This window comes from Buttiauxella sp. AC038 (assembly GCF_979253565.1).
Genome location: NZ_CEEDCQ010000006.1, coordinates 1 through 55,028 on the forward strand (window position 1 = coordinate 1; position 55,028 = coordinate 55,028).

At 40.0% G+C, this 55,028-nt stretch carries 71 protein-coding genes and 2 pseudogenes; 20 read left to right on the top strand and 53 right to left on the bottom strand.

Annotated features, from left to right (window positions below):
* The 9 genes and pseudogenes from AC0IXI_RS24150 to AC0IXI_RS24190 all read left to right on the top strand — a co-directional run.
* A pseudogene (locus AC0IXI_RS24150) lies at positions 1-258 on the top strand (DGQHR domain-containing protein); the annotation flags it as partial.
* Between the two features lie 99 nt (positions 259-357).
* Positions 358-639, top strand: a complete 282-nt coding sequence (locus AC0IXI_RS24155) for a hypothetical protein (RefSeq protein WP_471683393.1) — start codon at positions 358-360, stop codon at positions 637-639.
* Complete coding sequence (locus tag AC0IXI_RS24160) at positions 629-976, top strand: helix-turn-helix domain-containing protein (protein ID WP_471679414.1); 348 nt, start codon at positions 629-631, stop codon at positions 974-976. Before AC0IXI_RS24155 ends, AC0IXI_RS24160 begins: the two co-directional genes overlap by 11 nt.
* A 516-nt stretch (positions 977-1,492) precedes the next feature.
* On the top strand, positions 1,493-2,158 hold the full coding sequence (locus AC0IXI_RS24165; RefSeq protein WP_471683394.1) for an antirestriction protein: 666 nt from the start codon (positions 1,493-1,495) through the stop codon (positions 2,156-2,158).
* Positions 2,159-2,211: 53 nt separating this feature from the next.
* Positions 2,212-2,397, top strand: a complete 186-nt coding sequence (locus AC0IXI_RS24170; RefSeq protein WP_471679412.1) for a hypothetical protein — start codon at positions 2,212-2,214, stop codon at positions 2,395-2,397.
* 106 nt (positions 2,398-2,503) lie between these two features.
* The gene (locus AC0IXI_RS24175) at positions 2,504-2,842 is read left to right on the top strand and encodes a hypothetical protein (protein WP_471679411.1); all 339 of its coding nucleotides are present in this window, start codon (positions 2,504-2,506) and stop codon (positions 2,840-2,842) included.
* A gap of 128 nt (positions 2,843-2,970) precedes the next feature.
* A complete protein-coding gene (locus AC0IXI_RS24180; protein ID WP_471683395.1) occupies positions 2,971-3,183 on the top strand; it encodes a hypothetical protein in 213 nt (70 codons plus the stop codon).
* Positions 3,184-3,228: 45 nt separating this feature from the next.
* Entirely contained in the window at positions 3,229-3,816 is a 588-nt protein-coding gene (locus AC0IXI_RS24185) for a hypothetical protein (RefSeq protein WP_471683396.1), read from the top strand.
* A complete protein-coding gene (locus AC0IXI_RS24190; RefSeq protein ID WP_471683397.1) occupies positions 3,816-4,067 on the top strand; it encodes a hypothetical protein in 252 nt (83 codons plus the stop codon). Before AC0IXI_RS24185 ends, AC0IXI_RS24190 begins: the two co-directional genes overlap by 1 nt.
* A 263-nt stretch (positions 4,068-4,330) precedes the next feature.
* On the opposite strand, the gene AC0IXI_RS24195 is transcribed toward AC0IXI_RS24190, so the two are convergent.
* From AC0IXI_RS24195 to AC0IXI_RS24215, 5 genes are all read right to left on the bottom strand, one after another.
* Complete coding sequence (locus AC0IXI_RS24195) at positions 4,331-4,552, bottom strand: hypothetical protein (protein WP_471679407.1); 222 nt, start codon at positions 4,550-4,552, stop codon at positions 4,331-4,333.
* A gap of 30 nt (positions 4,553-4,582) precedes the next feature.
* Complete coding sequence (locus tag AC0IXI_RS24200) at positions 4,583-5,314, bottom strand: SprT-like domain-containing protein (RefSeq protein WP_471683398.1); 732 nt, start codon at positions 5,312-5,314, stop codon at positions 4,583-4,585.
* Positions 5,315-5,455: 141 nt separating this feature from the next.
* Complete coding sequence (locus AC0IXI_RS24205; protein WP_471683399.1) at positions 5,456-5,743, bottom strand: hypothetical protein; 288 nt, start codon at positions 5,741-5,743, stop codon at positions 5,456-5,458.
* 2 nt (positions 5,744-5,745) lie between these two features.
* Complete coding sequence (gene stbB, locus AC0IXI_RS24210) at positions 5,746-6,441, bottom strand: StbB family protein (RefSeq protein ID WP_471679404.1); 696 nt, start codon at positions 6,439-6,441, stop codon at positions 5,746-5,748.
* Positions 6,441-6,824, bottom strand: a complete 384-nt coding sequence (locus tag AC0IXI_RS24215; RefSeq protein WP_471683400.1) for a hypothetical protein — start codon at positions 6,822-6,824, stop codon at positions 6,441-6,443. The genes stbB and AC0IXI_RS24215 overlap by 1 nt, the downstream gene beginning before the upstream one ends.
* A 446-nt stretch (positions 6,825-7,270) precedes the next feature.
* Between AC0IXI_RS24215 and AC0IXI_RS24220 the strand changes: the two genes are divergently transcribed.
* The 5 genes and pseudogenes from AC0IXI_RS24220 to AC0IXI_RS24240 all read left to right on the top strand — a co-directional run bounded on the left by AC0IXI_RS24220 (position 7,271) and on the right by AC0IXI_RS24240 (position 12,253).
* Positions 7,271-7,609 (top strand): hypothetical protein, encoded by a 339-nt coding sequence (locus tag AC0IXI_RS24220; protein WP_471679402.1) that lies wholly within the window; start codon positions 7,271-7,273, stop codon positions 7,607-7,609.
* 100 nt (positions 7,610-7,709) lie between these two features.
* Positions 7,710-8,843 (top strand): annotated as a pseudogene (locus AC0IXI_RS24225) (type IV secretion system DNA-binding domain-containing protein); the annotation flags it as partial.
* A gap of 74 nt (positions 8,844-8,917) precedes the next feature.
* A complete protein-coding gene (locus AC0IXI_RS24230) occupies positions 8,918-9,145 on the top strand; it encodes a type IV secretion system DNA-binding domain-containing protein (RefSeq protein ID WP_471683401.1) in 228 nt (75 codons plus the stop codon).
* 8 nt (positions 9,146-9,153) lie between these two features.
* Positions 9,154-11,973 carry a MobF family relaxase gene (gene mobF, locus AC0IXI_RS24235; RefSeq protein ID WP_471679400.1) on the top strand — a complete coding sequence of 940 codons (2,820 nt, stop codon included), beginning with the start codon at positions 9,154-9,156 and terminating at the stop codon, positions 11,971-11,973.
* Positions 11,974-12,043: 70 nt separating this feature from the next.
* Positions 12,044-12,253: an Hha/YmoA family nucleoid-associated regulatory protein gene (locus tag AC0IXI_RS24240; protein ID WP_471679399.1), complete on the top strand. Its 210-nt coding sequence runs from the start codon at positions 12,044-12,046 to the stop codon at positions 12,251-12,253.
* 74 nt (positions 12,254-12,327) lie between these two features.
* Here the strand turns inward: AC0IXI_RS24240 and dinQ are convergent, their stop codons facing one another.
* Positions 12,328-12,399 (bottom strand): damage-inducible type I toxin DinQ, encoded by a 72-nt coding sequence (gene dinQ, locus AC0IXI_RS24245; RefSeq protein ID WP_370451542.1) that lies wholly within the window; start codon positions 12,397-12,399, stop codon positions 12,328-12,330.
* A gap of 486 nt (positions 12,400-12,885) precedes the next feature.
* Here dinQ and AC0IXI_RS24250 point away from each other — a divergent pair.
* A protein-coding gene (locus AC0IXI_RS24250) for an IS3 family transposase (RefSeq protein ID WP_471683402.1) occupies positions 12,886-13,996 on the top strand; the annotation gives its coding sequence in 2 pieces (ribosomal slippage) (positions 12,886-13,139 and positions 13,138-13,996; 1,113 coding nt in all).
* A 240-nt stretch (positions 13,997-14,236) separates the two neighbouring features.
* Here the strand turns inward: AC0IXI_RS24250 and AC0IXI_RS24255 are convergent.
* From AC0IXI_RS24255 to AC0IXI_RS24350, 20 genes are all read right to left on the bottom strand, one after another.
* Positions 14,237-15,049 carry a tyrosine-type recombinase/integrase gene (locus AC0IXI_RS24255; RefSeq protein WP_471679398.1) on the bottom strand — a complete coding sequence of 271 codons (813 nt, stop codon included), beginning with the start codon at positions 15,047-15,049 and terminating at the stop codon, positions 14,237-14,239.
* Between the two features lie 954 nt (positions 15,050-16,003).
* A complete protein-coding gene (locus AC0IXI_RS24260) occupies positions 16,004-16,492 on the bottom strand; it encodes a hypothetical protein (protein ID WP_471679393.1) in 489 nt (162 codons plus the stop codon).
* 86 nt (positions 16,493-16,578) lie between these two features.
* Positions 16,579-17,838: a translesion error-prone DNA polymerase V subunit UmuC gene (gene umuC / locus AC0IXI_RS24265; RefSeq protein WP_471683403.1), complete on the bottom strand. Its 1,260-nt coding sequence runs from the start codon at positions 17,836-17,838 to the stop codon at positions 16,579-16,581.
* 8 nt (positions 17,839-17,846) lie between these two features.
* A complete protein-coding gene (gene umuD, locus AC0IXI_RS24270; protein WP_471679429.1) occupies positions 17,847-18,266 on the bottom strand; it encodes a translesion error-prone DNA polymerase V autoproteolytic subunit in 420 nt (139 codons plus the stop codon).
* A gap of 648 nt (positions 18,267-18,914) precedes the next feature.
* Positions 18,915-19,310: a hypothetical protein gene (locus tag AC0IXI_RS24275; RefSeq protein WP_471683404.1), complete on the bottom strand. Its 396-nt coding sequence runs from the start codon at positions 19,308-19,310 to the stop codon at positions 18,915-18,917.
* On the bottom strand, positions 19,303-19,896 hold the full coding sequence (locus AC0IXI_RS24280; RefSeq protein ID WP_471683405.1) for a hypothetical protein: 594 nt from the start codon (positions 19,894-19,896) through the stop codon (positions 19,303-19,305). Before AC0IXI_RS24280 ends, AC0IXI_RS24275 begins: the two co-directional genes overlap by 8 nt.
* On the bottom strand, positions 19,886-20,110 hold the full coding sequence (locus AC0IXI_RS24285; RefSeq protein WP_471683406.1) for a hypothetical protein: 225 nt from the start codon (positions 20,108-20,110) through the stop codon (positions 19,886-19,888). Before AC0IXI_RS24285 ends, AC0IXI_RS24280 begins: the two co-directional genes overlap by 11 nt.
* A gap of 340 nt (positions 20,111-20,450) precedes the next feature.
* Positions 20,451-20,642, bottom strand: a complete 192-nt coding sequence (locus tag AC0IXI_RS24290; RefSeq protein WP_471679380.1) for a hypothetical protein — start codon at positions 20,640-20,642, stop codon at positions 20,451-20,453.
* A gap of 5 nt (positions 20,643-20,647) precedes the next feature.
* Positions 20,648-21,142 (bottom strand): hypothetical protein, encoded by a 495-nt coding sequence (locus tag AC0IXI_RS24295; protein ID WP_471683407.1) that lies wholly within the window; start codon positions 21,140-21,142, stop codon positions 20,648-20,650.
* Positions 21,132-21,401, bottom strand: a complete 270-nt coding sequence (locus AC0IXI_RS24300) for an antirestriction protein ArdR (protein ID WP_471679377.1) — start codon at positions 21,399-21,401, stop codon at positions 21,132-21,134. The genes AC0IXI_RS24295 and AC0IXI_RS24300 overlap by 11 nt, the downstream gene beginning before the upstream one ends.
* Before the next feature lie 49 nt (positions 21,402-21,450).
* Positions 21,451-21,645 carry a hypothetical protein gene (locus AC0IXI_RS24305; protein WP_471683408.1) on the bottom strand — a complete coding sequence of 65 codons (195 nt, stop codon included), beginning with the start codon at positions 21,643-21,645 and terminating at the stop codon, positions 21,451-21,453.
* Between the two features lie 73 nt (positions 21,646-21,718).
* Positions 21,719-21,904 (bottom strand): helix-turn-helix domain-containing protein, encoded by a 186-nt coding sequence (locus AC0IXI_RS24310; RefSeq protein ID WP_471683409.1) that lies wholly within the window; start codon positions 21,902-21,904, stop codon positions 21,719-21,721.
* Positions 21,905-21,985: 81 nt separating this feature from the next.
* A complete protein-coding gene (locus AC0IXI_RS24315; protein WP_471683410.1) occupies positions 21,986-22,201 on the bottom strand; it encodes a hypothetical protein in 216 nt (71 codons plus the stop codon).
* 26 nt (positions 22,202-22,227) lie between these two features.
* Positions 22,228-23,667, bottom strand: coding sequence for a DNA topoisomerase (locus AC0IXI_RS24320; protein WP_471683411.1), 1,440 nt, complete (start codon positions 23,665-23,667; stop codon positions 22,228-22,230).
* A 14-nt stretch (positions 23,668-23,681) separates the two neighbouring features.
* Positions 23,682-24,473, bottom strand: a complete 792-nt coding sequence (locus AC0IXI_RS24325; protein ID WP_471683412.1) for a DNA topoisomerase — start codon at positions 24,471-24,473, stop codon at positions 23,682-23,684.
* A gap of 445 nt (positions 24,474-24,918) precedes the next feature.
* Positions 24,919-25,398, bottom strand: a complete 480-nt coding sequence (locus AC0IXI_RS24330; RefSeq protein WP_471683413.1) for a thermonuclease family protein — start codon at positions 25,396-25,398, stop codon at positions 24,919-24,921.
* 4 nt (positions 25,399-25,402) lie between these two features.
* The gene (locus AC0IXI_RS24335) at positions 25,403-25,816 is read right to left on the bottom strand and encodes an H-NS family histone-like protein (RefSeq protein ID WP_471679370.1); all 414 of its coding nucleotides are present in this window, start codon (positions 25,814-25,816) and stop codon (positions 25,403-25,405) included.
* On the bottom strand, positions 25,813-26,388 hold the full coding sequence (locus AC0IXI_RS24340; RefSeq protein WP_471679369.1) for a TrbM/KikA/MpfK family conjugal transfer protein: 576 nt from the start codon (positions 26,386-26,388) through the stop codon (positions 25,813-25,815). The genes AC0IXI_RS24335 and AC0IXI_RS24340 overlap by 4 nt, the downstream gene beginning before the upstream one ends.
* Positions 26,389-26,418: 30 nt before the next feature.
* Positions 26,419-26,631, bottom strand: coding sequence for an EexN family lipoprotein (locus AC0IXI_RS24345; RefSeq protein ID WP_471679368.1), 213 nt, complete (start codon positions 26,629-26,631; stop codon positions 26,419-26,421).
* Positions 26,628-27,095, bottom strand: coding sequence for a lytic transglycosylase domain-containing protein (locus tag AC0IXI_RS24350; protein ID WP_471683432.1), 468 nt, complete (start codon positions 27,093-27,095; stop codon positions 26,628-26,630). Before AC0IXI_RS24350 ends, AC0IXI_RS24345 begins: the two co-directional genes overlap by 4 nt.
* 127 nt (positions 27,096-27,222) lie before the next feature.
* Between AC0IXI_RS24350 and pilM the strand changes: the two genes are divergently transcribed.
* Together pilM and AC0IXI_RS24360 are read left to right on the top strand one after the other, a co-directional pair.
* Positions 27,223-27,651, top strand: a complete 429-nt coding sequence (gene pilM / locus AC0IXI_RS24355; RefSeq protein WP_471679366.1) for a type IV pilus biogenesis protein PilM — start codon at positions 27,223-27,225, stop codon at positions 27,649-27,651.
* Positions 27,648-28,271 carry a hypothetical protein gene (locus AC0IXI_RS24360; protein WP_471683414.1) on the top strand — a complete coding sequence of 208 codons (624 nt, stop codon included), beginning with the start codon at positions 27,648-27,650 and terminating at the stop codon, positions 28,269-28,271. The genes pilM and AC0IXI_RS24360 overlap by 4 nt, the downstream gene beginning before the upstream one ends.
* Here AC0IXI_RS24360 and AC0IXI_RS24365 read toward each other — a convergent pair.
* The 26 genes from AC0IXI_RS24365 to AC0IXI_RS24490 form a co-directional block, all read right to left on the bottom strand.
* Positions 28,263-29,378: a tyrosine-type recombinase/integrase gene (locus AC0IXI_RS24365; protein WP_471679364.1), complete on the bottom strand. Its 1,116-nt coding sequence runs from the start codon at positions 29,376-29,378 to the stop codon at positions 28,263-28,265. The genes AC0IXI_RS24360 and AC0IXI_RS24365 overlap by 9 nt on opposite strands.
* A gap of 472 nt (positions 29,379-29,850) precedes the next feature.
* Positions 29,851-30,171 (bottom strand): hypothetical protein, encoded by a 321-nt coding sequence (locus AC0IXI_RS24370; RefSeq protein ID WP_471683415.1) that lies wholly within the window; start codon positions 30,169-30,171, stop codon positions 29,851-29,853.
* A 103-nt stretch (positions 30,172-30,274) separates the two neighbouring features.
* Complete coding sequence (gene pilV, locus AC0IXI_RS24375; RefSeq protein WP_471683416.1) at positions 30,275-31,720, bottom strand: shufflon system plasmid conjugative transfer pilus tip adhesin PilV; 1,446 nt, start codon at positions 31,718-31,720, stop codon at positions 30,275-30,277.
* Positions 31,721-31,722: 2 nt separating this feature from the next.
* Positions 31,723-32,718, bottom strand: a complete 996-nt coding sequence (locus AC0IXI_RS24380) for an ATPase, T2SS/T4P/T4SS family (protein ID WP_471683417.1) — start codon at positions 32,716-32,718, stop codon at positions 31,723-31,725.
* Entirely contained in the window at positions 32,696-33,199 is a 504-nt protein-coding gene (locus tag AC0IXI_RS24385) for a type 4 pilus major pilin (RefSeq protein WP_471679361.1), read from the bottom strand. Before AC0IXI_RS24385 ends, AC0IXI_RS24380 begins: the two co-directional genes overlap by 23 nt.
* Positions 33,196-33,846: a type II secretion system F family protein gene (locus AC0IXI_RS24390; protein WP_471683418.1), complete on the bottom strand. Its 651-nt coding sequence runs from the start codon at positions 33,844-33,846 to the stop codon at positions 33,196-33,198. The genes AC0IXI_RS24385 and AC0IXI_RS24390 overlap by 4 nt, the downstream gene beginning before the upstream one ends.
* A 14-nt stretch (positions 33,847-33,860) precedes the next feature.
* Positions 33,861-34,274, bottom strand: coding sequence for a hypothetical protein (locus tag AC0IXI_RS24395; RefSeq protein WP_471683419.1), 414 nt, complete (start codon positions 34,272-34,274; stop codon positions 33,861-33,863).
* A gap of 3 nt (positions 34,275-34,277) precedes the next feature.
* Entirely contained in the window at positions 34,278-35,828 is a 1,551-nt protein-coding gene (locus tag AC0IXI_RS24400; RefSeq protein ID WP_471683420.1) for a GspE/PulE family protein, read from the bottom strand.
* Positions 35,829-36,302, bottom strand: coding sequence for a hypothetical protein (locus AC0IXI_RS24405; protein ID WP_471679358.1), 474 nt, complete (start codon positions 36,300-36,302; stop codon positions 35,829-35,831). It abuts the gene before it with no gap.
* Positions 36,286-37,692 (bottom strand): type 4b pilus protein PilO2, encoded by a 1,407-nt coding sequence (gene pilO2, locus AC0IXI_RS24410; RefSeq protein WP_471679357.1) that lies wholly within the window; start codon positions 37,690-37,692, stop codon positions 36,286-36,288. The genes AC0IXI_RS24405 and pilO2 overlap by 17 nt, the downstream gene beginning before the upstream one ends.
* Positions 37,693-37,701: 9 nt before the next feature.
* Positions 37,702-39,393 carry a PilN family type IVB pilus formation outer membrane protein gene (pilN, locus tag AC0IXI_RS24415; RefSeq protein ID WP_471679356.1) on the bottom strand — a complete coding sequence of 564 codons (1,692 nt, stop codon included), beginning with the start codon at positions 39,391-39,393 and terminating at the stop codon, positions 37,702-37,704.
* Positions 39,394-39,405: 12 nt separating this feature from the next.
* On the bottom strand, positions 39,406-40,212 hold the full coding sequence (locus AC0IXI_RS24420; RefSeq protein WP_471683421.1) for a toxin co-regulated pilus biosynthesis Q family protein: 807 nt from the start codon (positions 40,210-40,212) through the stop codon (positions 39,406-39,408).
* A 52-nt stretch (positions 40,213-40,264) separates the two neighbouring features.
* Complete coding sequence (virB11, locus tag AC0IXI_RS24425) at positions 40,265-41,323, bottom strand: P-type DNA transfer ATPase VirB11 (protein WP_471679354.1); 1,059 nt, start codon at positions 41,321-41,323, stop codon at positions 40,265-40,267.
* Positions 41,324-41,331: 8 nt separating this feature from the next.
* Positions 41,332-42,456 carry a TrbI/VirB10 family protein gene (locus AC0IXI_RS24430; protein WP_471679353.1) on the bottom strand — a complete coding sequence of 375 codons (1,125 nt, stop codon included), beginning with the start codon at positions 42,454-42,456 and terminating at the stop codon, positions 41,332-41,334.
* Positions 42,446-43,285 (bottom strand): TrbG/VirB9 family P-type conjugative transfer protein, encoded by an 840-nt coding sequence (locus AC0IXI_RS24435; RefSeq protein WP_471683422.1) that lies wholly within the window; start codon positions 43,283-43,285, stop codon positions 42,446-42,448. Before AC0IXI_RS24435 ends, AC0IXI_RS24430 begins: the two co-directional genes overlap by 11 nt.
* A complete protein-coding gene (locus tag AC0IXI_RS24440; RefSeq protein WP_471683433.1) occupies positions 43,282-43,539 on the bottom strand; it encodes a VirB8 family type IV secretion system protein in 258 nt (85 codons plus the stop codon). The genes AC0IXI_RS24435 and AC0IXI_RS24440 overlap by 4 nt, the downstream gene beginning before the upstream one ends.
* Positions 43,512-43,964, bottom strand: coding sequence for a VirB8/TrbF family protein (locus AC0IXI_RS24445; RefSeq protein WP_471683423.1), 453 nt, complete (start codon positions 43,962-43,964; stop codon positions 43,512-43,514). The genes AC0IXI_RS24440 and AC0IXI_RS24445 overlap by 28 nt, the downstream gene beginning before the upstream one ends.
* Before the next feature lie 93 nt (positions 43,965-44,057).
* Positions 44,058-44,318, bottom strand: coding sequence for a hypothetical protein (locus AC0IXI_RS24450; protein WP_471683424.1), 261 nt, complete (start codon positions 44,316-44,318; stop codon positions 44,058-44,060).
* Positions 44,319-44,368: 50 nt separating this feature from the next.
* Positions 44,369-45,019 (bottom strand): TrbL/VirB6 family protein, encoded by a 651-nt coding sequence (locus AC0IXI_RS24455; RefSeq protein WP_471683425.1) that lies wholly within the window; start codon positions 45,017-45,019, stop codon positions 44,369-44,371.
* 32 nt (positions 45,020-45,051) lie between these two features.
* A complete protein-coding gene (gene virB5, locus AC0IXI_RS24460; protein ID WP_471679349.1) occupies positions 45,052-45,708 on the bottom strand; it encodes a P-type DNA transfer protein VirB5 in 657 nt (218 codons plus the stop codon).
* Complete coding sequence (locus tag AC0IXI_RS24465; RefSeq protein WP_471683426.1) at positions 45,695-48,157, bottom strand: VirB4 family type IV secretion/conjugal transfer ATPase; 2,463 nt, start codon at positions 48,155-48,157, stop codon at positions 45,695-45,697. Before AC0IXI_RS24465 ends, virB5 begins: the two co-directional genes overlap by 14 nt.
* 9 nt (positions 48,158-48,166) lie before the next feature.
* On the bottom strand, positions 48,167-48,472 hold the full coding sequence (locus AC0IXI_RS24470; RefSeq protein ID WP_471679427.1) for a VirB3 family type IV secretion system protein: 306 nt from the start codon (positions 48,470-48,472) through the stop codon (positions 48,167-48,169).
* A 13-nt stretch (positions 48,473-48,485) separates the two neighbouring features.
* Positions 48,486-48,770, bottom strand: a complete 285-nt coding sequence (locus AC0IXI_RS24475; RefSeq protein WP_471679426.1) for a hypothetical protein — start codon at positions 48,768-48,770, stop codon at positions 48,486-48,488.
* A complete protein-coding gene (locus tag AC0IXI_RS24480) occupies positions 48,760-49,047 on the bottom strand; it encodes a hypothetical protein (RefSeq protein ID WP_471679425.1) in 288 nt (95 codons plus the stop codon). Before AC0IXI_RS24480 ends, AC0IXI_RS24475 begins: the two co-directional genes overlap by 11 nt.
* A 71-nt stretch (positions 49,048-49,118) precedes the next feature.
* Entirely contained in the window at positions 49,119-49,628 is a 510-nt protein-coding gene (locus AC0IXI_RS24485; RefSeq protein ID WP_471683427.1) for a transglycosylase SLT domain-containing protein, read from the bottom strand.
* Positions 49,629-49,663: 35 nt separating this feature from the next.
* On the bottom strand, positions 49,664-49,867 hold the full coding sequence (locus AC0IXI_RS24490) for a hypothetical protein (RefSeq protein WP_471683428.1): 204 nt from the start codon (positions 49,865-49,867) through the stop codon (positions 49,664-49,666).
* Between the two features lie 101 nt (positions 49,868-49,968).
* On the opposite strand from AC0IXI_RS24490, the gene AC0IXI_RS24495 reads away from it, so the two are divergent.
* Positions 49,969-50,301, top strand: a complete 333-nt coding sequence (locus AC0IXI_RS24495; protein ID WP_471679423.1) for a hypothetical protein — start codon at positions 49,969-49,971, stop codon at positions 50,299-50,301.
* A 58-nt stretch (positions 50,302-50,359) separates the two neighbouring features.
* Here the strand turns inward: AC0IXI_RS24495 and AC0IXI_RS24500 are convergent, their stop codons facing one another.
* Complete coding sequence (locus AC0IXI_RS24500; protein WP_471683429.1) at positions 50,360-51,112, bottom strand: RepB family plasmid replication initiator protein; 753 nt, start codon at positions 51,110-51,112, stop codon at positions 50,360-50,362.
* Between the two features lie 1,984 nt (positions 51,113-53,096).
* Between AC0IXI_RS24500 and AC0IXI_RS24505 the strand changes: the two genes are divergently transcribed.
* Together AC0IXI_RS24505 and AC0IXI_RS24510 are read left to right on the top strand one after the other, a co-directional pair.
* Positions 53,097-53,846 carry a ParA family protein gene (locus AC0IXI_RS24505; protein ID WP_471679421.1) on the top strand — a complete coding sequence of 250 codons (750 nt, stop codon included), beginning with the start codon at positions 53,097-53,099 and terminating at the stop codon, positions 53,844-53,846.
* Positions 53,843-54,883, top strand: a complete 1,041-nt coding sequence (locus AC0IXI_RS24510) for a ParB/RepB/Spo0J family partition protein (RefSeq protein ID WP_471683430.1) — start codon at positions 53,843-53,845, stop codon at positions 54,881-54,883. Before AC0IXI_RS24505 ends, AC0IXI_RS24510 begins: the two co-directional genes overlap by 4 nt.
* The last annotated feature ends 145 nt before the right edge of the window (positions 54,884-55,028 follow it).

Consider the following 55,028-nt stretch of genomic DNA (forward strand, 5'->3'; position numbering starts at 1 on the left):
ATAAATCATATGGGCGTAAAACTGTTGAGAACAGAGCCTGATAAAAATGGAGGGGGCTTTAGCCCCCTCATGAGCCTTGCAGAACGCCTAGCAATTGGTGCTGACACATGGATCAAAGAAGTGTTTTTCTTGATTAAGAATTGGAATGGAATTTGCGTTGAAGGTAACAAAGAGCGTCCAACTATCATTGTTACCAGCGCAGCACAAAAACTCGCGGCTGAAAAACTTGTAGAAGTTATTGAGCGCGGCAGTTTTTAAGTTATGATCACAGCCCTAATAGTTTAGGGCTGCTTTGCTTTCAACCGAGTCAAGTATAGAACGGTCTTGCTTGATTTTATTACTTTTGGAGATTTCAAAGTGGAAGAAATTTTCTTTACTAGAAGTAAAGGCAGAGTTAACAAGATGCTAACTGTTTATAGTGACGGCATTCAATTTAAACTGCACTACCGTATTTTTGACCGAACAAATCCCTCAAAAATTGAACGGGCGAATGGTGCAAAGGAAAAACGGTTTGAAGTATTTAATCAAGTTTTTTATATTGGCGTGAATGATATTCTCATACCAGAAAATTATCCAATGCTCGAATTAACGAATAAATTTATTAATTTCATTGAAGAAGAGAAAAATCATGAAAATTAAACCTGATTATAGGGGTGATCTCGCAGAAGCTTTACGGCTTAAAACTGGTTGGTCACAGCAAAAGTTGGCTGATTTTTTTGGTATGACATTAAACTCATGGCAAAAAAAGGAACAAAACGATACGAGGGTTTCGGTTGCAGAATATCACTGGATAAAATTACTTTTAAACGAGCATCCCGAATATATCTTGCTTCCTCGTTTACAAGAAAACAGTAATCAAAATGATATGGAAGAGTTAGCAGGGATTGAAAATTTAGAAATAAAAATCCTACGCGAACAACTTCAAAATGCGTTGGCAGAAAATGATAAATTAAAGATGGATAATTCACTTAAATAATTAAATCTTTTCTGGCTGGCGTTCCCCCTACGGGGTCGCTACGTTGTGCTACGCATCGAGCCAGGCAAGCTGTCTCGCCCCTTCGGGCTGCCATCGCTAACGTTAATTTTTTTCTGTTCAATCAATATTCCTTTTCCTTTCATAGCTTTCATCATTATTACGCCGCTAGGTGCGCCATATGGCGCACCAATCCCCCGTAAATCACTACAGAAACGTCTGTAAGCCGTTCCTGTAGCTCAACGGGGCTTGATGGGCTGTCAGAGTCGCCTGATAGCCTGTATTGGCTTTGCAGGGCGAGGGAATGGATCGCCATATCTATTTGATACTGATTTTCCCGGCGAATGGCTGCCGTGGAATTATTTAGAGATCTGTGCGGTCGCCTTCCATGCCCTAACGGGCATACAAAACAAAGAGATAGAGAAATAAAACTTGATATTACATACTATAATATGTAATATATAACACATGGAAGCAACGTTGCTTACCAATAAAGGCCAGTAGGCCAGGAGATATAAAATGAAAGTAAACAAGCCAACCAATGCAGTAGAAGCCGCTCGTGTGATGCTGGATGTACTGGCAAAGGGTTTTGATGTACACACTGCCCGCCGTGAAGCAATGATTGATTCCTTGCCGCTGGAAGAAAAAAACAAAATCATCACTTGCTGCCATAGAAGTGCTAGCGATGCACGTAACGCTTTAAATAATATGCTCGATCATATCGAACCAGAATCTCAGGAACAGGATGCTATGGTGTCTGGATTCTCTACAATGAAAGTTAACCTGATTGCTGAAAGATCACGGATGAACTTTTTCCCTGCTGCTTTTGGTGGTGCATTTGTTCGTGGGCAAAATGGCCTTTATAATTTCATGAGTAAATATTCATCTAACTATAATGGTGGATACTGGGAGTTTTATACTTGTGCTAATGGGGCTTATTTTGCAGCACCAGATGATAATGAATATGAACTATCGTTACCTAATTATTTTACAGAAACGGTATCGGCAAAGGTAGCAGGCATCATTTCAATGTTTTATGTATATTCTGACTTGATCGCTATTGCACACAGCAGGGACTATCACAATTTGCAGGAATATTTAACCAAACATTATTACTTGCTTAGAGAATTTGTTAATACTTTAAGCGCAGAGGATTACTTGCTGGTAATGAGAGCCATTGATTAAATAGCATGGGGGGCGTTGCGCCCCCTTTTCATAAATCTAAATGGGTTCTATTTATGTCTTTATGCAAGTCAGACCAAGATGAAATGAAGTTAATTATTAAAAACATGCAGTCTCAAATAAATAGTAGGAGGGGTGAGATTGGTTTTAGAAAATTAACTCAGGATGAAGTTATATTTGAAGTTTTAAAAACCGTGGCAGCTAATAAAGGATTTTATGTTGCTGGTACTTTTTTAAAATAATAAACATTTATTCTTGATTGGTTGAATTTAATATAATTATATATATAATAAGAAGTGTGGCAATTGCCATAGCGGAACCCCGCCGACTCGGGAGAGATATTTAATCATGGTTAATGAAATTGTTTTTGAAGGTAACAAAATTTCAGTTAATGATGTTTTTGTTTCTATATGGGGATGTGAGCAAACTAATGTTCATTTCTACCAGGTTGTCGCCGTATCTGGTAAAAGTACTGTTAAGTTACGGGAAATTGAAACCTGGACGGTACAAGATGATGACATTTCATTACAGGGGAAAAAATACGCCAAACTTAATCATTTTAAAAATGATGAAGTTATCGTTAAGCGTTTACTAAAAAATCATGATAAGCCATCAGTAAGAGATGATTATACAGTAATGAATAAAACCAACCCATTTAAAGGGTATAGATTTTCTAGTTACGCCTAATAAAACGAAAACATGGTTAAGACCATGTTTTTTTTCGTGGATATTGAAATAAATATAATTATATATATAATAAGTGATGTGGCAAAGGCCATAACGGAACCCCGCCGACTCGGGAGAAGGTATTTTATATGATCCGTACTAATCATGGTTTACACACTCCAAGCCAATCACTTGCTACTCAAGTTTCAGGGCAACCAATTTCTGATGATGATTTAATTTCTTTAGGTCAAACTCTTATCCGTAATGAAGAACAGGGCTTACCAACCCGCATTCCTTCCCTCAAAGGCTGGCAGTTAGAGTCATTGTTAAAGTTTATTAAACGGTCACGTAAATTTAACTAACAGAAAAAACGGCGCAATGCATGCATTGCGCCGTTAGGGTTCCCTATGATTGCTTTCCCGAACGGTTTTGATCTTCCTTTCCTTGATAGCCTGGCTAAAACTATTGGCGATAGTTGGGTTGTGAATAAAGGTTTGAGTAATGGTAAGCCCACAGTCTACTTAACCAATAAAAATAATCGTGATCATCTTATTTCTCTTCACCCATCTAATGGTAAATACGCAATAGCTTCACAGATAAATTATTGCGTTTTTGGGGGAATGTCGGAGCATAGTAAAATGCATGCTTCTGTTTCCCGGAGCGCTTATCAGATTGGACGCGAAGTTAAACGCCGTCTGTTTATTGGTTATGATGAAGCCATTGCAGCACGAAAGGCCGAAGTATTGAAGTGGAAAACTGAGCAAATTAGAGGCCAGCTTGTTATTGATGCTCTTTCGCGGTTGGTTTCCGTTTATCAATCCGCGCGATCTGACATGAAACTTTGCCTTAGAAGGTGGCACCGTAGTAAACCTGATATTGAAGTCACTCGCTATTATAGTGATGGTGATAGATTTGATTTAAATATTGGAAATGTTGATGGTGAATTATTGGTGAAAATTACCGCATTAATAAAGACTCATGAAAAGGAAAATTAATGTCTGTTTGGTATTTTGATGAAGTGGAAAAAATTAATAAAAAATACCTGTTTCAAATTGAAAAGTTCCAGAATCACTTTTTAGTTACAGCATCCACTTTCAGGCGTTTTGAAGGGACTGACTACAAGCTCATGTCTACAGGTTCATGGCGAGCGGAAAAACTTGCTGATCTAGAGGGGTTAGAATGCATGAGATCCCGGCAGGGAAAAAGTTTCTACATAGTGATTTTTTTTGCATGCAAAAAAAACTGAATGTGTGACACCTTCGGCTCCGCAACATTTCATGTTGCGTCGTCAATCCAACTCAGCTAACCATGCATAGCATGATAAGCTTCGCGGAACCCCTTACGGGTTTCCGGCCATACGGCTATGGCTTGATGTCTAAAGAAATGAAAGCGCCGCATAACGCTATTTACGGCGTTTTTTTTGTTTTGTGGTAGGGGGGTATTGGTTGTGGTAAGTTATGGCTTTGTGGTGCCTTTTTGGTGCCTTTATTTTGATATTTAGCCAAGGCTCTACCAGCGCCTTCCTGTTTTAATTGCATTTCTTTCTGCTTCATCAAAAAACTCTGCTCGTTTTTCTTGAGGCATACTTTCAAGTGCAAGGAGAGCCGCTCTGACTACATTTGTTTTTGTTATAGGCTTCTTCTGTGTGGGGCGTTCGGAAAGTCGCGTTAATCTTTGGGTTTCATCCAGGCTCAAAGATATAAGGATTTTCTGGTGAATTTGCTCAGTCATTACCGCCCCTGTTTGTCTCAGTGTTAATAATCATCGCCGGGTTTCCTTCACAGATCCCGCAAAGCACAACCAAGCTTTTTTCCCCCAGGCGTTAGTTTTGCACTCCGGGCATGTAAATTTAAAACGCGTTTGCTTTTCCTCTATCGGTTTAAATACCAGAGCTTCAAAGTGATCTGCGGCATCAGGATTACCTAATGCATCATCTTCATCTTCGACGGGCAAAGAGGATAACCCACCTTGTAAAGAGATTGCACTCTGAGTAACGGGAGGAAATCGGTCTATCCACGTTAGTGTAAAATCTTTAGTCATTAGCTCTTTGCAGAATTTGTCAAATTGACCATTACTGACAATGTAATGGGACATTTGATCGCCAGTTTTAGAACCCCCTTCTAAACCAGTACTAGAAGGGTAAAGGCCAATATTGATCATCCACTCAGCCCATTGACGGTTATGATACCGACCCCGCCCAGGCTTGCCATTGTGTTCTTGATCCAAATGCACCATTTCGTGAACAAGCACTGAAAGAGTTTCCTCGATGGGGCAGATCCCAAAATATGACGGATTCATTGCGATTTCATCCGTGTAAAGCTTGCTGTCACGGGCGACAAATCGGTTACTTGAAAAGTACCCCTGAGTTCGTTTTTCGCGCTGCAACGTTATTAAGCAAGATGGCAGCCGCGAGTTAAAAAGAGTGCGATTGAAGAAATCATATGCTTCTTGCAGTTCACGGTAGGTATCTGTTGTAGGTATCGAGGTATTCATGATGGCCTCTTTGTATTGTACATTACAATTGCATTGTACAATACAATTCTAAAAAAAGAAAAGGGCTTGCGCCCTTTTTTTAGAAAGTAAAATATACAAATGAACCAGCTAGAAGAGAGCAAGCAATAATACAAGTATACGTTAGCATCGTATTTTTTTTGATTGCTTTAGGAGTAACAATTTTAATTCATTATTACTTTCTTTCTCTGCTTTTTTCACATCTTTTAATGTGTTTATCAATTCTCTAGAAGCCTCCTCTAATCTCCGAGTAATGGCTTCGGATTCTCGATTAACCTTATCAATATTCGCCTGGCTTTTCTTCACCGCTTCCTGAACATTGGAATCAACACGACTTAGGTTTTCTACTAGTTCCGCAACATCCTCCATTACGGTAACTGCAAGGGTTTCAATTAGAGATTGCGACTTCATAATTATTTACCAACTAAGGTACGATAAACACCATCTAGATTATCTTTCGCAGAACGTGCAAGCCGTGTCATTGAAATCATGCGAACGGCAGTACGTTTTTCATCTTCACTCTTTGATTCCTTCATTTTCACGCGCCAATCGGTGCCATCATTTAATAGTTGTTCTATTGTTGTTTTGTAGGTTTTGAGCAATGGATAAATTTCTGATGTTTCCACTTTAGCCGCTGGCGAAAGAACAAAATTCTTTTCTTCTTTGTTCATTGCAAATAACGGATAGAACACATCCTCAACATCATCATCAACATCTACCTTATTCATGACGACTTTGATTTTTTTAGGTGATACACCAAGCGCATTTAATGCTCTTATCGTGGACATGGTATCATCAATCTGTTTTGATTCTTTTACCGCCGGAATGATGAAATAATCAAATTCCTCATGCGAACCCGCATATTGACGCATCAATTTCATTAAATCTTCTACGTTACTAGCACCAACATCAATAATGGCATTGTCAGTCATCATCATTTCTTCAAGGATAGCGCCATAATCTTTACCACGAACCTTTTCAGCATCACTCCCTGAGTTAATACTTTCAACTGTTAAATACAACGCATTCGGAATTCTTGGAAGAAACAGATTTTCCGCGAGGGTTGTTTTACCATTATTACCAGAGAAATTAATAGTAGCAACTTTCATTATTTCTTTCCTTTTCCAATAGGTTTGCGCTGTGTGAGATACTTATCATTAAGTCCAGAACGTTTCTCAGCATCAAGAATTGTTTCGAAATCTGGTTTTTGCTTTTCAGTCAAATTTTCATTTTCAGCACCATCATTATTTGATGGTGTTTCAACTTCTGTATTTATTTTTGCATGCGAAAATGAATCATGCATAATTGGCTTATCATTTACAGGCACATCAGTTTTGAATCGTTGATAATATTTTCGGAATGTCTCAAATTTCATTCCCATTTCATCAGCGATTTGCTTTAACGTCGCACCCTCTCTGATTTTATTCATTATCTCAGGCATACTGTTTCTAAATACCACACTTTTTTTAAGTCGATATTCACCATCTTTCATAACATCCCCCCTTTTTACTAATAATGATCCCTTTTTTTTCACCTGTCAAATGTTCTGTCCCTTTTTTGTCCCTTTTTTGTCCCTTTTTTGTCCCTTCTTTGTCTCTCTTTTGTCCCTTTTATGTCTCTCTTTTGTCCCTTTTATGTATGTGTTTCTCAAAATCTGATTTAAATACTCCCTGATCGAATCCTCCCTTAACCCTTTTTGATTAATTAATAGCCGATTTTTCCTTAACCCTTAACCCTAAAAAGCCATACACAATACGCACCCTAAAAGGTGCGGTATTGCACTGATTTGAAATGATAAGTATAATTTATAGACAGGTATTTACATCATACAAAGCATAATACATATGTGTTGTTTCTCTCATGTAACTAACTGATAAATATGATTATATTGATAATACTATTCGTATTATGTTAATGAGTCAAATTGAAGGAGTGCCAATGACCAAAAAAAACTACGCTTCCAGGGTGAATTTGCTCATACCAGAAGCTCTTGAAAGCACACTTCGGGAACGTGCAAAAGGGTATGAATCATTCTCAGAATATCTTCGTTTCTTGTTGGAGAACAACAGCAATGAAGCTCAGTTTAGAGATGTAATTATTACAAATGTTTTAGAGTTACATAATAAAATAGAACTTCTTTCTACTAATGTTCGTAGTGGTTTAGACCCCGTAACAATTGAAACTCTTCTATTGTTACGAGCGTTAGCAAAACCAGAAATATTAAATAACGTTAAAGCAGAAATGCAGCGTTTAGGCATAAAACAAACGGAGCTATAAAATGGGAAGAAATGCAGATACTCATAAGCTTGGACTTATATTGACGGTTGTTGCACCAGTGATTGGCTGGCTTGCTGCTGCTAAGAAAAATGATCTGGTTATGGTAACTAATCCTAAAATAAAAGGTTTTGTTAACCTTGTTCCAGATACATTAGAGCATCCTGTTTTGTACTTATCGTCTTTAGGTGCATGTATTGCGGCAATAGTTTTTTGGGTTGTTCTGGTTAAATTAAATAACCCTGACTTTAAGGGTTATAAATATAATTACAGGTTAAGGGGTAGTGATGTAGTAAGTTCTGAGGCATTAAATAACAAAACCAATGATAGAAAGAACAAGCAAGTTATATTGGCAACAATAAAAATGCCTTTGGCGTTGGAAAATCTCCAGACATTAATAGTTGGGGCTACGGGTTCGGCTAAAACATTGATTTTAACACAAGCTATTTATTCTATTTTTCTGCGGGGCGATAGGCAGGTAATAGTTGATCCTGATGGATTTTTCACATCGCTCTTTTATAAAGAAGGGGATGTATTATTAAATCCATACGATGAACGCACACCGGGTTGGACAATTTTCAACGAAATGCGAGAAGTATATGACTTCGAGACTTATTCTTATTCTTTAGTACCATTAGGGAAAAGTTCGACTGAGGAAGAATGGAATGGATATGGACGCTTATTAGTTACAGAGGTATTTAAAAAGCTACATTCTCAAGGGGTTCGTGATTTTTCTCAAATCTATTATTGGTGTTTGAACGCGCCAGAGGAAGAACTTGAAGAGTTTTGCCGAGGTACAAAAGCAGAGTCTCTATTTGTCGGTACTGATAGAACTCTAGGTTCTGCTCGTTTTGTTTTATCTAACAAACTTTCGGCACAAATGATTATGCCAGGCGGTTCATTTTCAATTCGTGATTATTTAGCTGATCCTGATGCTGGAAATATATTTATAACATGGCGAGAAGATCAAATAGCCACATTAAAACCATTAATTTCTACATGGGTAGATATTATATGTAATGCAATCTTATCTTTGCCGGAAGATGAACAAAAAAGAATATGGTTACATACAGATGAGTTAGCTTCACTTGATAAACTCAAAGCATTAGAACCAGCATTAACAAAAGGAAGAAAGAAAGGCTTGAGAATTATTTCATGTATTCAGGCCATATCTCAGTTAGATGAAATATGGGGAACCACAGGTTCCATTACATTAAGAAGTTGCTATCGTAATTTAGTAGCTTTAGGGGGGCGCGCTCAGATGATAGAACGTCAGAAGTATTATCCGTTGCGCTCGGTGAGTTTGATGTTGTGCGTGACCGTGAAACTAAAAGCACAAGTTCTCGAGGCGGGGGTGGCAGCAGCCTTGCAGAAGGTAATGATAAAGATAGGGTTGTTACTGCAAGTGAAATTTCTAACCTGCCTGATCGAGAAGGTTACGTTGCTCTTACCAGGGGATACCCTATCGCAAAAGTAAAAGTACCGATTGTTGCGTTTAAGGCTCGTAATGAAGCCTACATACCTCGTTCATTCTTATAGGGGGGAAGATGTTAAATGTCACGGTATTGACCGCTGAGAAAGGCGCTGATGATGTTACAAAATACTTTATGGATGGTATTGATGATTATTACCAGAAGGAAGGGGAATCAAAGTCGTGGCAAGGTGCAGGGGCTGAAATTTTTGGTCTAGACGGTGAAGTAGATAAAAAAACATTTAAGGATATGCTGAACGGTAAATTGCCTGATGGTTCATTGATGGCACGAACACAGCGTAGCGATAGCAAAAACCGTATAGGCATAGACTTTACTTTTCAGGCTCCTAAATCTGTATCTCTACAGGCATTGATTGCAGGTGATTCGAATATCATTCTTGCCCATGATCGTGCAGTTGCAGCCGCCGTTACTGAGCTTGAAAAACGGGCGCAGACCAGGCAAAAAATTAACGGGAAAAACTATGTTGAAAAAACGGGAAATCTCATAGTTGCAAAGTTCAGACATGAAACGAATAGAGAGAAAGAACCGCATTTACATACGCATGCTGTTGCGTTAAATGCAACTAAACGTGCAGATGGTGAATGGCGAGCATTGGTTAACGATGAATTAATAAAGAACCCAATTTACTATGACATGATCTATAAGTCTGCCCTGGCTAAAGAACTGGAGGATTTAGGCTATGCATTAAAACTGGAGAAAAATAGTTTTGAGTTGGCACATATAAGCCGGGAGCAAATAGAGGGGATGTCTACAAGGCTCAAACAGGTTAATGAGAAGCTTTTAGATATGGGACTCAGTAGAGAAAACTCCACCGCAGCCCAACGGACTGTTGCCGCTCGAGCAACAAGAAAAAAGAAAGATAATAGTCTCGATAGAGAAGAATTGTTTAAGGAGTGGAAGAACAGCGCCAAAAAGCTATGCATTGATTTTGAGAGAAGAGATCTAAACCTTGATGGTGTTGATATGCCATTGAAAGCTATTCCAGTATCAAAAAATATGGAAGTCATTTCTACGGAAGAAGTGGCAAAACGGGCAATGCAATTTGCAATCAACCACCATACGGAACGGCATACCATTCTCACACTTGATGAATTGAAAACTACAGCCATTAATCATGCTATGGGAAAGGCCACTTCTGATCACATCGAAAAGGAAATAATCAGGTTAAAGGAGTCTGGTAAATTAATAACAGAAGAACCCCTTTATACCGCTGTTAACTCCGAAAAAATGCTCACTCTTACTAAGACTCAGTGGATTAAAGAAATGACTGAGTTGGGTAGAACTCGAAACGAGGCCAGGCGGCAAGTAGACCTCGCTATTGCACATGGACGGCTGATAAAGCACTCGGAACGCTTTACTACACAAAAAGCTTTGGAACAAGAAAGAAAGATTTTATCCAGCGAACGTAATGGGCGCGGGGCATCTACGCCAGTGCTGACGAATGAACAAGCTCATTCTTTCATGGATACCACCACTTTGCGTAAAGATCAGCGTGAAGCGGCTGAATTAATCTTATGTAGTGATAGCCGTATCATTGGCGTTCAAGGGCAAGCCGGGGTAGGCAAAAGTTTTATGTCCAATTCCGTTACGGAGAAACTAAAGGAAGAGGGTTATACAGTGCACACGTTAGCGCCTTATGGCTCACAGGTAAAATCTTTGCAAAAAGATGGAATGACAGAAGCACGAACAGTTGCATCGTTTCTACATACGTTAAGTCGTGAACATACGTTAAATGAAAAAACATTTATCTATGTGGATGAAGCCGGAGTGCTACCTAACCGCCTGTTGGCTAAATTGGCTGAGATTTCAGAAGAAACAGGCGCAAGGCTTGTTCTAATGGGAGATACAGAGCAAACAAAAGCTGTTGAAGCCGGTATCCCCTTTGCTTTACTTCAACGTAATGGTATGGATACAGCCTTGATGAATGAAATTCAAAGGCAAAAGGAAAGCCCTACATTACTTAAAGCGGTAGAACTGGCGGCTGTTGGTCGTAGTCTTGAGTCTTTGGCTCTTATCACACAGGTTAGTGAAACCAAAGATTCATTTCTCAGATTCAAGCAAATAGCAGATGAATATATTAGTCTTACAAAAGAAGAACGAGAGCAAACGCTTGTATTAACAGGTACAAATGAAAGCCGTGAAAAAATAAACGGTCTAATTCGAGATGGTTTAAAGATCCGTGATGAAGTGAAAATTACCGCACTTTCTAGGTTTGACTCAACACAAGCCGAACGACGTTATAGCCGAAATTACAATGCTGACACTACAGCTATACGCCCTGAGAGAGATTACCCGCATGCAGGTTTGAAGAGAGGGGAAGTGTACATCGTCAAAGCGCAGGGGGAAAATAACTCACTAATCGTTGAAGCATCAAACGGTGATAGGTTATCTATAAATCCAGCACACCATAAGCATATTTCAGTATATAAGCTAGCAACTCAGCACTACGGAGTAGGGGATAAACTAGTCATTACCCGAAATGATGCAGTGCTTGATGTTGCCAATGGTGACAGGGTGACTGTCAATGCTATCGTAAATGGCGAACTCCATTTAAAAGATAAAGATAATAAAGACATTATCCTCAATACAAAGGATAAGCTTCATTTGGATTATGCATATGTATCTACGGTTCACTCAGCACAAGGATTAACTTCTAATCGAGTCATTGCAAACATTGAAGCTAAATCTAAAACAGTGAGTAAAGATTGGTATTACGTAGCTATTTCCCGAGCTAAACATGTAGTCAAAGTGTACACAGACAATCTTAAGAAGCTTCCCGCTTCTGTTGCGAGAGCCAGCACAAAACAAGCAGCAATGGAATTAAATCATAAGGTTATGGAAAAAACGCAACAAAAAAGTAAAGAACGTACTTGATGCAAAAATTTTTGCATGCAAAAGTTTTTTGCATGTAAGACAACCGTTGACACAGAGAAAGCACCATTAAATGAATGAAAAAAAACAGCGATACCTTTTGAAATTCAGACGATATACAACACTAGAAACGCTTGAAAAGGTATTTGATCACCTAAGAGATAAGGTGGCTAATGATGAACTTGATGCATTGCTTAGTGCATCAGATCACCGCCGAGCAGAAATTATACATGGTAAATTTTGGGATAAAGTACCAGCATCAGCATGGAAAAACGTCACATAATTTTACTGGTCTTATAAAATGTTAAAGGCCGTGAAGCGGTTAACTCCACGGCCTTAGCTACGTTTCCGTTATCCTCAGAAGAAGATGCGGATCAGCTCTAAAAGCACGATAACGGCTTTCAGAACCATGATGATTTTATCAATCATGCGTTTCTCCAGTAGAACTGGAGGAAGAACACCGCGACTTGCTCATACACTGCCTGTTATCGCGGTTTCTACATGGTCAGATGTTGAATGTTCCCCTCCTGCCAGAGCACTAAACACAGCACCACCTGTTTGTTCAGCCAGGACTTTTAAACTGTTCATACCCGCTACAACGGGGTTTAAGGGCAGGAGAGCCACTTAACAGAGCTAACCCGCTGATTATACAACGCCCCACCCCCGAACCGCTAATCCTGTGTTGTGGTTGACACTGAATGCCCAGGGCATATAATTAAGTGGTCAGATGTTGAATGTTCCCCTCCGGTCAGAGCACCAACTCCGCACCGGAACCGTAAAGAAGCCGACCTCACCAGTCGGTTTTTTTACGTCTGTACCTTTTCAAATCCTTCCACTGTAAGCATCCCTGTAATCCGCACCATTCACTTTTAGAGATCTTCCGACATACTGATTATGTCACCTGTGGAGATCGCTATGCGTAAGATCCGATTCACCGAGCACCAGATCATCGCCGTTCTGAAGTCTGTTGAAGCCGGGCGCACCGTCAAAGATGTGTGCCGCGAGGCCGCTATTTCCGAAGCCAGCTACTACAACTGGAAGGCGAAATATGGCGGGATGGAAGCCGCTGATATCAAAAAAATCAAAGATCTTGAAGACGAGAACCGTCGTCTGAAGCAGATGTTTGCTGATCTGAGTCTGGAATGCCGGGCGCTGAAGGACGTTATCGAAAAAAGCTTTAAAACCAGCGATAAAGCGGGAACTTGTCAGCTATCTGGCTGCACAATTTTCCATGAGCATCCGCCAGGCATGCAGGACAGTATCGCTGAGCAGGACGGTGTATTTTTATCAGCCCGATACCCGGCGTGATGAACCGGTGATCCTGGCGTTGACTGAACTGGCAGAACGCTATCCGCGATACGGATTTAAGAAGCTTTTTCAGGTGCTTCGCAGGCAGGGTAACGCCTGGAATCATAAGCGTGTTCACCGGATTTACTGCCTGCTGAAGCTCAATTTTCGCCGCAAGGGGAAACAACGTCTTCCGGTGCGCAATCCGGCTCCGCTGGCAACGCCGGAAGCACTCAACCAGTGCTGGTCGATTGATTTTATGCACGACGCGCTGACATGTGGCCGACGTTTTCGGACTTTCAACGTCGTGGATGATTTTAACCGCGAAGCTCTGGCCATAGAAATTGACCTGAATATCCCGGCGCAGCGGGTTGTGCGGGTGCTGGACAGGATAGTGGCAAACCGAGGATATCCGCTGAAGATGCGGATGGATAACGGGCCGGAACTAATATCACTGGTTCTGGCGCAGTGGGCCGAAGAGCACGGTGTGTTACTGGAATTTATCAAGCCGGGAAAGCCAACGCAGAACGCGTTTATCGAACGTTTTAACCGAACATACCGGACCGAAATACTGGATTTTTACCTGTTCAGAACACTGAATGAAGCACGGGAGATCACGGAGCGCTGGTTGGCAGAATATAACAGCGAGCGGCCTCATGAATCCCTGAATAACCTGACGCCGGAAGAATACCGGCTGATGGCTGATAACCCGGAAATCTCAAAAAGTGCGTGGAACTAAAACGGGTGTGCTTACACCACCGCACCACAACATCTTGATTACGTAAGTATTTTAAACACTACATGTAGTACATTTCATCAAACATGTTGCTGGTTTTATTGACGCAGAACAAAGTAAACCGGGCAGGGCAGAAAGGACGGGGTAAGGCAGGCTTTCTTAAAATTTCCGGGAAGCGTTTTTACCCCGTTTTCCCGCCACTGGCGGGGCTTGTCCGGGGTTTGTCAGTACATTTTTAACCCATCAGTCAGCCAGTAACCGCCTTGCCGTCTGCGCGTCGTAGCTGAATGACAATCCTTTTCCGGTCAGCACATCGAGCGAGAACACGCGCGTATAAACCTCAGTGCTCCGGGCGTACCGATGCCCCAGCAGTCCCTGTAACACCTTCTGCGGTACGCCGTTCATTAACAGATGCATGGCGAACGAGTGACGGAAGGTGTGCGGCGTGACCGTGATCGGAAACGTTACCCCGTCACCTTCTGCGCGGGTAAGGGCAGTGCTGATCCAGTTGAGCGGCGTTTGCCGGGAACGAATATCCCACACAGGAACATGCTTCACGCGCTTTCGCCAGGTGGCGAGATATTCGCGCATCCGTTGCGCGTAGGCCGCATCGAGCAGCGGCACGATCCTTACCCCCGGCTCAGGCGGTTTCCGGTAACGCAGATCGGGATGGTCAGTGTCGGCATCTTTTGCAGGTCGCCCACGCCCCCGGCTGGCTTCCCGGTTTCGCTGTTTCAGGGTTTTGAGTACCACCACGGCTTGCGGGTGGCGGCGCGACGGCTCGAGCGTAAAACACGCCGGGGTAAGTGCCAGTGCTTCATTGAGTCTCGCGCCCGTATTCCACAGCGTTTCAAAGTACATCCGGGCGGTCAGATCATCTATATAGGAAAGGAGTAAGCTGATTTCCGGGGCGAGTAAATATTTCGGCAGACCCGCGCCGAGGTGTGCGGCGTAGTCGCGCATTGTCCGGGCAGCATCGAGGGGCAGCGAACCGCCAGCCGGGAGAATGGCACCGCTGTGTAAATTCTGCAAAATCGCCGGGGGTAAGTGACTCAATTTTTTACGCTCCGCATCCTCATTCAAAAACCACTGACGCCTCCGGGCAGTCTGCCCGGACTTGTCCAGCCGTGAGCCCACCGGGAAAAAATTTCCCGGCAGTTTCCCGGCTTCGCTAAGAGTCGTGATCTGATCAGTGTATCTATTGTAGGGGTTTAGTCCGTCAGGCCAGCGCCGTGTATCTGCTACTCAGGGGTGACGAATCCTGAAAAGAGTCTTAGCGTGGTTTATTTTCCTTTTTCCAGGCTGACCCCGGCTTTGTCTCCTGTAAGAGACAAAACTCACGCCGCAGCCGTTCGCCGTGTGTCGCCGTTAAGTCGTCAGGCCAGTGCCGTTAATTATGACGCAGCGCGGCAGACAGGCCGAGCGTAATAAATCCGATCACCAGAAATAAATTTGGACATTTTTTCCGATAGTGCCGTTTTGCCTGGTCGGGTGCGTGTCCGGTTTCGGACTTTCCGGGGCGCGGTTCGCCCCTCAGATCTGGACAGCCCAGGATACAGGCACGATGCCGCCGACAGGCACCAGATGTTGTGATGAATAGATGTATGTTGTAACTATTAGAACAAGGGAAGGGCAACTGGACAGAAAAACCTGAACGTCCAATGTGGCGCGGGAATTAATACCTGCCCGTTGTGATCTGCCCGGAGCGATGCCGCCAGTGTCCCGGATACCGCCCGGAAACGCGTGAAATCTTGTTCAAAATATCTGGAGCGGTCGCAGCTGATAAACGCCACGGCCAGCGCATCGAGGGCGAAGCCGGCGTTTCAATGAATTGTTGTTTTACAGTGAGTTAGGTGTTTTGCATTGCAAAAAATGTTGGTGAGTTTTTTTGATGGTATCAGGCGGCGCGTTGCGCTACGTGAAATCTGAGATTTTGCGGGGGGATTGGAGGCAAGAATTGACGAGAGAGCGCCTGAAAAATCACCACCTCGTCGCTTACCTGAGCCGGGGTTACTTCATTTTCTTTATCACACCGGACAATAATGCAATCACATCATTAAGCTGGCTGTAATCTTCGGTTGTTGAGAAATAATCATAATGATTGCCTGTCATAAAATTATGGTGCATTTTATCGGTATTTTTTGCTGCCTCAAGTTTCATCGCATTATATTTCCCAATAAAATCTTCACTCTTATTTGCAGGCATAAACAGGCATATCTGATAAGCTTTCTGATCACAGGGATGATAATTTTTAAGCGCCATTTCAGTAATAATACTTATATCATACTGGCCTATATTCCTGTTATTACGGGAGGTGCATTCTTTATATTCATGCAGGAACTCATAGACCAGTGCCAGTAATTTCTCTCTGCGCCATTCATTCAGAGATTTTGCGCGGTTGTCTTTTGCTATCATCCAGTTAATCAGCGCCGAAAACGCCACACCAATAAACGAACCTGCTGCCCCCATCAGGGTTACATTTAAGACCGTTAATTCCATTCAAAGTCACCTGTCACGCAAACGAAAGTATCACACAGGATACGCGCCCGGCGCTGCTACAGCCAGCTCTGGCGAAGATGTACCACTTATTTAATGACTGCAACCGGAAGCTGTTTCCAGTTCGTCGTATACGCCGGGGAGAGCATTTCGCGCTTCATCTGCCAGCCTTTGTTGATCCCTTGTCCGGCAAAATTAATTCCACAGGATTCCGTCTGGTTTATCCTGTCAATCACGCGCATAAGCGCGGCGCTGTTCGCCCTGGGTGGCGTTTCATCAAACAAATCAATCTGGCCTGTACCGGGCATGAGATCGTTGAGCATGATCCCCGCTTTCTGATACCTGTACCCGTCCCGCCATACCGATTCAAGCGCCCGGACTGCCGCCGCGACAATATCGCGTGTGTCCTGCGTTGCCAGCATCAGGCGCTGGCTGGCGTTGTTGCTGTAGTAGGGATCGCGGGAAAAGGGGCTGGTACTCATGAATACCGTGATATGTCGGCAAAACTGCCTGTCGGCGCGTAACTTTTCTGCGGCACGTTCGGCATACTGACAGATCGCTTCATGCATGGCCTGTAACGTGGTGATCCGCTCGCCAAAACTGCGACTGCAAATGATTTGTTGCCTGGCGGGGTGCGATTCTACAGATACGCATGAAATCCCGTTAAGTTCCCGTACAGTGCGCTCAGTAACCACACCGAACGTCTTACGGATGAACGGTAAACTGGCATCAGCAAGCTCCAGTGCGGTATGTATACCCATTGCGCCAAGCTTCTGACTGGTTTTCCGTCCAATACCCCACACCTCGGAAGCCGGGAGCAGGTGCATTAACTTCCGCTGGCGGTGCCGTTCAGTGAGCACCACCACACCGCCCGTTGCCGTCCATGTTTTGGCGGCATGATTAGCCAGCTTTGCCAGTGTCCGGGTTTGCGCCACGCCGATCCCACAGGTCAGCCCGGTATGCTGATAAACAGTGTCCCGTACCCGTTGAGCGTAATGTTGCAGGGATTCGCTGGCCTCGATGCCGTCTACCAGCAGGAATGCTTCATCAATGCTGTAAGCTTCTGTTTTAACAGCTAATGAGTCCAGTACGGAAAATACTCTCGCACTGAGATCACCATAAAGTGTGTAGTTAGAACTGAACACGGCGACATTGTGTTTCTGTATCAGCGCATTGATCTGGAAATACGGTGCGCCGCGCTTGATACCGAGGCTTTTTGCCTGGCGGTTAAGCGCCACACAATTCCCGTCGTTGTTCGAAAGAACGCAGACGGGCTTGTCTCTCAGGTCTGGTCTGAAAAGCTGCTCACAGGCCGCATACATCGAATTTACGTCACACAGCAGGTACATGATGCCTCCTACAGAAAATCATGAATGCTGTGCGTCACGACCCCGAAAATTTCCAGTTCATCAGGATCGACGTAAATCGGGCTGTAGGCCGGATTCATGGGCATCAGACACAGGCGGGGATGGAGGCACAGTTTTTTAACCGTAAACTCACTGTCAATACAGGCAATCACAATGCTGCCATGTACCGGAGTCAGTGACCTGTCCACAACCAGCAGATCACCCGACTGAATCCCGGATTCGACCATCGACTCACCGGAAGCCCGGAGGTAGTACGAGGCCGAGGGGTGGCGAATGCAGTATTCATTCAGATCAAGTGTGGAGTCGATATAGTCCTGTGCAGGGCTGGGAAAGCCAGCCTCACATCTGTATGAGAACAAAGGTATTTTTAGATTAACGGACTGACCGGGAGAGTAGATTTCTGCTTTCATCATAAGACACCAAACAACTGTACATTTTTACAGTATAGCGAGATGAAAGGAATGCGACAATCTAAACAGGAGGGGTAAAAAAGGCCGCTGGCGCGGCCTTTCTTTAAATATTTTTAGCAAACGATGCTGCCACTATGCACAGAAGAGCAATGCTCCACAGGAAAAGACTTAATACGTTAACCGTTTCAAATGCCCACATACCGAATTTCCCTGTTGTATTTAAATCGTTATACCAGTTTATCAAGCCAGATCTCCCTCAGCCAGTACTACTGGACAGAAAAGGCTGTATGTCTAACTGCCTGGGGAATTAATACCAGGCGGTTGTGATCTGCCCGGAGTGATGCCGCCAGTGTCCCGGATGCCGCCCGGAAACGCGTGAAATCTTGTTCAAAATATCTGTAGCGGTCGCAGCTGCAAAACGACATGGCCGCCGCGCTCGATGCGCAACCGGCGCGAGTATGAATTGTTTTTTTACAGTGAGTTAGGTGTTTTGCATGGCAAAAGATATTGATGAGTTTTTTTGATGGTATCAGGAGTCGCGTTGCGCTACGTGAAATCTGAGATTTTGCGGGGGGGGATTGGGCGCAAGTATTCACGCAGGAACGCCATAAGTCAGGCCGCTTTTGCGGCCTCACCCAACGGAACGGTTTACCATCCATGAGGATAGCAAGGCCATGAAAGCCACGCATCATAAACACGGTCGTTACCTAAAGCAGCAGCATAGATCCCGCCATCAGGAAAGAAGTAGACAGGGGCACTACTTTTACTATTTTCATATTCCATTTCTATATGACCAACAATGACTGTTTTATCATTTAGAAATCCATTTAAATAGTCGCCCGGTTTAATGGCGTTAACTGACCATGCCTGTTCTATTAATTCTCTTCTCGTCGCCCGACATGCAAATCCTCGCCAGGCATCATTATTAGGATACACAGACTCACCGTGTTCACTGAGTTGCGTATATTTCTGATATTCATCTTCCGGGATAGTCTCAACATGTTTTAGGACAATGCTAAGAAATATTTCACTGAATTTATCCATTACACCGTTCCTCGTTATTAACCCAAAGATTCATTATTAATCGCGTTGGCAACTGCGTTTTTCTTATTTTTTTATCGCCTGTTACCGTTACATCAGCAAGACTCATATTGATATTAGCAATGTCACTGTAAGAAAATAAATCCGACACTATATAGTTTATTTTGTCGGTAACAGGTGTTGCTTTAAACTGATAGCCGTCAACATGAAAGTCACTCTCAACATCTAACTTAATGCCATGAGAAAGTAGTGCTTTCTCTGCCAGTTCTGAACATTCTCTGGTTGTACGTTCCTGAATATCTTTTAGCGCATTGATATAGAGAATTGTCAGTTCTTTTAGCTCTGATAGTTCGGCAGATGAATAACCAATGTTTTCTGCTTTATTGACACCATCAAGGATAGAATCAACTGACCATTGAATTGATGAATCAAATTCAATGATATGTTTAACAATGTCTGCGCATTGATAACGTTTCTTTTCATCAGCATCAGGGGCGAATTTGCTATTAAGATTAACGATCCCATGCGCTAACGACTCAGACTCCAGTATATTATCGCAGAGTTCTTCATCAGCAATTTTAATTTTCATTTCTGCTTTTCTTTTTATCATCAGCTTTCTTTAGCACTCCAATAAAAAACATAATACCACCTACAACAGCAAATATTTTCCAAAGAACGCTGACTAATACCTGAGTATGTAAAACATCATCCCCATTATCAGTCATTTCAAGCATAAAACCAAAAATTGCCACTAAAATAAATACAACACCAATCAAAAGATATTGTTTCTTTGTATATTCCACACTCTTCTCCATCTGCATTCTTTAAATTATTTGATTTCATTTCCTCTTGAATCAAGAAAAGCCGAGCGGCTTTAGAATAATAAAATCAACATAATAATACTGGCAACCCCACCTATAAAATAGATGTTCCTGCGATTTTTAATGTGGTTTTTTATGATGGGGGAGTTAGCACCCGATTTTAATGCAATATCAGTATATCTAGCCCCAGCATTGTTAGTCATTTCTGGATGGAGATACCACGCTTTCCAGAAACAACGCATTCCAAATATAGCTACTATTGATAAAAATACTATGTTAAACGGTTCCATTGGCTACCTACTCTAGTGTGAAAAAACCAGCTTTAATTAGTTTTATCGGCACGACAGCTTAGAACTCCAGCTAAAATTGCAGCACTAAAGCCAAAAATGGTCATACCAACAGGCACTACCCAGGCATAACCCGGATCTACCAGACGACTGAAATACCCAGCCAAATCAAACAGAGCATTACAGAAGAAAAGTATACCGCAAATGAGTACCAGCCAATTAATCATTGTAGTCACCATCGCGTAAATAACTTTTTTCCAGTCGCCGTAGGAAATTGTGCTATTGTTCGCGAGCTTCCACTTTTCCCAATGATCTTTTTTTGCAATTTCCAATGCGTTTTTTTATTCACTTCTACGGATAAAGCTTCATTTTCCTTTCGCTTTTTATCGAAGAATTTGGCTATCACTTTATTCTCTTTAGATGAAGTCACCGCATTAATGTATAAATTACTTAAAAAACCTCCTAATGAATGCCCCACAGATGCACTAATGTAGAGGGACAAAAAACAAAAAAGAACATATAGCATCTGAGTAAACACATCCAATTCAGAAATGCCTTGATGTTGGGTATTTTGTGCGGAATTGAAAACCATCAAGAAAATCGTCTGCGTTGGATTATATATAAACCCTAGTAAAGCCAACACACTTAATGCAAAAAGACATAACACAGTCAGAGTGATTATCGCTTGAGAAGGAAGTAAAACCCGCCAGTACAATTTACTTTGCATTAAAAGACTCCTGCGTTGTTGCAACCCAACATTTAGCTCCGTCATAATCATTTCCCCCTTCCGCTATAAATATGTGATTATCAACATCCACAGCAATAACGCCTGGACGCTCGCAGTGCGCATCACGTAAACAATTCTTCCAGCCATAGGGGTTTTCTTCCCAGATCATCACAACACCTATTGTCGCGTGTTCGGGATGCTCTTTACGCCACAAGGCGGCGATACTAACCACATCAACCATTTTTAGCCTCTTGCTCATACATCACCCCCGCCATTAACTTTGAATCAAGAAAAACCGCTGCGCGGCTTTATTTCTCTTGTTTAAAATCGCCATGACTTGAACCATTCAGCCTCACAAAAACCAACTCCCCTTCATCGTCCGCAACTTCAACACCCGGTAAATTAAGGTGTGTTTTATCTGTTACGACCGGATAGGTTTTACCAGCCGTAAAGAAATAAGCATCTTCATCCGGCCTGATACATACAAGTGCTGAGACTTTCATAACGGTTACTCATTGTGAGTTCAATACGTTAATTGTGAACTATAGTTCACAACTAAGCAAGGTAGATTATGAACTATAGTTCACTTTTATTTTTTGGCAAACCCGCTAACGCATCATTCCAGTGCTGATCCCTTTCATCATTCCCGGCAATTTTGCTTATCCATGTTTCTGACTTGCCCCAGCGTTCAGCAAGTTGAGGGCGTGTCCAGCCTTTACGCTTCATTTCTGCTTTAAATTCTTCTTTAGATGGTTTGTACATGCTGTTTTTTTATGAACTATAGTTCACAGTAGATTAGGCGATATTTGAAATTGATGCAACTGGACAGAAAGCGCTGTATGTCTAACTGCCAGGGGAATTAAAGGAGAGGGGTTCCGGTGCCTGGAACAAGCCCGGACGCAGACACCGGAGCGCCAGCCAGTGACGCCCGGACAGTTTACCGTAACGCGCCCCGGAGTGCGTAAAATCTTGTTCAAAATATCTGTAGCGGTCGCAGATGATAAACACCACGACCAGCGCATAGAGGGCGTTTCCGGTGACGGGAACAAGCCAGGACACCGCCACCGGAAGTCAGCCTGTGACACCTATTTACTTAACTTTAATTGTGGTAGTCCTTGAACATCAGAGAAAAATGTTACGCATGATTTATCAAAAACACCTTCACATGCCCAGTAAAACTCCCCTTCTTTCTTTTTACTCTTTATACGTTTTAAACTTTTATTACATTTTGGGCAAATGTGTAATGTATTTGAAGATGATTTTTTGGTATCTACTTTGGTTTTATTTTTACCATTAAAATCAGGTAAACCATTTAAATCAGGTAATGTTTTTTTGCATTGAGGCGTTTCCCTGTATCCAGTGCAAGCCCAAAACTCTCCATTTGCTCCTTTTACTTTTCGTAGAGGTCTTTTACAGTCTGGACAAATAGGCGCATTGGTAGAAATATTCAATCCATTGCTATGAAGATTTTTAATCTGAACGTAAATATAATTGTCGTTAAAATCTATAAATTCCTCTATGGTCATTTGACCATTTTTTATTAACGCTTGTTTCTCTGCCCATATTGCAGATATATCTGGTTGTGTTATTTCCGCAGGAAATGTAGCACATAGTTCCTGACCTTGCTTTGTAGTTTTCCATACAGGCTCTGAATAGCCTTTCATTTTTTCAATAACAACAAGCCCTGTATTTGCAGCTAATTTTTCAAGAATCCCCGCTCGAGTAGCCTCTGTGCCAAGCGTACCCCCGCCCTCTTTCTCTTCCAGGGCTTTACGTAACACCGGATCATGAATGAATTTACCCGGATTTTTCATAGCGGCGATCAATGTGGATGTGGTGAAGTATTTAGGCGGTTTTGTGGGTTTTTTATCAATTTCTGACAACAAACATTTACCCGTATCATTAAACTTCAAAGTGGACAGGTCAAAGCCAGTCAGTTCACATGATTCCGCTTCTTCCTCAGCATCATCTTTTTCAAGTTCTTTACTCAATATCTCCCAACCTTTATTCACCATCACACTCTGTGTGGCTGTAAAGGTGTCGCCATTTATATCAAAGTGAACTTTGGTTTTATTTCTTACCGAATCAGGATAGAACAGCCCCAGAAAATGAATGGCAACCAAGTTATATACGTGCCTTTCCTTTTGACTCAGCCGGATATTGGCACCATTTTTAATAGAAGGTACGATGGCATGATGCGCTTCACCTTCAATATTTTTGGTATTAAATGCTTTATGCTTCTGCTCTTTGTGCATTCCAGCCACGATGCCAGATAACTCAGGCATGGTCACACTGATCGCCCCGGCGATATCCGTTGCCTGATAGTAATGTTCATCAGATAAATAACGGCAATTGGTACGCGGATAACTCACCAGTTTATGCGTTTCATAAAGGCTCTGTAGGATATCAAGAGTGTCTTGCGGGCTGTAGCCATACTTTTTCGCACATATCATCTGGAGCGTCCCCAGATCGAGCGGTAACGGCGGCGCAATGCTCTCAGATTTGGTAGTGGCAATCGTCACCATTGCCTTATGGTCTTTTATCCGTTCAGCGATATGCCGTGACTGAGCTTCTGAAATAAGACGTTTTTTTCATCAACCTGATCACTCTCCACTACCTGGTATTTCGCTTTAACGGTATGGCCTTGTAACGCAATACTGCCATAAACATCATAGTAGTAACTGATTGTGTGATTTTGATTAGCAAGCGTTCTGGTGTTTATCAAACCCAGAGTAGCACTCTGTACACGCCCAACGTTCAGCACCCCATTATAGCCTTTCTCACGGCCTTTTAAGGTAAAACCTCTTGTCAGATTATAGCCAAAGCCTTGATCAGCACATGCTCGTGCTAAGGCGCTATTAGACATACCTCGAAACTTGCTATTAGGCTGCATATTCGCCAGTGATTTTTGTACTGGTGCCAAGTTGAGATCCACAATCAGCAACCGTTCAACGGGTTTTGTATTACGGGCATAATCCAGCATTTCATCAACCAGTAAACACCCCTCTTCATCAGGATCGCCTGCATGAACAATACTGGTAGCCTGATTAATCAGGGACAAAATGATATTCGTTTGCGCCGCAGTTTGCGGTTTAATTTTTAACGATGGAGGAAAAACTGTTTTTATAGGCAAATCAGCGAAATGCCATTTACTGTATTTCGCATCATAATCTTGTGGATCATATAGCTCTAACATATGCCCCACGCACCATGTTACAACATCACTACCATGCTGAAAATAGCCGCCTTTTTTTTCGGTGTCAGGATTGCCGCCCAGACCTTCAAAAATAGCTTTTGCTAATGATGGTTTTTCTGCAATAAATAATCTCATGTTCATTCCTTATGACTGTATATTTACTCTTATTGTTGAATGGAATCTAATTTAACAATCAAGCTATTTGCTTATAGTTCCCAGAGCAAAAGATGGATGTTTGTATTTTAGACATTTCAAGTAAAATATTTAGCCGCCTAATCAATGACTTTTTGCATTGCTCTTTTGATAAAATTATTACATTTTTTTAAGTACAGACATTTTCCATATATGACCAATCACATCAGGAGTCCAGACCTTCTGATAACTATATGCACTTAATATGAAAGCATTAGGATTGTAGTTTCTATACATAACCTCCCATGATTCGATGTTTTCTACATGAAGTTGTATACAGTTGTGATTACGTTCAATGTGCTTTTCACATTCACAAATCATAATAACGCCATTACAATTATTAATTGTAAAACTTGAAAACCCTACAGCATCTGATTGAACGTAGTATTTACCATTTAAAATCACGATTTCTCTCTCTATAAACCCATGGTGGAATACCATCGCTATTTTTCCATAACCCAATGGATTTTTTAAAAGCTTCATCTTGGGCATTGTAATAGAAAGGTTCATTACAATATTTTGTGTATGTCCATGCAAAGCCATTTTTCACCAATTCTAAATTGATATTAATATTGGTACTAACAACAGCTATTTCACGACCATAAGCATCAATCCCTTTAACTTCCAATCTAACAGACTGATTATTTATTAGCTTGCTTAACTCCATTTTCGACTCAAGGCCAAATGTTTGTTTCTTCTCAGGTGCATCAATGCAATATAACCTAACCTTTTTATTTACCCCATTTTCACTATAGATAAATGTATCACCATCAATAACATATTTAACTATGACATTTTTAGAAAAAACCGGATTGCAAAGAAAAAGAAAACCTATACAAAAGAGATATTTTTTTGCATGCAAAATCATTTCCCTAATCACCATCATCATTGTTAATTAAAAAATCAGTAATAGCACGCCCAGCCTTAATTGCATTATTAATTTCGGTAGGTGTTCTTCCGCGACCACTCCAGTATTTCGGCTTACCATCCTGATAATATACATACTTAGAATTAGATTCTGATTTTATATCAATAGAAGAAAGCAAGGGTTTTTTGGGGATGAGTTCATTAACTTCAACACCATCCTGTATAAGAAGATCTCTATAGTATTTGATTTTTCTTTCTCGCTCTGCAACTTGCTTTATTTTTACAATTTCTTCCTCTCTTCTTTCTTCGATAAGATCACTTAATTTATTTTTAATAGCAATAAGTAAAAACACACCATCATGCGATTTAGCAATGACACGCAAAGTATTAATATTCAGTAGGGTACGTAAATGATTCATTGGAGCACCCATTTACCAGAGTTGTTTATTTGGAAATCTTTAGGTAGTTGCCACTCTGAATTTCCAATGTAATTAACATTAAAATCTGTAAATTCATTACTAAAGTAGGTTTGACAATACGATGGTAAGTTAGATGAGATTCGCATCTTTTGAACCGGAACACACCCATCATCATATTGAGATCGCGGTCGTGAACAAACCATAAATGTTTTACGTTCTATTAAATCTTTGTTCAAAGTATCAGGTTCACACTTACCAGCACCGCTAACAATGGCATCAGTTAACTCTGGCATACCTTGCTCCTCACTTGCAGGGCAAAGCTTTAAGAAGCTTTTCCTGGCATTTAGAGTATCTTTCCATTTCCTCTTAGTAATATTGAAATAGCGATTCAACGATGGTGTGCATTCACTTGGGCGATTTCCCCCAGCTAGACATAAAGTAGCCTCACATGCGAGTCTAGTGTCACCAGTAAGCAATTCACCAGCTTCAATACTATCTGTTTTTTCAGCATATACATTGGACGCCACTACAAAAGAACAGAGAGAAAAAACAAGTACTTTAAGATTTGTCATAGTAATCCCTTTTTTTGCATGCAAAAATTTTTAACCTTTTGAGCTGAAATAAACTTGATGCTGTGCATTTGAAGCATTTCGACACGATTCACTATCAGTCGGACTCTTGTTACATTCTTTAAGTTTTTGCAGTCGAGCCTCCTTATTCGTTTTGTAAAATTCTATTGAAATTTTTTCTGATGAATCACAACCAATCAATACAAGAACAGCTAAAGCAGAAACAATTACATTTTTAACTTTCATTTAATCATTACCCCCTTTGATGCTGTTGAAATTACAGCTTCTCTATTTTTAGAAAGCAACTCGATGTAAAAATCATAGACTTTCTTTGCATATTTAATTCTCGTAGCCTCGTTCCTATCTGCAAAACCAGCATTGTAAGCCCCTATTGATTTCCAGTTAACACCATTTCTTTGAATGTTCATTGCTAATATATAAGCACCTACATAGACATTTTGACATGGGTTTGTTACCAAATCCTCTCGGGATATACCCCAATCAGAAGCTAGCTGTTTGAACCAAATGCTATTAATTTGCATCAATCCAATATCTATACTTTCTTTCGATGTTCCTTTTTTATTTATGTTGGTAGCCCGAGGATTCAAACTGCTTTCTACCTGAGCAATTGATATTAACAATAATGGATCTACACTATATTTTTCACCAGCTTCTTTGAAGCAAAATGCATTAACCTTTCCAGAAAAAATGAAATTAAAAGAATGAGGAAAACTAAAGAACTAAAGAAAGATTTTTTTTCATAATCACGCCCTTTGCTTTATCAATATAAATATAATATTATCAATTCATCAATATTACAATATTGAAGGAGAAATTATGAACCTAAGTTATCTTGCAGCAGTAATGATGATCGTTTTAGCCTCTTTCATTGTAGGCGGTGTGAGTTATTCGGAACGAAGTTATTTCGAGAATACATCAAGTGAGCAAATCACATATTCGTTTTTAAATTACGTTGATGCCGTTCAAAGTTATAAAACTTTGAATCCTACAGCAAATGGTAATATTACAACAAACATAACATTACAATCATGGCAGCAAAAAAACAATGCTATAACGGTTTATGCTACCTCCGGGAAGTTCTATGTTTATATGCCAAATAAACCGGGTGCATACACCAAGCTACGCGCACAAACTGGCGATTCAGTTTCATTTGGCTTATCTGATAGCAGCTCCATTCAAACGACCTTCGGGAGCGTAACAAAACCATCCCAAATCCCGACAAACAACATAGTGTTTATATTATGATCTATTTATACATTCTATTGGCATCTGCCATCATAACTATGATTTTAAAAATGTATTTACCGAAAGCAATTAATTTTGTTGAAAATGAGATTTTAAACACTGCTAATGAAATTAAAAACCGTTCTGAAAGGCTTTCCTTTCCTGTATTTGTATCATTTTTGACTATTTTAGTAACTCCAGCTTATTGTCAATATATAAGCAATAATAAGATACTTACATTCACGGTTTTTGTTACAGCAACATCAGCTATAATTGATATTGTTAGAAAATGGGTTCCTGACATTATCATTCACATCATAGCTGTATCTTCATGTTTATCCTTTTATGGTAATTTCCAGAGCGCCATGATCTTAATGGCTTTATCTATTACTTTAATATCAGCTATCAACTGTATTGCAGTGATAAAAAACAAATCAGTCTTAGTTGCCAGTGGTGATGTATATCTCATTGCTTTTTTATCACTTTGGCTCTCTCCAACTACAGCCTTTTTATTTCCAACATTAGCACTCATCTTTGGTTTTTCACTTACAAGTATATTCAAGATTAATCACATTCCATTTGTGCCAGTAATCCTTCTTTCATTTATTATCAGCTTAACATTGGGGAATTATTTAACCTAGAGGGTTTACTATTATCATATCATTTGTAACTTTGGATAATTCTCCGGGAACGGGAATCCTCTTTCCTTGTTGCGCAGCACTAGCAAGTGTGCGTAATAAAAGATTACTAGCTTTTGACAGGGCGATTTCAAGCGTGAATCCAGTTGCTTTTAGTTCACTAAAATCTATAAGTTCTACAGTGTGTACTCCATTCTCTATAGTTTTGAGCGCAGGATAAGGCACAAAATAAGAAGCGATTTTTTTGACTGTATTCTTCTTTGCATCAAGTTTTTTCACTAACTGATAAGCTCTAAGATGAGTATATCTTTTCAACATACTTAAAGACTTGTGTCCTGAGATAGCAGCAACCTCCATCATATTTAAAGTTCCAAGTTCAAAAAATCTACTGATTGCCTCATGACGGAGATCGTGAAAATGTAGATTTTCAATTTTTAAATATTGTATACATTTTCTCCACGCACTTTTCACCCCTGATGATGTGTATGAAAAAACATAGCCAAATGTTTTCATTGACATTTCTGATAGTAATGCTCGGGCTTTTGCAGATAAGGGTACATCCCGCCATGTCCCATTTTTGGTTTCAGGAAGATGAACAACTCCAGCTTGCAAGTTAATATTTTCCCATTTCATCGAAAGTATTTCCCCTTGCCTCATAGCTGTTTCTAGTGCCATACAAAAAATAATATATAACTCTCTATTATTTTGGATTAAATAACTCTTAATCTTCCTTTCTTCATGAGAATGTAATCGTCTTTCACGACCTGGATTACATTTAGGCTTACGTACAGTCTGGACAGGGTTTCTAATACATGTACCCCATTCAGCAATCGCTAAATTAAACAATGAAGATATTAGGGCTAACTCCAATCTCACTGTATTACCACTAATTGGCTTACCGTTTTTAGGATTGACTTCTGAAAGCCTTATGTCCCTATATTCAGCAACGTCAATAGATGTAATTTCATGCATGTACTTACTTGAAATTGCGTATCTATTGATTACATTTCGCCTATAGCTTTCTTGTTGCCAACCATTTTTAAGGTTAGAAACAGTATTAACGTATCTATCTAGAGCATCATTTAATCGAATTGTTCTTTTCCTAGACAAAATAGAATCTCCACAATGTTACAAAACCGTGAACTCTACTTTCACTAGCGAGAATGTCAAACTGTCAATCCGGTGTGTGGAAATCAGCAAAATCAGAAATTGATAGTTTTGTTGTTGTCGGTGCTGCGGGCTGCAACAAAACATATTCATACGCCGCTTGCCCTGTAGAAAACAAGCTCCTAAGTGGCGGCTACAGTCTGACTTATTTCTCGGGTAATGCGTCCTCAGCATACAACGCACCTGATGGTAGCTATCCAGATGTAGCTAATAACAGATGGGTGGTAACTGGAGCTGGCTCAAACAATAACTGTTTTGCTGCCTACGCCATGTGTTCTCGATAACTGGTAACTGGTAACTGGTAACTGGTGGCGCTAACAGTAGCGGACAATGCCTTGCTGCTGTTGCATGGTGTACAGCAAATTAGCTGTAAAGGATGAAGCCTTAGATTGCAACGGCTTCATCAATTTTTACCTTAGTAATCAAGTAGTATCTTCATACAGGCACATTCGCCTTGCAATTGCCCAGGTGAAATTACGGGGCAATTGCGATCTGTACGTGGCGTGTAGCCAATGTAATCTTCGGACTTACGCGCACTCATTGAGGTATAACGGCAGTAGTAACCGGGCTTTCCAGTGCTAGGTTTTGTCCAGACACCGGATTGACAGTTAGCTGAAAGGACAGCAATAGGCATCAACGTGTTCTTCATCAACACCATCACCAATGCCATACATCCGGGTTCCGGCCATAACGTAGTTAGCAGGGCATTGAACAGGCTTGTAGTAGACAGAACCATTACCTTTCCCCCAATAAAGTTCTCGTTGGCAACTGGTGAAGAGTACCAATTACAGCCTTGAGCATTGATCTTTCCACTTCCTGTCCAGACACCGGATTGACAGTTATGCACAACTTATTATGAAGCTGCACTTTCCGCTTAATTCAGTCCTGTTAGTACCTGGATAAAAATTGTATTCATCATAGTGACCGCACTTAACTACTCGATTTGGATCGACAGCCGCTACTTGTCCGGCAAAATAGTTAGGTTTCCAACCATGCGGGTTTTCACTGTTACTCACACTCCAAGTACACTGATTTTGGCTAAATCCGTTAGGTAGCGGTATTTGTTGACCATTCCCTACAAGGCCAGTAAGGACTGTGCTTCCCCCTGATCGTTTCCACACACCGGATTGACAGGAAAGGATGCCGCCGCTTGCATCGCGGCCTATAAGCCCATTTGGGGAACACCCCCACCCTGCTGTAGCTACACCGTTGATCTGCAAATACTCATTTGTAGTAATTCGACCATTAGCCTGTATCGCTCCATTTGCCTGAATGGAACCATTAGATTGTATTGAGCCAGCCTGAACCTGACCGCCTGTATAAATGTTCTTATTGTTATAGGCACGTATCCATGATGAATCGCTCATATGCCACCCCCCGCCCCATTTCTCACTATACCAGCCTGTGTCACCTCGAGTTCTAAACCATCCCCCTGTATACGTTTCTCCTGCCGTATTAGTCGTTTGTGCAGTAACCGTACCGGAGGCTGAAATATTTCCAGTTGAATTGACGTTAGCTCCCTGAACAGTAGCATTAGAATTAATATTACCCGTTGCAGAAACTGTATTGGTATTAACAGTAGTAGCGTTAACGGTTGTTCCGTTAACTATCACAGCGTTAACACCATTAGCATTATTAATATTGTTATTACCGATATTCAAATCTACGCTCATGGTATTCAATTCTGGATGCCCAGGAACAGATTTTCTATATAGGTAATCGTTTGTTGAAACATTATTTTTATAGAACTGAGCAATTGCTATATGACCATCTCCTGGATTCACAGCAAAAGCTGAAATATTTTGGCTCCAGGAGCCTAAAGCACCTTTCGCAATACCGCTTTCTATATAACCGCCATCAGCTCCAATGCGAGTAGCTATTTTTCTTGCCGCTGATTGACTTACTTTGACACCATTAAGAGTTACAAGAATGGATTGAAATTTATTAGCGCTCGGTTCTAATACTCGAACCTGATAATCTTGAGAGTATGTGTTTTTAACCGAAAAACCAGAAGGCAAATATCCGCTACTAATAAGGGTAGCAACATCTATAACATATGGCGATGTTGGGGTAGCTCCAGCAGAAATGATAGATGTATTATCGGCTATATATTTCTCAGCAGCATCAGACACACGTTTTGCATGTTGTGCAGCATTTGAATAAGATTGATCATTCATCAAATACCACAAAGCCGGAATCATCAACGTGCTTAAAGATGCTAATGCAACAGCCCATCCACCAACACCATCAGCAATTTGCCAAACGCCATTTTTCATAGTTTTCATGTTTAAATACCACCTCTTGCACTATTATTCCTTTGTTGATTAACCGTCTTAATTTCATCAATCAACTGTGAGAAATCGCCATTTGCAATCTTGTTTCTTGTTTTCTGCTTGATTAAATCATCTTGAAGATGAAAAGCCGTAATATTAACATTCCTTCCAATTACAGCCCCATTTCTTTCTACATAGTCCATAGTTTGACTTACAACCGCACATAAAGAACGTGAAACAATTGATTTAGAGTTAGTATTTTTTTCAGAACATAAAATGTCAAAACGCTCAATGGCATCAATGATGCTATTGGCATGGATAGTTGCTATGACAAACATCCCGTTAATTGAAGCTTTAAGAGCTTCATGCGCTGTGTCTGAGTCTCTAATTTCTCCAATTAATAGATTATTAACACCCATACGCATTGCTTTCTTCAAAGCAGATGAATAGCCCTCATGCTCTCCAATTTCAAGCTGAATACAGCGGCCTTTTCCATGCCTACCATCAAGAAGTGTTTCTATTGGATCTTCTATAGCAACAGACACACCACCAGTAGCCGCCGTTCGGTAACTAATTATTGATGCTGCGGTAGTCGTCTTTCCAACTCCCATTTTTCCCGCAACCAAGACCAAACCCACAGTTTCCTGTTTTTTTATTAGATCTATGATAAAAGGAGGCAACCCTATTTCTTCCGCAGATATTATCTTACTTGATGTCTGCCTAATAACATAATTGATAGCACCTATGTTATTTCTCGAGATTGTTATCCTATAAAAAACACCGTCAAATTTCAAAGAAAACTCTGTTCTTCCTGTGCGCTCATGCTTTAGTTTGCATTCGTTTTTTAAATTTTCAATATCCTCTAGTAACTCAATTGGAGCAGGAGCAAGCAAAATGCTTGCTCCAAATAGACCTTTAACTTCGGTATACTCTTCACCGATATAAATATCGGTGAAGAGTGAATTACTAAGTTTTTTTCCATATTCATTACGAACTAGTAGTAAATGCAATGGTATTATTTTTCCCTGCCGTACAAGCTGTTTGAGCTGTAAGAGTTGGTACTTCACCACTAAAACTAGAACCACTATTAATCTGTGTTGTCGCGACATCCCCACCGCTTACTGTTGTTGCAACCTTGATGCAATCAGCCTGGCTTAACTTACTTGTAGAAACAGTAAATCCTGTACCAGCACCAACAACTGTAATATCACCACCCGATTTATTGTATAGCTTACCAGCCGTAACGGTGACAGTTTTACCTACAGAAGCAGCAAGTGCAGGTACATAATCAGAAGTACCGTACCCTGTAGAACTACGGAAAGAGCGCATTTCGTTCATGATCGTGGTTACTGACTGAATTTCTGCTGCCTGATTCGGCTTTAATAATGCATATGCAACCACAGATGCAACCGCTACTAAGCCCGTAATTGCCATAGCCCAAGCGCCAACACCATCACCGAGTTGCCAAACACCCTTTTTCATATTTTTCATAGTACACCTTTTAAAAAGTTAAACATTGCTGTGACTAATGGAGATAAAATTACACATACGATAATAATACCGAATGCACAACCCAACATACCCATGACTTGTATTACCTTCCCTACCTTTTCAATTTTCGATATAGTTGCTTCTTGCCATCTCTCACTAAATGACGTTAATGATCCATTTTTATTTGATGTATCAAATAAACTACGGAGCTTAATAATTGCATCTTCACTAGGAAAATCATAGCCACTAACATCTAATGCAGCACCTAAGTTTCCTTCACCTGTAGCTAATCCAATTAATGCACCGTCGATGCGCTCCTTTAACCATTCATCGCGCGAACTGTTCCTCATTTTTACTAAAGCATCGCGCAAGGAAATCCCCGAGGAAAGCATGGCATCAATGTTAGATACAAATGTTGCACCATTTAATGTTCGGTATAAAGAATATGGTAAATATTTATCGGCATGAAAGCGACTATTACCTGTCCAACGAGGCAAGGAATACCAAACCCCAAATATTACAGATATAAGAACTGTTAAAGCAATATACCAAAAATCAGACACAAAAACATAAAAATAATATATAGCCTTTTGTGGCAAGCTCCACATATATAATGGCGTAATTTCCACTGTGTGCGGAATTAGCATTGAACAAATCATTGCTAACAAACTAAAAAATTCAGGAACATAAATAAGAACATACCTGCTGCTCCAGAAATGGCAGATTTTGATCGTTGTAAATCTTCTGCCATTTTCATTGCTCGTCTAAAACCTTCTGAAGCTTTGTTAACAGCGTCACTGGCTTCAATTACGCTACGCTCAGAATCAGGTATCCATTCTGCTAGAGACTCAGCTAATGTACTACCTGTTGCTAAGTGTGAATAGCATTCACGAAGAATCTCAGCAATAGGATGATTTGGTTTTTTCCCCCGCCGTGTATAACTCTCTATCATACGCAAATAAGCCACATCAACTTCAATCCCATCAATTAAATATTGACTGAAATTATCATAGAGATCTATGCGGTCAGTTGCATTGAAAGTTAGCTTAGTAATAAATCTATTTAATTTATTCATATATCATGCCACTTTAAGATTTTTGCTCACTGAATTTCTGATTTCATCAGTGAACATTTGAATATCACGGTCTAAACTACTTACATGGCTATGAGAGTAAATTGGATCTATTAAGCCGTCATTTATCAAGCTTATTGCACTTTCACAAAGCGTTACCCCTCCTTGCTGATACCAGTACTCATAAGCTGCAAGTTTTCCATGCTTCTGAAATATATTCATAAAATCGGCATTTGTTTCAATGATTTCATAAATTCCTGTCATTCCTTTGTAGCCAGTATGGTTACAATCTTCACAGCCACATTTACTAGCAAACTGTATATTTTTGGTATTGCAATGTGTTTCGATTAACTCTCTATAGACAGCATCAATTTCGCTTAATTTTTTTGAGTACGGTTCACAGCATTTTTTACACAACAACGGGGCTAATCTCTGACCAACCAAACAAGTTACTAATGAAGAGTCTGTAACCAAATCCATATCGACATTAAAACTTTTTAAGCGAGGAATAATGTCAATCGGATTATGAGTATGAATTGTTGTATATACTTTATGGCCTGTCTGAGCAGCAGCGATAGCACCCGTTGCTGACGTAAAATCTCGAACTTCACCTACATAAATTTGGTCAGGATCAAGTCGCATCATGTTTGCGATAGCATCCCCCCAAGCTTTTGATAAAGCACCAGGAGAGCCTCGTTCAATGCAAATCAATGGGGTTTGCACAGCTCCAGCGATAGTAGATTCAATTGGATCTTCTACAGTTAGCAAGTGAATGCCAGGATCTCGAGAAGTAACAATTTCACACATACACTTAGCAAGTGTACTTTTCCCCGAGTTTGTCGGGCCACTAATGAACACAACACCAGATGGTTTACTAATAACACGTTGCAAGATTCTTTCTTGTTTAGCAGTAACCCCTAGTTCATTTAAAACTAATGATTTCGTGTTTTTTCTCAACAAACGAATAACAACCAACACTTGATCATCTTTTGGACGTGATGATAGACGCCCACCACTTAGACCTAAGTTCTCAACATGAGACTCTTTTACTTTGGCATCAACAGGCTCTGTATATGTGAATGTAGGGGATGAACGCCCTTCACACATAGTTTGATAAAGAGCCTGAACAAACCTCTGTCCTTTATCATCTACAAGGTCATTGTAGAAAACGAGCTTTCCGTCAATTCTGAAAAATATTTTTGTGTACTTTGAACCAACACGGATATGAATATCGGATGCACGTTTTTTAACAGCTGCTTCAAAGGTGCGCACTACATCAGTTTGTAGGTCTGTATGCTCTTCCTTTGAGGTGAAGACATTGTTTTTCTGCTGCAACTCAATTAGCTTTGATTTTTGTATTGGTTCCCATGCAGAATCAGGCCATTGCGCAATAAATGCTTTTCGATAGTCCATAACTTCAGGATTAAGTTTATGGTCTTTAACTACATACAGTATTCTGAGTTCACCATCTGTAGCAATTAACATATTTTCTATTAAAAAGGCATTAACAGTATAATCCGAAATACCATACTGACTATTTAATGAGTAATAATCCATTTAATAAGCCTCGTCTTTCAATAAATGTTTTTTATTATCTTTGACAGATATAACCCATACGCCTGTTACAGAAACACTTAACAATTGGAAACCACCAGAGATAATCTCTCCTTTTCGTTTCCATTCTGTAGAACCATCATTATATTTAATTTGAACTAAATTATTCATGACGCGCAAAACAGTAGGTAAAGAGTCAGATTTAACAGGATTTTGTATTAAAGAATTTGTTTGTCCCCCAGGCATTCCTTGATTAGCTGTAACAACTCCTGTTTGACGCTGCAAATCTGGATTATTCGCTTCTTGCTGTGCTTTGTTTCGTGCTGCAATTGCTTTGTAAATTGCAGTTTCACCATTAATCACATCTATATCACCAATTGTTTTTACTGATTCTGCACAAGTAGTAAATGTAGCTAAGAGAAGAATCATTAAAGACAATGGACTTTTGCATGCAAAAAAATTACTTATCTGAGCCATACACTGTACCTTCTACGCTATAGGAAATCTGACCTTCTTCATGATTTATTTTGTAGCTAATCATATTCAATCTCACACCATCCATATTAATATCTTTAAATATCAATCTCGGTGGTATTGTTGATTCATATGAAAACTTCAACTCTACCCAAGTAGGTATAGGCAAATCCCTATCCTCGGGAGTTACTTCTTTTTTCAACGGTGTACTCGGGGCGATATTAAATGCAACAGAGTTTTTTTGTAAAACTGTCACTAGATTATTTGTTCTAGTTGTTAAAGGTAAAATAGGATCATCACCATTCCCCGGCGCGTCCATTATAATATGAAATGAAGATAACGTATTATCCTTAGCGTTAAAGTTTGGGATTACACCATACATTTCTTTAACAGCCAAAATGAAATCAGTAACATTCGCTGGACTTTCCCCATTTTTATTAAACAAAAGCTCCATTTTCATTTTTGCTATTTTATTGCTTTGCCCTTGGCTAGCATATGTACAATCAACAACTACAGGCAACCACCCTTGTATTGATAAAGGAATGCCTTTATCACCAGTACCATTGCTTGTACCAGTTTTATTCATATTGTCACACGTTCTGATAAAGTCTTGAACGCTAGGCTTATCAATCCAAGGGTGTATTAGGCTATCTAAACGCGCTTGGTAGCGGGCATTTCTATTAACTTCCTCTTGTTTTGCTAAAAGCTCGAGTCTAATACGTTCCTCAGCCTCAGCTTTCTTATCAAGATAATAATTCAATCCGAACCCCAAAAAAGCAGCTAAGATTGCAAAAAAAGACACAAGTAGTAATTGTTGTTTTGTTAAACCGAATGTTAGAGGCTTTAGTTTGAATCCTTTTTGAAGATTATCTTGAACTAAAATAGAACTCAGCGAAACTTCTCGAGTAACCCATGAAAAGTCTATATCACCAATTACATCAATTGCAGAATTGCTATCAGGATCGTATAGGTCATTTTTCAAACCATCTACAAGTTTTTTAACTTCACTTTCACCGACAACAAGATCAGTCCAGGGAATAACAGCCCCATTTTCACCGGAAGCTATTAATATGTAGCGTCGGGACTCAGCATCTGGTTCATCAAGAGGAAAGACTCCAATCCATGTACCTTCAATCAAAGATACAAGGCTGACCGCTAATGAATACATACCTTTAATGCTTTTGGCTTGCTTGGGTGCAAAACCCGCCTGAATGTAATCTCCTTTTTTAATAGCAACAACATCCAGCCCATTCTTTTTGCCGTAGTCTTTAGCCTCCTTCATGTGCTTACGGGCATTATTTAAAGATTTCCAATCAAGACCGACTACAAAGTTATTACCGTTAACAGTAACAACTTTTATTTCTTTGTGCTGGACTTGTGCTTTATCAGACATTTTTTACTCTCACGAAATAACAGGGGTAATGGTTATTACAAACATACGCTTGCTATTTTTACCACTCATACCACCGCCGAAAATAATATTATTTGGATCGCCAACACCTTGTTTGCTTGCATCACTAACTTCTTGCTCGAAACCACTCATGACAATCGTTTGATTTGGTTTTAACCAAACACGCTGATTTATTGAATTAGAATCAACATCTGGAGCTTCTATAAGATTTGTATTGTTTGCATTATTGATTCTTCTGATCTGTTTAAGGTTAGAAATATCCATAAACATAGTAAGCATTACTTTATTATTATCAGGTGAAACCTTCGGTAAAATAGTAATATTCGTCCCCGTCGTAACAGAGCCAGGATTCAGTGAACCAGATGTTCCTACATTGCTTGTTTGCTCAGATGTTACACTCTGCAAATAAGTAACCTGACTAGCAACCTGCACAGGAACCGCTGCAAGATTAGTTGTCATGATGTTATTTGTTTTTACATCAGATACTTTTACCTGCTCTGATAGAGCATTGAATAAAACGTCTGAACCCGCGAACTGACTAGCCGCGCCAGTTGCAGTATCTAATACCTGAAATCCACCGCTGATTGCATCAGTGCTACCAGAGAAGGTATTAGCTAAAGAAATGCCATAGTTACCGCTGAGGCTTTTCCACACTAAATTCCAGTTAACACCTAACTCGTCATTTTTATTTAAGTTAATAGTATAAATTTTGACACTTAACTTAACTTGCTTGCTAAGAGATGAGTTTTCACTATTTAAATAATTACCAACATTCCTAACAACATCAGGAACGTCAGTAACAATAATCGCACCGGAGGTTTTGTTCATACTTAGGCGGCCTACGCCCGGCGTTAACATGCTTTCAGCAGTAGATTTTATATCCCCATAGAGATCATTCTCCAACTGAACTTCTGTATTCGAATTTGAGCCAGAATCGCCACTAACACCGCTTGTAGAAGATGAAGAACCAGATGAATTTGATGAACCTGACTGAGTGGATATGCCGCTTTTTACCAGGCTGTAGAGTTTTGTTTTCGCATCTGTCGCATCGATCTGAAAACGCTTAGTTTCAAGATAATAGATTGTGATTGCATTGTTTTCATACTTCCAAGATACACCAAGTCTCGACGTTACAACATCGAGAAGTCCCTTAGCATTGCCTTGATAGATGATGTCTGAAATCATTGCACCACCACTACTTCGCACCTGTGATACTGGCGATGTAGATGGGGCATTCAATGCCTGTAGTGACACCATATTATTACCATCCAGCACAGGCGGAGGAACCGCTGTTAACTGTTGCGTGCTGCCGTTCGCTCCAACTGACTGATTAGATAACAGCATTGCTGCATCTGGTGTAATACGAACAGGTATGTGACAAAGCGTAGTAATGTCCTGACCAAACTGAAATACGTCAATAGGCCGTACTGGTTTATAAGAAACCTTGCATGTTAATTCAGGTGGAGGAACATCATCAGGATTAATATGTAAAGGTGTTGGATTAATCCATTGCTCATTTTTATAAACAACCGTAGGTCTGTTGTTGGTAAAATCTTTTAAAGCCTGAGTTGCAATTTTATTATTATCTTCTGCTTTATCCATTGTTTGGTTAATTCTACTGATAGAGCAACCAGACAAAAGCAAGGATAAAGCTATAACACTAGCTAAAGGAGAATATTTCATTTTACATCCTAATTATTTGATGGTTACTTTATCAGATACAGAAATAATACATTGTGCTTTGTAAATATCGACAAACAACGGAGCATTTGCTTTTCGGTAAAGATCAAATAATCCGCTAACCGCCTCAAAATAACTACCTGTAAACACTAATGGGGAGTCTATACGGTAATCAATTAAAACAGGCCAAACAACTTGCCACTTTTCGCCTGATTTACATATTTCAGATGAAGCCCATCTATTGAGTACTCCTTTCAAAGTTTCCCCTGTATTGGCAGACCAGCTTTTACCAACTGGTTCTAACTTAATTGGCACTGGATTAATTATATTTTTATAACCAGTCGTTGTGACAGGTTTAGTAATACTAGAGCTTGCACCTTCTTTCGCAGAAGTGGTAGTAACAATTCGAGCCGTAACCTTATTTGACACAATTGAATCCGTCAAAGCTGGTTTAGATATCTCTGTTTTATTATTAAGTACTACAGTACCGCCAGAGAAAGGATTCTTAGGTGATGATGAAGAAATATTACTAGGCGGCTTGCTTAATGGAACCGCATTATCTTTAGACTTAATTGATTCATTTTTTGCATGCAAAAAAACAGGCGTTGTAACTGGTATTTTAGTAATGCTCGGACTAGGTAGTGCTTCAACGCTAGATTTGTTTGACTGCCTATTTATCGCAATTGCTAATTCAGCGGGAATGCCCATTTGATTTAAAGCAATTCTATCGCCTTCTGGCTTAGGTAATTCTGGTGCTTTACTGCTGCATCCAATTAATGAGATTGCAGATGCAGTAATCAATACGAGTTGATTGTATTTCATAAATAGCATCCTGACTTTAATAGAAATAGTTTAACCCATTAAAATCAATATTTCAATTTTGATTTTTAAGTTGTGCGATATAAATAGGATCGTAAAATATTTCAGTGATCTTTCTATCAGCCATTTGAACTACAATGTCGATTGTTGTGAATACTTCATTACGAACAACATCGAATCCCAATGAGCGAGCATCTTCTGATTGCATAGCTAGGGTAGAAATTCTCATAAATGCTCGCCAAGCCGAACCTGAATGCACAGAAGTAATTGAGCCTGGATGCCCCGTATTAAGAGACATTAAATAGTGCCATGTTTCAATACCGCGCAATTCAGCTAAAAAAATACGGTCAGGCGTAGCTCGCATACATGCTTCTAATAATTGCTGTGGGCTAATCCTCCCCTCTCCCCTACCAAATATCAAAGGTAATTTGTTTGGAAAGGACTCTAACTTTAATTCATGAACATCTTCCATAGTTATAATTCTCTCACTACGATCTACGCATTCAATTAGAGCGCGCATGAATGTAGTTTTACCAGAACCAGTTGCACCTGATATAACAATGTTTTTTTTATACTTAATTGCTAACTCAAAGAATTGTTTATATTCGCGTTTGTTTAGCAGCATGAGCAATCGAGCATCAATATCTTCTAATCTCTCACTATCACGTCTTTCTTTACGCGATAATATATCTTCATCTGTAAGGATATTAAACGAAGTGTTTTGAACATCACTAAAGGCATTCTGCGCAATAACATCATCTATTGAGAAGGATTTCTCAATGAATTTACGTATGATAAGCCCCATGTATCCCGGCATACAGGCTGGAGGAGTAATGATGGTACAACGCTCACCACCTGGCATTTGAAAGTAACTTAATGCTTGCTCTTTTGATTTGTTAAAAACCGCAATAGAACGGTTAAGAGACTTCATTTTTGCAGCATCAATTTCAGGACACATAACTCTTTGCGTCCCTCTCACACCTTTTGTCCAATATTCACCAGGAATATTAAACATAATTTCCGTCACATCAGAGTCATCCATAGCCGTCTTAAAAGACTTAATAAGGGCATATAGGACTCCTGCCTCTTCTTCATCAAATAATTCATTACTCATAGTTAATCCTAGTTTTCTTCTATTTTATAAACAGAGCTGAAATCCATGTCTTGCATAACATCAACCCCTACAATTTCACCAATATTTTTCCTTATGACATTAGGAATATTTATTGTGTTTTTAAGGGTTTCAACTGCAATATCATTCGTGGCTTGCGTTGTATTATCAACACTTACACTCCCTCCATTGGAACTAGACTTACCAAGTTGTGTGGCAAGGTTGCTAATAGTGTCCTGAATCGTACTAAGTAAAATCGTGTTATAAAATCTTGTGCCAAATTGAGTATCAAGCACACCATCAATACCTGCTTCACCTAACCCACCAACGGCAGGGGCGCTGATTTGCATAAACACACGTTTAGGGGTTTCTATGCGATCCCATGTAGCAAATATTCTGGTTTGACCTTGAGCAACACCGCCTTTAAAACTACCTGTTATTTTAGTATTCCGTTCCATCAAGAGTACTTTTCCCGATGATGAATAGATATCCTGAACCGTATGACAACTTAGCTGGCCTGGAACATTCGAATCAATATTTCGATCTAGAGCACAAGGAATTGTGTTACCTCGAGTCAGAATTAGGTCAAGACTCTTTCTTGCTGTAGCCTTTACGGAAACTGTTTTGATAGAACTCAATGAATTTGACAGTTCGTTATCTTTATCTGAGAGATCTTGATTAGCTGATTGGCTAACTTCTTGCGCAGATTCAGCATTCTGTTCCCCTCCAAAACCAGAGAAAAGCCTACGCTTCTGTGCTGCTTGTTCCGGGGTTAGCCCATCCTTATCTAATACAACTTCTGGCTCTTTCTTTTCCTCAGATATTGCAGAAGGTTTATCAGTAGTAACAGGCTGCTCAACAGGTGCAATGGCTGCTTGCGGTGGCGGTTCAGTTTTAAATTTTCGCCCTGCTTTGTCTCGAGTCGGTACAACCGTTGCTACGGTTTTTTCAGGTTCTTCCTGCCTGAGTTGTAAATAAATAAAGTAAGATCCAGCACAGACTACAGCCAGCATCAAAGCCATAGCACTGACAATTTTACTGCCACCTGTACGAATGCTTTTACGCTCAATAGAACCATCAGCTTTTAGCTTTTCTTTCTCTAATTCAGCCAGTGGATCAACGATTTTATTGCTCATTGATTGTCACCCTTTTATAACTATCTGATACGGTGCCAGTATAGTTTTCATAAACTGGTTGCCGTCCATCATTTTCGTTATATACACCTGTAACAGATGTACCCAGGCGTAGTCTAAATTCACGGCTAACGCGATGAACTACAACTATCTGACTACTGATACCTTCCTGATGTGTAACTACTTTGGTTTCATTACCCAAAGAATCAACGGCGGTAATTGTTGGTATATCTTGCCCAGGAGCGAATTTAAAGTATGTAAACCCTTGAGCATCCCACACATTCATAGGAGCTAATTTAGGTTCACCGTTAATTGTATACTTCAAATTAACGCCTTTAGCTAAAAGCTTGCTAAATTCAACTTTTCGTTTTGCATCATCATTCTCTTCTTTTTTCTTTTTAGCCTCTACTTCTGGATATTTAAATTGAATCTGGAAAGTCATTTTATTATCAAACGAACGCTTACCTTTTGAGCCTTTTAGGTACTCTTCGAAATGATACCTAATATCAAAGTTATATACGCGCTTATCTGTAACGATTGTAAGGTTCGTATCTCCATTCTCTGCTTTTGGTTTGACAAAATAATGATTTTTTTTATAGGAAAATTGCCACGCATCACTATCACCAAAAGCATGGGTTAAATACGTTTCATTTGGATCTAGAATAATGTGAGTAGCAACACCTATAACACTATCGACTTTTGTCACATCCTCAGAATTATACATGACTGTTTTAATTCGAGAATCAAATGCTGAACCTACTGGAATATCTAAAGCATGAACAGCGGGGGATATAATCAAAACGGTAACTAAGCATAGTTTATATAAATTCATCGGCTGACTTCCTGCGAAGAACGATAACCATCAACTAGCATACCCAAAGGGTTTTGTGCTCGTTGTCCATTCTTTTGCGTATTCTGGCTATAGTGGTAGGAAACGTCTGCCGACCAATATTGTGTAATTGGTTCTTTATTTGCTTCTTTAAACGTCTTAGAAAAACGAACAACTGCTTTTTGATTTTTTACATCCATAATAACAGTAGGTACATCTACTGTTATTTCTAAGTTACCTTGATAACGTTTATCAATAGAATCTTTTTTCCAAACAGTGAATCATACTCAGATGCTACTACATCATCAGACATTGCAAGAGTTTGGTCGTAGTTAATCTGGATAAGGTTATAGTTGTATGATTCTCTCCTTGATACGTATAAACGGATGAAATATTCCAAAACAGCCTGATTGCTCATAACCTCGTCTGGTGTTAGTACACTAAGCGAATCCACTGTTCCGGTGGTTTTATCTGCAACCAGCATATATGGAACTCTTTCTTTAAGTGGCGTTAATCCAAGAACAGCACCAATACTTAATACAGACAGAAAAAAGAACCCAGCACTAGCCACTCGATGTAATTTATTTTCTTTCTTTATTTGAAGGAGCAAATCAATCTCGGCATCATTTGCTTCTTTCATGAATGTTTCAATATCTTCTTTTGTACTCTGCTTTTTAAACATAAAGTTTCCCCTATTGAATATAATCATTATATTCAATTAAATCATAATTGCAATTTTGATTTATTAAAACAGCCCGTAATACGGGCTTATTTTTTATTTGCCTCTAAAGGGCGCGGCACCACTTGAAACAGGGTTTTTTACTTCGCCAGGACTACTACCACCGCCTCCGCCACCGCCACCGCCACCGCCTCCACCCTTTGGAGTATTATTTGATGGTGCATTGCTTCCACCTGCTTTTGCTAATGAAGCTATGGCTATACCATTAGATAACGCCTGACAAAGTTTAGGTATTTCATTTAACAAGCGATAGCCGATATAACTAAAGCAAACTATTGCGAATGTGGTATACAACATATTAGTCTCACCAACAGTAAATTGGTTTACTAACCTTGTATACATCCCCATTAGGAAACCAAAAAAAGCGCACTTAGAACCAGCATTAAAGAGTAATGAATTATTTGATTAGCCCAATTGTTAAAGAAGTTTCTAAGCGGTTCCCATAGAATGGTAAAGATAAAAATAAAGCCCAAACCAGCAAGTACTGCCACTACAACCTTTGAAATGAAAAAGAATATTGCTGTCGTACCAATTAAAAATAATGAACTTACTATTAATGCAATCCCAACCAAAGCATTCAGCCACGACTCAGGGGAGTAACCAATAAGACTAAATATTTCCCCGGCTTTATTAACAGACTGTTCCGCTGCTACATCTAATACGTTCATACCTGGATTGCTTGTAGCAATTAGCGCAGTTGCTAACTCTGATGGTAATCCTAAAATTGATCCGACAAGCTCTCTTTGGTATAAACCACCTGCCCCAGCTATAAACACCACAATTGCTATTACTGCCATTTTTTTAACCCAATCCATTATTGGATTGTCATAGTTCCCCAAATATATCATTAAAGAGAACCATAAAAGCGATATAGATATACCTACAGTTACAACAGGTAAAAAATAATTTAGTGCATTATCAGAAATTGTATTGACGATAGAAACAACCATTTCATCAATATTTCTTTCAAGATCGGTAAAAAATGTAAATTGAGCCATTTAGTGCTCCGTTTTTTTGCATGCAAAAAACTTTAAAATCGTGGCATTGGTTTATCCGCTGACCAAATATTCTTCTGAATTTGACGCTCTTTTTCCAAAGTAATATTCTTTTCAGCTTGCTGTAGCATAGAAATAAGTTGCAGCCTTGAAGTTTCATTTTGAATTAGCGCTTGCTCCTGCTGTATGCGAGCCTGCAAATCCAGTGATGCTTTTGCGTCCTGAGTAGTATTAATTTGCTTTCCTAACAGTTCAATGTTGTCCAGGCGTTTCAGGGCGGCTTCATATGCCGCCTCACCCATTGATTTATTTGCTACCGAACTCTCCCACTGCCTTTTCTTTAACGCTGTCATTTCAGACACCTTGCCAGTAACACTCTCAGCATCCTCTATGGCATTGAAAGAACCATCTAGCCCCTTGTATCCACCATGCTTAACTTGATCGTAAACATTCCTCCAATCGTTAGGAAGATATTCACGTAGTTCTGGCGTATTTAGAAGATCCCCCATATTACGAATACCTTCAAGTTGCCCGCGCAGACCTTTAATCTCTTCAATCTGCTGTTTTAACTGCAATACTGTTTGTAATGCTTGAGCAAGCCCCGCACCGTCAAAAACAGGAATACCTGTAGCAAAAACAGGAGCACTTGACAGAATAAAACTCAGATATAAAGCTTTTTTATTTATTCGCATATTTAGCCTCTTTAATTTTTTGCATTTTTGTATAAAAAACAGGTAGCCATACTTCCGGGTTATCACTTGTTTCAGATATAGATTCAAGAACTAAATCGGCTTTAGACTTATCACCAGAAAGAATATGCATTTCTTCATCCCGGTAAGCCGAAAAATCAAACTGAGCAATTGATGACATCGAACCTTGTTTTACTATGAATTTATAATCATCCTCAGTCCATTTCTTAATTATATCAATTTCAACATCTGATAGTTTGAGAAGTCTATAACTATCCTCATTAGCTTTGTCATTTCTCAAGCAAATAATAGTTGAAAGTGATGCGGCAAAAGTCGCACCAATCTCTGATTTTAAAACATCATTTGGCTCTTGAGTACTAAATACAACTATTCCATTTTCCTTACGGATTGTTTTAAGTTTATCCTGAATCAAATTAATAAAGAAAGCATCTTTAGTTAATTTCCAGCACTCTTCAAAACCATAAATGAATGGTGTTTTTCCATCAATAAGTTCATCGCCTCTATGAATTAAATATTTTAGAATTGGTTCACGAACCTTTTCATTATCCAAAAAACTTGTCGTATCAAATCCATATATACCCTTACTTAGAGAAAGATTATCTTCGGGATTATTAAATATCCATTTCAGGTCGCCTGTAATCCACGTTTCTAGCATGGAACCAACAGACACACGGTTTTCATCACCGTCTGGTAGCATTTGTTTTAAATAACGCAGAGAACGTAAAGGCTTATCCTCCTTCATTATTGTATCTACAGCTAAAGATATTTCATCTGTATCACGTTTAGTCAGTGTGATACGGGATGCTTTAGTTGCAATATCTGCAACCCACTCTTTCAAAAAATAAATATTTTCTTGCGTAGGTTCCAATTGGAATGGGTTCCAACCTGTAGGCACCCCCCATTCGACAGAGTTATAAACACCACCGATTGATCGAATACAGTTTTCCATTCCTCGGTCTTTATCGAAAATGACGGCATTTGGGTTAAATTTGGTAGCCATTATCAGGAGGAAATTAAATAAAGTTGTTTTACCCGCCCCCGTTTTCCCAAAGATTCCAGTGTGTCCCGCAGGTCGATCACCCAAGGAGTCCTGGTTTAAAGGAGTCTCATGAAAACTAAAGAAACATGGAGTTTTAGACTCCGTTTTAAATGCAGCTACTGCGTCACCCCAAGGATTACCCGCGATTTTACCTTTCATAAAATTATGGAATGAAGAGAAACACCAAAAATTTAAGGTTGTAGCTGGTTTTGGTTTAGGTCTAAATTTCCTGTTAGATGGAAATTGCGACCAAAACGCAGCTTCAAGAGCCTTTGAATAAGGCTTAATGATAATGCCATGAGTGGATAAATCCGTAGCTACGGCTTCCATGCGCTGCTTAACTGTTTTAACGTCATCAGCCGTTAGCATAATCGTACAATGATGGTAGCCCATGCCAAAGCGCCCACTTTGTAGCTGATCTAGTGCATCATCAATTTCTCTGATTTGGGTTTCACCAACATCATTAGATTCCTTGAGGAATTTTTGATGATTTCCTAAAAATGATTTTGCACTTCTGTCAGTCACTGAAACAAAAGTGTTCGTCAGAACAAAGGGAAAATCAGACTCTAATAACAAATCAAATTGACCTGGCCATGTATTTTTGTCGTAATCTGAAATACCGCAGATCCCGACAAATTCATGACCATTCAAACTATGGCGTACTGCCAAGTCAGCATTTTTACTAAATTTCATTTCTGATTGAACAATACTGTTACTGAATCGTTCATTAGTCAGAGGAACCCTTACCCTACGGTTATTATAGATGTAACTCATAACTTCCATAGGTTCAGAAAAATGTACAACTTTTTTGATACTTGAACCCGCTTCGGATACCTCTTCTTCATAGACAGAACAAACTCGGCTATTATAAGAGCTTAAAGCAGAAACAAGCTTTGCCGTTACAGACTCTAATTCTTTAGTAGCTTCTTCGTGAAGTACTGCAATGGCCTCACGCCCCTTAGCTCCTTGCTTTCTCATTCCAGAGAAAAAATCACTTCCATAAGGTTTATAGACAATAGCCAAATACAACTCATTAATCATGAGTTTGCTATTTTCTGTATTCAGGAAATTATTTTTATACTTACGGTTAAATGTATCGCTAAAGTAATTATCAAAATCACCAGAAGGATATTCAACTTCTTCCCGGCGTATAGTATATGAAAGCAAATCCACCTTTGGTGATAACACAGCTCGAGAAATAGTGTTTAGATTTTCAATCCATGTAAAAATATCATCTTCATCAGTTGTCTTATGTGATTTACCTTGCACCTTAATTAAGGTCATAAATTCACACTGCTTTAAAGATACTATTGTATCTGTTAGGTGATATGAGAATGGCAGAAATTGAACCCCTGACATTTTCTTCCGAAATGTCATCATTTCATTTGACATAAATATGTCCTATTTAAGTTTTTTTAAATGCTGTGAATATTCTTCGATTTGGTAACTTTCGTCTTTTCCGTCTTTAAATTTATGAATAATAGTAGTTTGAAAATGCAGCATTACTAACTGTAATCCATCTGGATCTTTGCTGTAAATTCTAAATAGTATTAAATATAAAATTGGTGCGGAAAACCAAATTGCCTTACTTAACGCCAATCCTAGACACATTACCATGCCAAATGTCATTAAAAATACGTTGCGTGGTAATCCAAAAACAATGGGGGCGCGAGCCGCCCCTTTATAAAAACTATACGGTTGTCTCATTACTACCTCCCCGTTAGAAGAAGAGACTAACAACCCACGCAATACAACCCGCGCCAATTAATCCAGTCAACATTTGTTGGAAAATCTGTTTACCGATCATCCCCAACATATAAAGAACAAAGATTAAAACCCCACCCATGCCAGCGATAATTGGTGCGATAGTGCTTAACCATGTGTTTAATGAGTTAAGGCCAGAATCAGCCTTATTTACACCTGCCGCCATTGCCAAGCAAGGAACACCCATAACTAAGGCCATAACTACTAAATCTACAGCTAATTTCTTTCCGTTATTTTTCATGCTTACGTTCTCTTTGTTCACAAATTTTAAATTGACCGTCAGTGACGCCAAATTTCACATACATGAAATCAAACATCTTTCTCGGATCTGCCCAGGTTCTCATTCCGTCCCTTTGCTTCTCAATAAATACTTCTTCGATTTGCATAGACTCAGAATTATAAAAGGTAATAAAACATGTCCATTCGCCACTTTCTTGTTGTTCTGCACTGACACTAGAAATTGACGCACTATTAATTAACTCTTCGGCATGTTTGAGTTGAATACCTTTACGCTCCATTATTAGATCCCCATTTTGGCAGTTTAAAAATAAACGAGGCCAGCAATGGAATATAATTAGAGCGTTCGGGTTCAATCATTATCACATTTTTGATTTTCGCCCTCAACACATTCGCTACTAAATACATCACCTTTTCCACTTGCTGCGAAAACATCCTCTAACCCTTCATCTTTCCGCTTATCAGGTAACGTTTCGTTTGCTGACTGCGTAGTTGAAGCCGACTTAGTGGCCTCTAGCCTCTTCCCCTTGCTTTTACCGACATAAGGCAAACTAGCCTCACCTCGGACTTCAAGCAGATCAGGAATATTAGCTAAAACTTTCGCAACATACCCGTTTTTAATGCCTCTTGTTGCGTTGCCAGTGTTGTAACAGCTAAGAGCACCTACCATTGTTCCCGTCATGGAAAAACAGGAATTGTATATTTTTTCCGCTAGCTTGAGATTGTCGCATGGGTTAAAAACTTTTTGCATGCGAAAATTTATATCTCCTTCTACAAATTTATTAATATTCACACTATTAATTTGTGCGATACCAGCATCAAAATTATATCTGTTTTTAGCTAGCCATGTTGATACTTCCATAGCTTCTAAAAGACTTGTGGGTTGCCTTTTTAATTTCACCCCTTTGTATTAATACCTATTGCATAAGGGTTGCCGGATGATTCTGTTTTTACTATTCCAAAAGCTACTTTTGATTCTGCTTTAATTTCCGGTGCGCATGTTTTTATTAGCGCATGAAGATTATCAGAATCAATCATAGATGCACTGCTATAAAATGGACACAGCAGAGACAAAGCAATTATCGCCGCTTTAGTTTTCATTTTTAAGCCAATTTATCAAGGTGTGAAATTTATACTATACTACTTGCATCAAGATTGCAATTTTGATTTAATGTACTTAGATTAGCAATGAGGAACGGTTTATGTCAAACTCTCTGGCTATTACCAAAAATAACGATTCGTCTATGAACAACCGTAATAGTAATCTGACGACTAGTACCGACCAGAAAAGAAAATATTCATTTATCGCAACTTTAGGTAAAGGCTTACTTTTCTTACTGATAAGCATCATTCGTATGCTTTGGAGCTTGTCACTCCCTATCATTGATAAGCTTCTCGGGATAATCCTTGTTGGCACAGGTGCAGGGGCATATCTCTTCCACCATGCAGGTAACGATAAAGCGTTCTACATTACTTTAAGCGTCTGCATCTTTTCGCTAGTCCTTAAGGCACTTACTCATAGCGCAAAACGTTAACTACTTCACAAATAGAAAAACCGCTTTTAAGCGGTTTTTTTTGCATGCGAAAAATTTACTATTTATGTCGATCATGTGTGAAGGGATTGAACTGAAATAAAACGCTAGTGATTTTTCCCGTTGTTTTTTCTGTGCGAGTTTCCATTGTCAAATTGGAAAATTCGGGGATTTTTCTTACATCTCTCATTGCTGGCTCCAGAACTCTAGATTTTAGTAATGAAAACTTTTCATACGAATCTGGCAGCGTCCAACGATTCCTCAGTGTATCAAGTCTGATAGCAAAAATTCCCGTATCTCTAAATTGTGATAACGCTTGTAATAATCTCATAGAGTATTTGGAAGGTGTTTTAGATATTTGACTTAATCTATAAACAGTGAACTGGTGATCATGCGCTAATGGCTCCATAAACTCTCGTAGATCTGAGTTTAGCTTGATCTGATAAATCCCACGCTTTTCACTTGTCCATCTTGAAGTAACCCATACCATATCCCTTGCAACTGGTTCTTCAATATCATCCCAAGTTTCATACAGAGTTAGTTCTTTACCTCTAAAACCTTTTAATGCCCTCAAAATATCTTCTCTTGATTCTTGATCTCCTATATCAAACACTTTCATATATTCTTCGTGGTCAATTCTAAATACTCCATCTTTAGGCCAGCCGCCCCGAGCAATGTTATCTAGGCACATAACCAATACTCTTTGTTGGTCACGCGAGAGATCGTTTTTGGCTTGTGTTAATGCATTCGCTTGCATTAAAACGCGATTGTCAGTACTCCACACAACAACGTCACTCTGTCCTTTATTCTTCATAATCGGCCACGCTTTTTATGTTTGATGAAACATCATACAAGGGGAACTAAATCATGTACACATTATCTTAGAATGTTCCCCCCAGTCAAATCAAAATTTAAATTTTGATTTGACTAAAAGGAGGCTCACTGCAATAAACCAGATCATCAACGTAAAACCGACGAGCCTTGCGATGCTAATCAGTAAACCTCCTCCCTTCATCCCTGCAAAGCCTATACAAGCTATCAGGCAACTCAGACAGCCCATTAGCCCCGTTGAGCTACAGGAACGGCTTACAGACGTTTCTGGAGTGATTTACGGGGGATTGGTGCGCCATCGGCGCACCTAGCGGCGTAATAGCACACTCAATAAATCACAAGATGCTATGACCTATATAAAGGAAGATCTTTTCATGTTTCCGGTATAAGCAACGGAGGAACAAACCGCCGTTCTCCTCCCCGGTACAGTCAGGGGGAACAAACCGCCGTTCTCCTCCCCGGTACAGTCAGGGGGAACAAACTGCCGTTCTCCTCCCCGGTACAGTCAGCGGGAACAAACCGCCGTTCTCCTCCCCGGTACAGTCAGCGGGAACAAACCGCCGTTCTCCTCTCCGGTACAGTCAGCGGGAACAAACCGCCGTTCTCCTGCCCGGTACAGTGAGCGGGAACAAACCGCCGTTCTCCTCCCCGGTACAGTCAGCGGGAACAAACCGCCGTTCTCCTCCCCGGTACAGTCAGGGGGAACAAACCGCCGTTCTCCTGCCCGGTACAACAGCCAGGGGGAACAAACCGCCGCTCTCCTCCCCGGTACAGTCAGCGGGAACAAACCGCCGTCCTCCTGCCCGGTACAGTCAGGGGAAACAAACCGCCGTTCTCCTCCCCGGTACAGTGAGCGGGAACAAACCGCCGTTCTCCTGCCCGGTACAACAGCCAGGGGTAACAAACCGCCGTTCTCCTCCCCGGTACAGTCAGCGGGAACAAACCGCCGTTCTCCTCCCCGGTACAGTCAGGGGGGAACAAACCGCCGTTCTCCTGCCCGGTACAACAGCCAGGGGTAACAAACCGCCGCTCTCCTGCCCGTTACAGTCAGCGGGAACAAACCACTGTTCTGCTCCACTGCAAGAGCACCTTTAGATTGTTGATAACGAGGTGAGTAAAAAGTTAATTGCGTTGATAACTTTCCTACCTACAATAAGACATGAAATATCTATATGATTTATATGTATATTTAATCTATAAGCTACAAAATATTGTTTTGTACAATACAATTAGTTAACAGGCGATTTGTTCCCCTTTAATCGGTAAAATGTTCCCTCTTATAAATCAATTAGTTATAATTTAGTTATTAGTCTTACAACGCTTTGGAGCAGGGGAACCATCTTGATTTCATTGAAAAATTAGACGCCATTTTGTTCCCGAAATAACGGCATAATGTTCCCCCATGAACGGCGATCTGTTCCGTTGATCTTATATAAAACCTTTTAAAACAATTGGATAGGTGCGTTTTTTCAATCCTACAAGGCTTTTAAACAAGACTTTCTTTAAAAGGAAGTTAAAAGGATCTTTTAACTAGAATTAGCCTGGGGATAAGTTCTATACCGGGGTAAATGTCCTTACCAGCGCCGCAAAGCGGCTCGGTCAACCTGCCCCCAATAGAAAACAAGTTTTCTATTGGGGACACGTTACATTTAAATTCAACTTGAAACTATTTTAATTATATTATTAACGATGTGTTATTTATATATAGCTAATATAATTTAAGGATGCTTAAATTAAATTTAGTGACATATATCTCATATTTTAGCTTGTAAAATGGTAATTTTGAGATCTTAATATAGCCAAGCTGAATACATTGAGATTACTCTTATTTATCTCTAAAGGTTTTTGTATTTCTGCCGATATAAAAAAAGTGCAAAAAAAGCAAGGTTTCAATATTGATACCTTCCATAATCTGGGTTAATATACGCACATGGAATCGAGCAATCGCTCATGCTAAGAGGTGTTAAATGGCGCGTGTAACAGTAGTAGCAAGTCAAAAGGGTGGAATTGGCAAAACATTTATTGCTTTGACAATTGCACAGTACCTTGCCCAGATTATGAACAAAAAGACTTTGTATATCCCTTTAGATAATCAAGGTCGAGCCGCTAAACGGGCTTTAAGTCTTATTGATGGTAAAGTTCTCAATGGTATGTTTTTCAATGAACCTTATGATGTTCAAAAGGTTTCTGAAAATCTTGACTCTCTATGCTCTGACCGCTCCATTCATACACTTGACCGCACAGATTTTGTTGAAGCTCAGAACTTCGTTGCAGAACTGAACCGCATCAAACCAAACTATGATCATGTCGTTATAGATACACCGCCAGGTTTAGGGGCGCGTATCACTGCTGCCATTTTAGCGGCAGACACGATTATTTGCCCGGTTGAAGCCGAGGTTACAGCAATTGATGGTTTAGTAGAGCTAAGAGACTCTATTAGAAAGCTTGCCAGATTTAACCCTAAAGCCCGTATCAATTCTATTATCATCAATAAGTATCAAGAAGTTGATGATCAGAAAGAATTAGTCGATTCATTAATTAAACGATTTCCAAATGAGGTACACCCAACCCCTATTAAAAACTTGCAACCTATCAAAACTGCTATGTCATTAGGCCGCATGATTTGGCAGAACGCAAAGAACGGCAACCATCGTGTTGCTTCAAAACTGGTGAAGTCGGTCATTTCTGAAATTGTAGAAGGGAAAATTGAAAAATGAGCAAATCTAACAACTCAGTAGCAAACACTCTCGAAAGCGTATTTGATGATGGTGAATACGTAATGGATTTTCCATTAGCTAGCATTGTCATTAACCCACAGGTTCGTCGGAAACGTAATCTAGCTAAGATTAAGGAAATCTCAGAATCAATTGAACAGCATGGGCAATTAGAACCGATTGTAATTGGTTTCCCTGATGATGAAGGTCTATGTCCTCTTTATTATGGTCATACACGTTACTATGCACAGCAAGAACGTGGCTCAATCACTATCAAAGCTATCCAGCGTGAAAAACCACCTGCAATTAGAGTTACGCAATTTGCTGAAAACCTTCATCGTGAAGATCTGACAATTGTAGATATTGCTATTGGTATTAATGACCTGAAAGAACTAGATGGTTTAAAGGCAAAAGAAATATGTGAACAGCTACGCATGAGCAATTCACAGGTAAGTAAATACTCTAGTATTGGCAGCATGCCAATCGAATTGTTAGATCGCGCTGAGAAGATTAGCAATGATATTGATACGTTTTATTATCTGTCTAACATCTATAAACGCTCTCCTGCTGATGCAGAGCAGGTGATTAGTGAAGGTGAGAAAGCCGGGGAATTAAATCGTGTTATGGTGCGTTCAGTATCAGACAAACTAAAAAACGCTGGCAACACAGATGAAAACGATCAGGATTCACCGCCGCAGGAACCTAAAGGTAAAGGTAAAGATAAAAAAGAACCAGGTGAAAAATCAGGTTCTGACCGTGAATCTTTAGATGAAGGTGAAAATCAATCTGGCGATAATATTAACGTTGGCGGCAATTCTCCAGAACGTAAAGAACCCGCAGGGGCGAGCAATAAAACTGACATATTCAAAGCCACATTAATTGTCTCATTTATGGATGCAAATAATGAGACTGTTGAAGGTGTATTAATTAATTCTACAGACGATAAGCCGTCAGAAGTTAACTGTGCTCTAGTTCTTGTTGATGGTTTGCGTAATGAGATCCCGCTTGAGGAGTTAAAACTTGTGCGAATCAGTTACTAATCCAAGTGTGCATGGTGCGCAAGGATTTAAGTGGCTAACTCGGGATAGTAAATCAAAAGCCATTAATCAATGGCTTTTTTTCAAAAAAGCCGCCAGCAGTGGCGGCAGAGATCCTGAATAATTATGCCAATGATCATAAATGGCG

Excerpts from the sequence above, each read along its gene's own strand:
- AC0IXI_RS24160 (WP_471679414.1), top strand. The coding sequence starts at position 629 with ATGAAAATTAAACCTGATTATAGGGGTGATCTCGCAGAAGCTTTACGG.
- AC0IXI_RS24165 (WP_471683394.1), top strand. The coding sequence starts at position 1,493 with ATGAAAGTAAACAAGCCAACCAATGCAGTAGAAGCCGCTCGTGTGATG.
- AC0IXI_RS24170 (WP_471679412.1), top strand. The coding sequence starts at position 2,212 with ATGTCTTTATGCAAGTCAGACCAAGATGAAATGAAGTTAATTATTAAA.
- AC0IXI_RS24175 (WP_471679411.1), top strand. The coding sequence starts at position 2,504 with ATGGTTAATGAAATTGTTTTTGAAGGTAACAAAATTTCAGTTAATGAT.
- AC0IXI_RS24180 (WP_471683395.1), top strand. The coding sequence starts at position 2,971 with ATGATCCGTACTAATCATGGTTTACACACTCCAAGCCAATCACTTGCT.
- AC0IXI_RS24185 (WP_471683396.1), top strand. The coding sequence starts at position 3,229 with ATGATTGCTTTCCCGAACGGTTTTGATCTTCCTTTCCTTGATAGCCTG.
- AC0IXI_RS24190 (WP_471683397.1), top strand. The coding sequence starts at position 3,816 with ATGTCTGTTTGGTATTTTGATGAAGTGGAAAAAATTAATAAAAAATAC.
- AC0IXI_RS24195 (WP_471679407.1), bottom strand. The coding sequence starts at position 4,552 with ATGACTGAGCAAATTCACCAGAAAATCCTTATATCTTTGAGCCTGGAT.
- AC0IXI_RS24200 (WP_471683398.1), bottom strand. The coding sequence starts at position 5,314 with ATGAATACCTCGATACCTACAACAGATACCTACCGTGAACTGCAAGAA.
- AC0IXI_RS24205 (WP_471683399.1), bottom strand. The coding sequence starts at position 5,743 with ATGAAGTCGCAATCTCTAATTGAAACCCTTGCAGTTACCGTAATGGAG.
- stbB (WP_471679404.1), bottom strand. The coding sequence starts at position 6,441 with ATGAAAGTTGCTACTATTAATTTCTCTGGTAATAATGGTAAAACAACC.
- AC0IXI_RS24215 (WP_471683400.1), bottom strand. The coding sequence starts at position 6,824 with ATGAAAGATGGTGAATATCGACTTAAAAAAAGTGTGGTATTTAGAAAC.
- AC0IXI_RS24220 (WP_471679402.1), top strand. The coding sequence starts at position 7,271 with ATGACCAAAAAAAACTACGCTTCCAGGGTGAATTTGCTCATACCAGAA.
- mobF (WP_471679400.1), top strand. The coding sequence starts at position 9,154 with ATGTTAAATGTCACGGTATTGACCGCTGAGAAAGGCGCTGATGATGTT.
- AC0IXI_RS24240 (WP_471679399.1), top strand. The coding sequence starts at position 12,044 with ATGAATGAAAAAAAACAGCGATACCTTTTGAAATTCAGACGATATACA.
- AC0IXI_RS24260 (WP_471679393.1), bottom strand. The coding sequence starts at position 16,492 with ATGGAATTAACGGTCTTAAATGTAACCCTGATGGGGGCAGCAGGTTCG.
- umuC (WP_471683403.1), bottom strand. The coding sequence starts at position 17,838 with ATGTACCTGCTGTGTGACGTAAATTCGATGTATGCGGCCTGTGAGCAG.
- umuD (WP_471679429.1), bottom strand. The coding sequence starts at position 18,266 with ATGAAAGCAGAAATCTACTCTCCCGGTCAGTCCGTTAATCTAAAAATA.
- AC0IXI_RS24275 (WP_471683404.1), bottom strand. The coding sequence starts at position 19,310 with ATGGATAAATTCAGTGAAATATTTCTTAGCATTGTCCTAAAACATGTT.
- AC0IXI_RS24280 (WP_471683405.1), bottom strand. The coding sequence starts at position 19,896 with ATGAAAATTAAAATTGCTGATGAAGAACTCTGCGATAATATACTGGAG.
- AC0IXI_RS24290 (WP_471679380.1), bottom strand. The coding sequence starts at position 20,642 with ATGATTAATTGGCTGGTACTCATTTGCGGTATACTTTTCTTCTGTAAT.
- AC0IXI_RS24295 (WP_471683407.1), bottom strand. The coding sequence starts at position 21,142 with ATGCAAAGTAAATTGTACTGGCGGGTTTTACTTCCTTCTCAAGCGATA.
- AC0IXI_RS24300 (WP_471679377.1), bottom strand. The coding sequence starts at position 21,401 with ATGAGCAAGAGGCTAAAAATGGTTGATGTGGTTAGTATCGCCGCCTTG.
- AC0IXI_RS24305 (WP_471683408.1), bottom strand. The coding sequence starts at position 21,645 with ATGAAAGTCTCAGCACTTGTATGTATCAGGCCGGATGAAGATGCTTAT.
- AC0IXI_RS24310 (WP_471683409.1), bottom strand. The coding sequence starts at position 21,904 with ATGTACAAACCATCTAAAGAAGAATTTAAAGCAGAAATGAAGCGTAAA.
- AC0IXI_RS24320 (WP_471683411.1), bottom strand. The coding sequence starts at position 23,667 with ATGGTGACGATTGCCACTACCAAATCTGAGAGCATTGCGCCGCCGTTA.
- AC0IXI_RS24325 (WP_471683412.1), bottom strand. The coding sequence starts at position 24,473 with ATGAGATTATTTATTGCAGAAAAACCATCATTAGCAAAAGCTATTTTT.
- AC0IXI_RS24330 (WP_471683413.1), bottom strand. The coding sequence starts at position 25,398 with ATGATTTTGCATGCAAAAAAATATCTCTTTTGTATAGGTTTTCTTTTT.
- AC0IXI_RS24335 (WP_471679370.1), bottom strand. The coding sequence starts at position 25,816 with ATGAATCATTTACGTACCCTACTGAATATTAATACTTTGCGTGTCATT.
- AC0IXI_RS24340 (WP_471679369.1), bottom strand. The coding sequence starts at position 26,388 with ATGACAAATCTTAAAGTACTTGTTTTTTCTCTCTGTTCTTTTGTAGTG.
- AC0IXI_RS24345 (WP_471679368.1), bottom strand. The coding sequence starts at position 26,631 with ATGAAAGTTAAAAATGTAATTGTTTCTGCTTTAGCTGTTCTTGTATTG.
- pilM (WP_471679366.1), top strand. The coding sequence starts at position 27,223 with ATGAACCTAAGTTATCTTGCAGCAGTAATGATGATCGTTTTAGCCTCT.
- AC0IXI_RS24360 (WP_471683414.1), top strand. The coding sequence starts at position 27,648 with ATGATCTATTTATACATTCTATTGGCATCTGCCATCATAACTATGATT.
- AC0IXI_RS24370 (WP_471683415.1), bottom strand. The coding sequence starts at position 30,171 with ATGGTTCTGTCTACTACAAGCCTGTTCAATGCCCTGCTAACTACGTTA.
- pilV (WP_471683416.1), bottom strand. The coding sequence starts at position 31,720 with ATGAAAACTATGAAAAATGGCGTTTGGCAAATTGCTGATGGTGTTGGT.
- AC0IXI_RS24385 (WP_471679361.1), bottom strand. The coding sequence starts at position 33,199 with ATGAAAAATATGAAAAAGGGTGTTTGGCAACTCGGTGATGGTGTTGGC.
- AC0IXI_RS24390 (WP_471683418.1), bottom strand. The coding sequence starts at position 33,846 with ATGCTAATTCCGCACACAGTGGAAATTACGCCATTATATATGTGGAGC.
- AC0IXI_RS24395 (WP_471683419.1), bottom strand. The coding sequence starts at position 34,274 with ATGAATAAATTAAATAGATTTATTACTAAGCTAACTTTCAATGCAACT.
- AC0IXI_RS24400 (WP_471683420.1), bottom strand. The coding sequence starts at position 35,828 with ATGGATTATTACTCATTAAATAGTCAGTATGGTATTTCGGATTATACT.
- AC0IXI_RS24405 (WP_471679358.1), bottom strand. The coding sequence starts at position 36,302 with ATGGCTCAGATAAGTAATTTTTTTGCATGCAAAAGTCCATTGTCTTTA.
- pilO2 (WP_471679357.1), bottom strand. The coding sequence starts at position 37,692 with ATGTCTGATAAAGCACAAGTCCAGCACAAAGAAATAAAAGTTGTTACT.
- pilN (WP_471679356.1), bottom strand. The coding sequence starts at position 39,393 with ATGAAATATTCTCCTTTAGCTAGTGTTATAGCTTTATCCTTGCTTTTG.
- AC0IXI_RS24420 (WP_471683421.1), bottom strand. The coding sequence starts at position 40,212 with ATGAAATACAATCAACTCGTATTGATTACTGCATCTGCAATCTCATTA.
- virB11 (WP_471679354.1), bottom strand. The coding sequence starts at position 41,323 with ATGAGTAATGAATTATTTGATGAAGAAGAGGCAGGAGTCCTATATGCC.
- AC0IXI_RS24430 (WP_471679353.1), bottom strand. The coding sequence starts at position 42,456 with ATGAGCAATAAAATCGTTGATCCACTGGCTGAATTAGAGAAAGAAAAG.
- AC0IXI_RS24435 (WP_471683422.1), bottom strand. The coding sequence starts at position 43,285 with ATGAATTTATATAAACTATGCTTAGTTACCGTTTTGATTATATCCCCC.
- AC0IXI_RS24445 (WP_471683423.1), bottom strand. The coding sequence starts at position 43,964 with ATGTTTAAAAAGCAGAGTACAAAAGAAGATATTGAAACATTCATGAAA.
- AC0IXI_RS24450 (WP_471683424.1), bottom strand. The coding sequence starts at position 44,318 with ATGTTGTATACCACATTCGCAATAGTTTGCTTTAGTTATATCGGCTAT.
- AC0IXI_RS24455 (WP_471683425.1), bottom strand. The coding sequence starts at position 45,019 with ATGGCTCAATTTACATTTTTTACCGATCTTGAAAGAAATATTGATGAA.
- virB5 (WP_471679349.1), bottom strand. The coding sequence starts at position 45,708 with ATGCGAATAAATAAAAAAGCTTTATATCTGAGTTTTATTCTGTCAAGT.
- AC0IXI_RS24465 (WP_471683426.1), bottom strand. The coding sequence starts at position 48,157 with ATGTCAAATGAAATGATGACATTTCGGAAGAAAATGTCAGGGGTTCAA.
- AC0IXI_RS24470 (WP_471679427.1), bottom strand. The coding sequence starts at position 48,472 with ATGAGACAACCGTATAGTTTTTATAAAGGGGCGGCTCGCGCCCCCATT.
- AC0IXI_RS24475 (WP_471679426.1), bottom strand. The coding sequence starts at position 48,770 with ATGAAAAATAACGGAAAGAAATTAGCTGTAGATTTAGTAGTTATGGCC.
- AC0IXI_RS24480 (WP_471679425.1), bottom strand. The coding sequence starts at position 49,047 with ATGGAGCGTAAAGGTATTCAACTCAAACATGCCGAAGAGTTAATTAAT.
- AC0IXI_RS24485 (WP_471683427.1), bottom strand. The coding sequence starts at position 49,628 with ATGGAAGTATCAACATGGCTAGCTAAAAACAGATATAATTTTGATGCT.
- AC0IXI_RS24490 (WP_471683428.1), bottom strand. The coding sequence starts at position 49,867 with ATGAAAACTAAAGCGGCGATAATTGCTTTGTCTCTGCTGTGTCCATTT.
- AC0IXI_RS24495 (WP_471679423.1), top strand. The coding sequence starts at position 49,969 with ATGTCAAACTCTCTGGCTATTACCAAAAATAACGATTCGTCTATGAAC.
- AC0IXI_RS24500 (WP_471683429.1), bottom strand. The coding sequence starts at position 51,112 with ATGAAGAATAAAGGACAGAGTGACGTTGTTGTGTGGAGTACTGACAAT.
- AC0IXI_RS24505 (WP_471679421.1), top strand. The coding sequence starts at position 53,097 with ATGGCGCGTGTAACAGTAGTAGCAAGTCAAAAGGGTGGAATTGGCAAA.
- AC0IXI_RS24510 (WP_471683430.1), top strand. The coding sequence starts at position 53,843 with ATGAGCAAATCTAACAACTCAGTAGCAAACACTCTCGAAAGCGTATTT.